The organism is Stappia sp. P2PMeth1, from assembly GCF_900185735.1.
In the GTDB taxonomy this organism is placed as follows: Bacteria; Pseudomonadota; Alphaproteobacteria; order Rhizobiales; family Stappiaceae; genus Stappia.
In genome coordinates, this window is record NZ_FYAW01000009.1 from 337,251 (window position 1) to 391,431 (window position 54,181).

General features: G+C 68.7%; 55 protein-coding genes (2 of these 55 only partly in view). 27 read left to right on the plus strand and 28 right to left on the minus strand.

Annotation, left to right across the window (positions count from 1 at the left end; all coding sequences use genetic code 11):
- The 3 genes in view from P2PM1_RS04585 to P2PM1_RS04595 are tightly spaced (at most 17 nt apart) and all read left to right on the plus strand, a layout consistent with a single transcriptional unit that may run on beyond the window.
- On the plus strand, positions 1-397 hold the end of the coding sequence (locus tag P2PM1_RS04585; RefSeq protein ID WP_186396731.1) for an ABC transporter permease. It extends 464 nt beyond the left edge of the window; the window shows 397 of its 861 coding nt (coding positions 465-861); its start codon lies beyond the left edge, outside the window; the stop codon is at positions 395-397.
- Between the two features lie 17 nt (positions 398-414).
- Positions 415-2,043 carry a GMC family oxidoreductase gene (locus P2PM1_RS04590; protein WP_186398285.1) on the plus strand — a complete coding sequence of 543 codons (1,629 nt, stop codon included), beginning with the start codon at positions 415-417 and terminating at the stop codon, positions 2,041-2,043.
- Positions 2,040-3,344, plus strand: a complete 1,305-nt coding sequence (locus tag P2PM1_RS04595; RefSeq protein ID WP_186398286.1) for an FAD-binding oxidoreductase — start codon at positions 2,040-2,042, stop codon at positions 3,342-3,344. Before P2PM1_RS04590 ends, P2PM1_RS04595 begins: the two co-directional genes overlap by 4 nt.
- A gap of 10 nt (positions 3,345-3,354) precedes the next feature.
- On the opposite strand, the gene P2PM1_RS04600 is transcribed toward P2PM1_RS04595, so the two are convergent.
- On the minus strand, positions 3,355-4,428 hold the full coding sequence (locus P2PM1_RS04600) for an AI-2E family transporter (RefSeq protein ID WP_208985176.1): 1,074 nt from the start codon (positions 4,426-4,428) through the stop codon (positions 3,355-3,357).
- A gap of 252 nt (positions 4,429-4,680) precedes the next feature.
- Between P2PM1_RS04600 and P2PM1_RS04605 the strand changes: the two genes are divergently transcribed.
- On the plus strand, positions 4,681-4,878 hold the full coding sequence (locus tag P2PM1_RS04605; protein ID WP_186388159.1) for a CsbD family protein: 198 nt from the start codon (positions 4,681-4,683) through the stop codon (positions 4,876-4,878).
- A gap of 99 nt (positions 4,879-4,977) precedes the next feature.
- On the opposite strand, the gene P2PM1_RS04610 is transcribed toward P2PM1_RS04605, so the two are convergent.
- Positions 4,978-5,772, minus strand: a complete 795-nt coding sequence (locus P2PM1_RS04610; RefSeq protein WP_186388158.1) for a response regulator — start codon at positions 5,770-5,772, stop codon at positions 4,978-4,980.
- Between the two features lie 141 nt (positions 5,773-5,913).
- Here P2PM1_RS04610 and P2PM1_RS04615 point away from each other — a divergent pair, with 141 nt between their 5' ends.
- Positions 5,914-6,117, plus strand: a complete 204-nt coding sequence (locus P2PM1_RS04615; RefSeq protein WP_186396735.1) for a NepR family anti-sigma factor — start codon at positions 5,914-5,916, stop codon at positions 6,115-6,117.
- On the plus strand, positions 6,114-6,704 hold the full coding sequence (locus P2PM1_RS04620; RefSeq protein WP_186398287.1) for a sigma-70 family RNA polymerase sigma factor: 591 nt from the start codon (positions 6,114-6,116) through the stop codon (positions 6,702-6,704). Before P2PM1_RS04615 ends, P2PM1_RS04620 begins: the two co-directional genes overlap by 4 nt.
- Positions 6,705-6,747: 43 nt before the next feature.
- Here the strand turns inward: P2PM1_RS04620 and P2PM1_RS04625 are convergent, their stop codons facing one another.
- The 3 genes from P2PM1_RS04625 to P2PM1_RS04635 form a co-directional block, all read right to left on the minus strand.
- On the minus strand, positions 6,748-7,179 hold the full coding sequence (locus tag P2PM1_RS04625; RefSeq protein WP_186398288.1) for a hypothetical protein: 432 nt from the start codon (positions 7,177-7,179) through the stop codon (positions 6,748-6,750).
- A gap of 5 nt (positions 7,180-7,184) precedes the next feature.
- Entirely contained in the window at positions 7,185-7,535 is a 351-nt protein-coding gene (locus P2PM1_RS04630; protein WP_186398289.1) for a YqjD family protein, read from the minus strand.
- A 158-nt stretch (positions 7,536-7,693) separates the two neighbouring features.
- Positions 7,694-8,218: a PRC-barrel domain-containing protein gene (locus P2PM1_RS04635; RefSeq protein ID WP_186396739.1), complete on the minus strand. Its 525-nt coding sequence runs from the start codon at positions 8,216-8,218 to the stop codon at positions 7,694-7,696.
- A gap of 562 nt (positions 8,219-8,780) precedes the next feature.
- Here P2PM1_RS04635 and P2PM1_RS04640 point away from each other — a divergent pair.
- Positions 8,781-8,960: a DUF1328 domain-containing protein gene (locus P2PM1_RS04640; RefSeq protein WP_186388153.1), complete on the plus strand. Its 180-nt coding sequence runs from the start codon at positions 8,781-8,783 to the stop codon at positions 8,958-8,960.
- 225 nt (positions 8,961-9,185) lie between these two features.
- Here the strand turns inward: P2PM1_RS04640 and P2PM1_RS04645 are convergent, their stop codons facing one another.
- The 5 genes from P2PM1_RS04645 to P2PM1_RS04665 all read right to left on the minus strand — a co-directional run bounded on the left by P2PM1_RS04645 (position 9,186) and on the right by P2PM1_RS04665 (position 13,071).
- A complete protein-coding gene (locus tag P2PM1_RS04645) occupies positions 9,186-10,850 on the minus strand; it encodes a sensor histidine kinase (protein ID WP_186398290.1) in 1,665 nt (554 codons plus the stop codon).
- Positions 10,837-11,415, minus strand: a complete 579-nt coding sequence (locus P2PM1_RS04650) for a sigma-70 family RNA polymerase sigma factor (RefSeq protein ID WP_186388151.1) — start codon at positions 11,413-11,415, stop codon at positions 10,837-10,839. Before P2PM1_RS04650 ends, P2PM1_RS04645 begins: the two co-directional genes overlap by 14 nt.
- Positions 11,412-11,612 carry a NepR family anti-sigma factor gene (locus P2PM1_RS04655; protein ID WP_186388150.1) on the minus strand — a complete coding sequence of 67 codons (201 nt, stop codon included), beginning with the start codon at positions 11,610-11,612 and terminating at the stop codon, positions 11,412-11,414. The genes P2PM1_RS04650 and P2PM1_RS04655 overlap by 4 nt, the downstream gene beginning before the upstream one ends.
- 116 nt (positions 11,613-11,728) lie before the next feature.
- Entirely contained in the window at positions 11,729-11,920 is a 192-nt protein-coding gene (locus P2PM1_RS04660; protein ID WP_186398291.1) for a PLDc N-terminal domain-containing protein, read from the minus strand.
- Between the two features lie 137 nt (positions 11,921-12,057).
- Positions 12,058-13,071 carry a LacI family DNA-binding transcriptional regulator gene (locus P2PM1_RS04665; protein ID WP_186398292.1) on the minus strand — a complete coding sequence of 338 codons (1,014 nt, stop codon included), beginning with the start codon at positions 13,069-13,071 and terminating at the stop codon, positions 12,058-12,060.
- A 202-nt stretch (positions 13,072-13,273) separates the two neighbouring features.
- On the opposite strand from P2PM1_RS04665, the gene P2PM1_RS04670 reads away from it, so the two are divergent.
- From P2PM1_RS04670 to P2PM1_RS04695, 6 genes are read left to right on the plus strand one after another with little or no spacing between them, the layout of a single operon-like run.
- Complete coding sequence (locus tag P2PM1_RS04670) at positions 13,274-14,293, plus strand: TRAP transporter substrate-binding protein (RefSeq protein ID WP_186398293.1); 1,020 nt, start codon at positions 13,274-13,276, stop codon at positions 14,291-14,293.
- 31 nt (positions 14,294-14,324) lie between these two features.
- Positions 14,325-14,879 carry a TRAP transporter small permease gene (locus P2PM1_RS04675; protein ID WP_186398294.1) on the plus strand — a complete coding sequence of 185 codons (555 nt, stop codon included), beginning with the start codon at positions 14,325-14,327 and terminating at the stop codon, positions 14,877-14,879.
- Positions 14,876-16,153, plus strand: a complete 1,278-nt coding sequence (locus P2PM1_RS04680; RefSeq protein WP_186398295.1) for a TRAP transporter large permease — start codon at positions 14,876-14,878, stop codon at positions 16,151-16,153. Before P2PM1_RS04675 ends, P2PM1_RS04680 begins: the two co-directional genes overlap by 4 nt.
- A gap of 8 nt (positions 16,154-16,161) precedes the next feature.
- Complete coding sequence (locus P2PM1_RS04685) at positions 16,162-16,701, plus strand: VOC family protein (protein ID WP_186398296.1); 540 nt, start codon at positions 16,162-16,164, stop codon at positions 16,699-16,701.
- Between the two features lie 8 nt (positions 16,702-16,709).
- Positions 16,710-18,005, plus strand: coding sequence for a ribulose-bisphosphate carboxylase large subunit family protein (locus P2PM1_RS04690; RefSeq protein ID WP_186398297.1), 1,296 nt, complete (start codon positions 16,710-16,712; stop codon positions 18,003-18,005).
- Positions 18,002-19,279 (plus strand): four-carbon acid sugar kinase family protein, encoded by a 1,278-nt coding sequence (locus tag P2PM1_RS04695; protein ID WP_186398298.1) that lies wholly within the window; start codon positions 18,002-18,004, stop codon positions 19,277-19,279. Before P2PM1_RS04690 ends, P2PM1_RS04695 begins: the two co-directional genes overlap by 4 nt.
- Before the next feature lie 80 nt (positions 19,280-19,359).
- On the opposite strand, the gene P2PM1_RS04700 is transcribed toward P2PM1_RS04695, so the two are convergent.
- Entirely contained in the window at positions 19,360-20,136 is a 777-nt protein-coding gene (locus P2PM1_RS04700) for an IclR family transcriptional regulator (protein WP_186398299.1), read from the minus strand.
- 171 nt (positions 20,137-20,307) lie between these two features.
- On the opposite strand from P2PM1_RS04700, the gene P2PM1_RS04705 reads away from it, so the two are divergent.
- The 7 genes from P2PM1_RS04705 to P2PM1_RS04735 all read left to right on the plus strand — a co-directional run bounded on the left by P2PM1_RS04705 (position 20,308) and on the right by P2PM1_RS04735 (position 28,889).
- Positions 20,308-21,822, plus strand: a complete 1,515-nt coding sequence (locus tag P2PM1_RS04705) for an ABC transporter substrate-binding protein (RefSeq protein WP_186388140.1) — start codon at positions 20,308-20,310, stop codon at positions 21,820-21,822.
- Positions 21,823-22,004: 182 nt separating this feature from the next.
- Complete coding sequence (locus tag P2PM1_RS04710; RefSeq protein ID WP_186398300.1) at positions 22,005-22,922, plus strand: ABC transporter permease; 918 nt, start codon at positions 22,005-22,007, stop codon at positions 22,920-22,922.
- 6 nt (positions 22,923-22,928) lie between these two features.
- Positions 22,929-23,828: an ABC transporter permease gene (locus P2PM1_RS04715; protein WP_186396753.1), complete on the plus strand. Its 900-nt coding sequence runs from the start codon at positions 22,929-22,931 to the stop codon at positions 23,826-23,828.
- 8 nt (positions 23,829-23,836) lie between these two features.
- Positions 23,837-24,823, plus strand: coding sequence for an ABC transporter ATP-binding protein (locus tag P2PM1_RS04720; RefSeq protein ID WP_186398301.1), 987 nt, complete (start codon positions 23,837-23,839; stop codon positions 24,821-24,823).
- Between the two features lie 113 nt (positions 24,824-24,936).
- The gene (locus P2PM1_RS04725; RefSeq protein ID WP_371515096.1) at positions 24,937-25,842 is read left to right on the plus strand and encodes an ABC transporter ATP-binding protein; all 906 of its coding nucleotides are present in this window, start codon (positions 24,937-24,939) and stop codon (positions 25,840-25,842) included.
- Between the two features lie 46 nt (positions 25,843-25,888).
- A complete protein-coding gene (locus P2PM1_RS04730; RefSeq protein ID WP_186398302.1) occupies positions 25,889-27,472 on the plus strand; it encodes a gamma-glutamyltransferase in 1,584 nt (527 codons plus the stop codon).
- Position 27,473: 1 nt separating this feature from the next.
- Entirely contained in the window at positions 27,474-28,889 is a 1,416-nt protein-coding gene (locus P2PM1_RS04735) for a M20 family metallopeptidase (protein WP_186388134.1), read from the plus strand.
- Between the two features lie 284 nt (positions 28,890-29,173).
- Here the strand turns inward: P2PM1_RS04735 and P2PM1_RS04740 are convergent, their stop codons facing one another.
- Genes P2PM1_RS04740 through P2PM1_RS04755 form a run of 4 tightly spaced genes read right to left on the minus strand, consistent with a single transcriptional unit; the run spans position 29,174 to position 32,849 of the window.
- Positions 29,174-30,682: a tripartite tricarboxylate transporter permease gene (locus P2PM1_RS04740; protein ID WP_186398303.1), complete on the minus strand. Its 1,509-nt coding sequence runs from the start codon at positions 30,680-30,682 to the stop codon at positions 29,174-29,176.
- A gap of 1 nt (position 30,683) precedes the next feature.
- Positions 30,684-31,130: a tripartite tricarboxylate transporter TctB family protein gene (locus tag P2PM1_RS04745; protein ID WP_186398304.1), complete on the minus strand. Its 447-nt coding sequence runs from the start codon at positions 31,128-31,130 to the stop codon at positions 30,684-30,686.
- 1 nt (position 31,131) lies between these two features.
- Complete coding sequence (locus P2PM1_RS04750) at positions 31,132-32,088, minus strand: tripartite tricarboxylate transporter substrate binding protein (protein ID WP_186398305.1); 957 nt, start codon at positions 32,086-32,088, stop codon at positions 31,132-31,134.
- Between the two features lie 29 nt (positions 32,089-32,117).
- Complete coding sequence (locus P2PM1_RS04755) at positions 32,118-32,849, minus strand: GntR family transcriptional regulator (protein WP_186388130.1); 732 nt, start codon at positions 32,847-32,849, stop codon at positions 32,118-32,120.
- A gap of 85 nt (positions 32,850-32,934) precedes the next feature.
- On the opposite strand from P2PM1_RS04755, the gene P2PM1_RS04760 reads away from it, so the two are divergent.
- The 4 genes from P2PM1_RS04760 (at position 32,935) to P2PM1_RS04775 (ending at position 36,990) form a co-directional block, all read left to right on the plus strand.
- Positions 32,935-33,714 carry an amidohydrolase gene (locus tag P2PM1_RS04760; protein WP_186398306.1) on the plus strand — a complete coding sequence of 260 codons (780 nt, stop codon included), beginning with the start codon at positions 32,935-32,937 and terminating at the stop codon, positions 33,712-33,714.
- A gap of 180 nt (positions 33,715-33,894) precedes the next feature.
- The gene (locus tag P2PM1_RS04765; RefSeq protein ID WP_186388128.1) at positions 33,895-34,887 is read left to right on the plus strand and encodes a tripartite tricarboxylate transporter substrate binding protein; all 993 of its coding nucleotides are present in this window, start codon (positions 33,895-33,897) and stop codon (positions 34,885-34,887) included.
- Positions 34,888-34,979: 92 nt separating this feature from the next.
- The gene (locus P2PM1_RS04770; RefSeq protein WP_186398307.1) at positions 34,980-35,462 is read left to right on the plus strand and encodes a tripartite tricarboxylate transporter TctB family protein; all 483 of its coding nucleotides are present in this window, start codon (positions 34,980-34,982) and stop codon (positions 35,460-35,462) included.
- Between the two features lies 1 nt (position 35,463).
- Complete coding sequence (locus P2PM1_RS04775) at positions 35,464-36,990, plus strand: tripartite tricarboxylate transporter permease (RefSeq protein WP_186398308.1); 1,527 nt, start codon at positions 35,464-35,466, stop codon at positions 36,988-36,990.
- A 26-nt stretch (positions 36,991-37,016) separates the two neighbouring features.
- Here the strand turns inward: P2PM1_RS04775 and P2PM1_RS04780 are convergent, their stop codons facing one another.
- Together P2PM1_RS04780 and P2PM1_RS04785 are read right to left on the minus strand one after the other, a co-directional pair.
- The gene (locus tag P2PM1_RS04780; protein ID WP_186398309.1) at positions 37,017-37,730 is read right to left on the minus strand and encodes a class I SAM-dependent methyltransferase; all 714 of its coding nucleotides are present in this window, start codon (positions 37,728-37,730) and stop codon (positions 37,017-37,019) included.
- Positions 37,717-38,850 (minus strand): CaiB/BaiF CoA-transferase family protein, encoded by a 1,134-nt coding sequence (locus tag P2PM1_RS04785; RefSeq protein WP_186398310.1) that lies wholly within the window; start codon positions 38,848-38,850, stop codon positions 37,717-37,719. Before P2PM1_RS04785 ends, P2PM1_RS04780 begins: the two co-directional genes overlap by 14 nt.
- Before the next feature lie 234 nt (positions 38,851-39,084).
- Between P2PM1_RS04785 and P2PM1_RS04790 the strand changes: the two genes are divergently transcribed.
- The gene (locus tag P2PM1_RS04790; RefSeq protein WP_186398311.1) at positions 39,085-39,924 is read left to right on the plus strand and encodes a CoA ester lyase; all 840 of its coding nucleotides are present in this window, start codon (positions 39,085-39,087) and stop codon (positions 39,922-39,924) included.
- A 91-nt stretch (positions 39,925-40,015) separates the two neighbouring features.
- Here the strand turns inward: P2PM1_RS04790 and P2PM1_RS04795 are convergent, their stop codons facing one another.
- The 7 genes from P2PM1_RS04795 to P2PM1_RS04825 all read right to left on the minus strand — a co-directional run bounded on the left by P2PM1_RS04795 (position 40,016) and on the right by P2PM1_RS04825 (position 46,999).
- A complete protein-coding gene (locus tag P2PM1_RS04795; RefSeq protein ID WP_186398312.1) occupies positions 40,016-40,765 on the minus strand; it encodes an SDR family oxidoreductase in 750 nt (249 codons plus the stop codon).
- Between the two features lie 13 nt (positions 40,766-40,778).
- Positions 40,779-42,233 carry an aldehyde dehydrogenase family protein gene (locus P2PM1_RS04800; protein WP_186398313.1) on the minus strand — a complete coding sequence of 485 codons (1,455 nt, stop codon included), beginning with the start codon at positions 42,231-42,233 and terminating at the stop codon, positions 40,779-40,781.
- Positions 42,233-42,910: an ABC transporter ATP-binding protein gene (locus tag P2PM1_RS04805; protein ID WP_186398314.1), complete on the minus strand. Its 678-nt coding sequence runs from the start codon at positions 42,908-42,910 to the stop codon at positions 42,233-42,235. Before P2PM1_RS04805 ends, P2PM1_RS04800 begins: the two co-directional genes overlap by 1 nt.
- On the minus strand, positions 42,910-43,659 hold the full coding sequence (locus tag P2PM1_RS04810; protein ID WP_186398315.1) for an ABC transporter ATP-binding protein: 750 nt from the start codon (positions 43,657-43,659) through the stop codon (positions 42,910-42,912). The genes P2PM1_RS04805 and P2PM1_RS04810 overlap by 1 nt, the downstream gene beginning before the upstream one ends.
- The gene (locus tag P2PM1_RS04815) at positions 43,656-44,624 is read right to left on the minus strand and encodes a branched-chain amino acid ABC transporter permease (protein WP_208985177.1); all 969 of its coding nucleotides are present in this window, start codon (positions 44,622-44,624) and stop codon (positions 43,656-43,658) included. Before P2PM1_RS04815 ends, P2PM1_RS04810 begins: the two co-directional genes overlap by 4 nt.
- Before the next feature lie 10 nt (positions 44,625-44,634).
- Positions 44,635-45,540, minus strand: a complete 906-nt coding sequence (locus tag P2PM1_RS04820) for a branched-chain amino acid ABC transporter permease (RefSeq protein WP_186388117.1) — start codon at positions 45,538-45,540, stop codon at positions 44,635-44,637.
- Between the two features lie 172 nt (positions 45,541-45,712).
- Positions 45,713-46,999 (minus strand): ABC transporter substrate-binding protein, encoded by a 1,287-nt coding sequence (locus tag P2PM1_RS04825; protein WP_186398316.1) that lies wholly within the window; start codon positions 46,997-46,999, stop codon positions 45,713-45,715.
- Between the two features lie 431 nt (positions 47,000-47,430).
- On the opposite strand from P2PM1_RS04825, the gene P2PM1_RS04830 reads away from it, so the two are divergent.
- Positions 47,431-48,555, plus strand: a complete 1,125-nt coding sequence (locus P2PM1_RS04830; RefSeq protein WP_186398380.1) for a zinc-binding dehydrogenase — start codon at positions 47,431-47,433, stop codon at positions 48,553-48,555.
- 21 nt (positions 48,556-48,576) lie between these two features.
- Positions 48,577-49,515, plus strand: coding sequence for a LysR family transcriptional regulator (locus tag P2PM1_RS04835; RefSeq protein ID WP_186398317.1), 939 nt, complete (start codon positions 48,577-48,579; stop codon positions 49,513-49,515).
- Positions 49,516-49,576: 61 nt separating this feature from the next.
- Here P2PM1_RS04835 and P2PM1_RS04840 read toward each other — a convergent pair whose 3' ends face one another.
- The 4 genes from P2PM1_RS04840 to P2PM1_RS04855 all read right to left on the minus strand — a co-directional run.
- The gene (locus tag P2PM1_RS04840) at positions 49,577-50,401 is read right to left on the minus strand and encodes a MaoC family dehydratase N-terminal domain-containing protein (protein WP_186398318.1); all 825 of its coding nucleotides are present in this window, start codon (positions 50,399-50,401) and stop codon (positions 49,577-49,579) included.
- On the minus strand, positions 50,398-51,717 hold the full coding sequence (locus P2PM1_RS04845; RefSeq protein WP_186398319.1) for an MmgE/PrpD family protein: 1,320 nt from the start codon (positions 51,715-51,717) through the stop codon (positions 50,398-50,400). Before P2PM1_RS04845 ends, P2PM1_RS04840 begins: the two co-directional genes overlap by 4 nt.
- Positions 51,714-52,895 (minus strand): acyl-CoA dehydrogenase family protein, encoded by a 1,182-nt coding sequence (locus tag P2PM1_RS04850; RefSeq protein ID WP_186398320.1) that lies wholly within the window; start codon positions 52,893-52,895, stop codon positions 51,714-51,716. The genes P2PM1_RS04845 and P2PM1_RS04850 overlap by 4 nt, the downstream gene beginning before the upstream one ends.
- A gap of 246 nt (positions 52,896-53,141) precedes the next feature.
- A protein-coding gene (locus P2PM1_RS04855; RefSeq protein WP_186398321.1) for an ABC transporter ATP-binding protein crosses the window boundary here: on the minus strand, positions 53,142-54,181 show its 3' portion. Its footprint extends 22 nt past the window's final position; only the last 1,040 of its 1,062 coding nucleotides appear in the window; its start codon lies off the right edge, out of view; it ends in the stop codon at positions 53,142-53,144.

The following is a 54,181-nucleotide window of genomic DNA, read 5'->3' on the forward strand; positions in this document are numbered from 1 at the left end:
CATCGCCCTTGTCGTGCTCGGCCAGTTCTCCTTCATCACCACGATCACCTCGCTGGTGATCATCGCGCGGCTGCGCAAGTTCGACATCGCCATGGAGGAGGCGGCGCTCAATCTCGGCGCCAGCCGGGCGCGGGTGCTGGCGACGGTGACGCTGCCCTTCCTGCGCCCGGCGATGATCGCCGCCGGCATCGTCGCCTTCCTCGTCTCCTTCGAGAATTTCAACACCACCCTGTTCCTCGTCGGCTCCGAAGCGCCGCTGACGGTCACCATGTATGACCGCATGGTGAAGGTCGGCTCGACGCCGGTGCTGAACGCGGTCTCCTTCGTCCTGATGCTCGGGTCCGGGCTGCTGGCGCTGGTTTCCATCGCCGTGCAAAGGGACAAGTCCACCACCTGAAGGCGGGTCCTGCCGTCATGTCCGACGTCGATTTCATCATCGTGGGTGCCGGCTCGGCCGGCTGCGTGCTGGCCGACCGGCTGAGCGCCGGCGGGCGCCACAGCGTCCTGCTGCTGGAGGCCGGCGGCAGCGACCTCAACTTCTGGATCTGGGTGCCGATCGGCTACGGCAAGGCCTTCTACGACCGGCGCATCAACTGGATGTACATGACCGAGCCGGACCCCGGCCTCGGCGGGCGGCCGTCCTACTGGCCGCGCGGCAAGGTGCTCGGCGGCTCCTCGTCGATCAACGCCATGGTCTATATCCGCGGTCAGCACCAGGACTTCGAGGACTGGAAGGCGATGGGCAATCCCGGCTGGGGCTGGGACGACGTGCTGCCCTATTTCCGCAAGGCGGAGACCAACGATGCCGGTGCCGATGCCTGGCGCGGCGGCGAGGGGCCGCTGCATGTCGCGACCATGGCGCGCGACCTGCATCCGCTCTGCCAGACCTATCTCGCCGCCGGCGAGCAGGCGGGCCTTGCGCGCAATCCGGATTTCAACGGCGCCGACCAGGAGGGCGTCGGGCTCTACCAGAACACGGCGAAGGGCGGCTTTCGCATGTCGGCGGCCCGCGCCTATCTGCACCCGGCGCGCGGGCGGGCGAACCTGCGCGTCGAGACCCGTGCCCATGCAACGCGCATCCTGTTCGAGGGGCGGCGGGCGGTCGGCGTCGAATACAGGCGCAAGGGCCGGCTCCATGTGGCGCGGGCCGGGCGCGAGGTGATCCTCGCCGCCGGGGCGGTCAACTCGCCGCATCTGCTGCAGCTCTCCGGCGTCGGGCCGGGCGCGCTGCTGGCGGAACGGGGCGTCGCCGTGCTGCACGACCTCCCCGGTGTCGGCCGCCACCTGCAGGACCATCTCGGCCTCGACTATCTTTACCGCTCGAAGGTGCCGACGCTGAACCAGCAGCTCGGCCCGCTTCACGGCAAGCTGTGGCACGGCTTGCGCTACGTGCTGGCGCGGCGCGGGCCGCTGTCGCTCGGCGTCAACCAGGGCGGCGGCTTCTTCCGCACCCGGCCGGAGCTTGCCCGGCCGAACATGCAGCTCTTCTTCTCGCCGGTCAGCTACACCAAGGCGCCGCCCGGAAAGCGCCCGCTGATGAGCCCGGACCCGTTCCCCGGCTTCCTGCTCGGCATCCAGCCGACGCGCCCGACCAGCCGCGGCCATCTGGAACTCCGCTCGGCCGACCCCTTCGCGCCGCCGGCGATCCACCCCAACTATCTTTCGACCAATCACGACTTGCAGGAAATGCTGGAGGGGGCGCGGTTCCTGCGCGAGATGGCGGCAACGCCCGCCTTCGCCTCGGTGATCGAGGCGGAGATCCGCCCCGGTCCGCAGGTGCAATCGGAGGAGGATCTCATCGCCGATATCCGCGCCCGCTCCGGCACGGTGTTCCATCCGGTGAGCACCTGCCGCATGGGGCCGGACCCGTCGGTCGACGTGGTCGACGCGCGCCTGCGCGTCCACGGCCTTGCCGGGTTGCGGGTGGTGGACGCCTCGATCTTTCCGACGGTGACCTCCGGAAACACCAATGCGCCGGCGATCATGGTCGGCGAAAAGGGAGCGGACATGATCCTGCAGGATCACGCGGGGGCCGGCGCATGAGCGGCCTCTTCACGCCCGACTTCCGCCCTCAGCCCTATTGGTGGGACGCCTCGCCGCTGCCGGCTCCCGACCCGTCGGAGGCGGAACCTTTGCCGGCAAATGTCGATGTCGCGGTGATCGGCGCCGGCTATACCGGGCTGCATGCGGCGGTTGCGACCGCGCGCGCCGGCGCCTCGACCCTGGTGCTCGACGCCGAGGCGGCGGGTTGGGGCTGCAGCACCCGCAATGGCGGGCAGATCTCGACCTCGGTGAAGCCGGACCTTGAGACTCTGACCCGGCGCCATGGCCGCGAGCGGGCCGCCGCGATCCTCAGGGAGGGCCAGGCCTCGCTCGACCATGTCGCCGGTTTCATCGCGCAGGAGGGCATCGACTGCGCCTTCTCGGTCTGCGGCCGCTTCCACGGCGCCCATACCCGGCGGCGCTACGCGGCGATGGTGGAGGCCTGCCGGACACCGCATCCGGTGCTCGACACCGGTGCCTATGCGGTTTCGCCTGAAGACCTGCCGTCAGAGCTCGGCACCCGCGCCTATCACGGCGGCATGGTTCTGCCGCGTCACGCCAGCCTCGATCCGGGGCGCTATCATGCCGGGCTTCTCGGCGTCGCAAGGCGGGCGGGCGCGCGCATCGTCTCGCACTGTGCTGTGGAGAGGCTGGAGCGGGTGAGCGGCGGCTTTCGCCTGATGACGCCGCGCGGCGAGGTGCGGGCGCAGCGCGTGGTGCTGGCGACCAACGGCTATAGCGGGCCGCTCAGCCCCTTTCACCGGCGCCGGGTCATTCCCATCGGCTCCTATGTCATTGCAACGGAAGAGCTGCCGGACGGGCTGATCGACGAGGTGATGCCGACGAGCCGCATCCTCTCCGACAGCCGCAAGCTGGTCTATTACTACCGCCCCTCGCCGGATCGCCGCCGCATCCTGTTCGGCGGCCGGGTGTCGCTGTCGGAGACCGATCCGCGCCGCAGCGCGGTGAAGCTGCATGCCGAACTCGTGCGCCTGTTTCCGCAACTGGCGTCCGTGCGCGTCTCCCATTCCTGGATGGGCTTCGTCGCCTATACGTTCGACGAGCTGATGCATGTGGGCAATGACGAGGGGCTGCATTACGCGATGGGCTATTGCGGCTCGGGCGTCGGCATGGCCGGCTATCTCGGCATGCGGATCGGCCAGCAGGCGGCGGGACTGGCACAAGGCGCGACGGCCTTCGACGGGCTCGCCTTCCAGACCCGGCCGCTCTATTCCGGCGATCCCTGGTTCCTGGCGCCCTCGGTGCTGGTCTACCGGATCCGCGACCGGCTGGGCCTCTAGGGTCCTGACCCTAGCCAGGCGCGGAGGTCCCCGGCGGCATCTCCTCCAGCTCGCGCAGCGGCAGGATGTTGATCAGCACCGTCTCGACAATGAGCAGCGAGGGCACGGCGATGAAGCCGCCGACCGGCCCCCACAGCCAGATCCACAGGGCGATGGCGAGCAGCACCACGAAAGGGTTCAGCGTCATCGTGCGGCCGAGCACGGCGGGCGTGGCGAACTGCGCCTCGATCAGGTTGAGCGTCAGGAAGACCAGCGGCGGGGCGAGGATGCCGGCGGTGGTGTCGGAGGTGGCAAGGCCGACGCCGGTCAGCAGCAGCGCCATCACCGCCGGGCCGATATAGATGACATAGTTGAGCACCCCGGCCAGCAGGCCCCACAGCATCGGCGAGGGCACGCCGATCGCCCACAGGGCGAGCGACACGCTGATGCCGAGGCCGATGTTCACCGCCGTGATCGACAAGAGGTAGCGCGACACCCGCGCCTCGACATCGTTGAAGATGCGGCGGGCGCTCTGGCGCAGCGCCGACGTCGGGCAGAGCCACAGCACGGTCTCGCGAAACTGCTTCCGGGTGGCGATGAAGAAATACATGCTGGCGAGGAACAGGATCACCTGGGCCATGAAGGCGGGGGCGAAATAGACGGCGCTCTCCACCGGCGAGGTGCTGTCGACGTCGACCTTCATGCCGGTGCTCTGGCCGAGCGCTGAGCGCAGCTCTTCCTGCATGCCGCCGAAGGAGGCGACCAGCCCCTTCCAGGTGGTGAGCTGCGACTGCAGCCTGGCCCAGATGTCGGGCAGCTTGTCCATCCAGTCGGACAGCGGCACGGCGAAGGCGGTTCCGGTCATGGCGATCAGCGACAGGAACAGGGCGACGACGCCGAGCGCCGAGATCCAGGTGGGGATGCCGAACCGCTCGATCCGGTCGGAGAGCGGGCCGAACATCAGCCCGATCACCACGGCGAGGAAGACCGGCGCCAGGATCATCCGGGCATATTCCAGCGCGGCGATCAGGGCGAGCAGGCCGATCGCGACCAGCGCCAGGCGCGCGGCGTTCGCAAGCAGCGTTTCCAGGTCCGGTGCCGACAAGGCGCGTTCATCCCGCGTGCCAGGCGTCGGCGCCACGCCGGGCCGGTCCTCGTGCAAGGCCCGGCCTCCGCGCCGCTCGCCGGCAACGGACCGCTGGGCAGGTAACGCGCGGTGCGGGATCGGGTTCCGTCCGCGCCCTGAGCCTCACCCCCTGAGCCTCACCCATGAGCCTTGCCCGGAACCTTTTTCCGAAACGCGGGTTCACCTCAGGCGAGATCGGCTCGCGGTCTTGCGCAAACACAGGAGAGTTTCATGAACTGGAACCAGATCGAAGGCAATTGGGAGCAATTCAAGGGCAAGGTGCAGGCGCGCTGGGGACAGCTCACCGGCGACGACCTCGACGTCATTGCCGGCAACCAGAAGCAGCTCGTCGGCAAGATCCAGGAACGCTACGGTGTGGCCGAGGAACATGCCCGGCGCGAAGTCGACGACTGGCTGGAGCGGCCGTAACACCCCCGGCAAGACCCCGGCCTCGCGGGCAGCCGCCCGCACGGAAAACCCCGCGCCGCAGGCAGGCGGCGCGGGGCGGGGGGAGGGCGACAGGCCCAATCAGGCGGCAGCCTCGACCGTCTGATCGAAGAACAGCGCCTGGCTGATCAGGGCGCGGACCATGTCGGGGTTGAACGGCTTGGTGATCAGGAAGGCCGGCTCGGGCCGCTCGCCGGTCAGCAGCCGCTCGGGGAAGGCGGTGATGAAGATCGCCGGCATCGGCTCGCTCTTGAGGATGTCGTTGACCGCATCGATGCCGGAGCTGCCGTCGGCGAGCTGGATATCGGCGAGGATCATCCGCGGCCTTGTCCGCGCGAACAGCTCGACCGCCTCCTTGTGGGTGCGGGCGACGCCGCTGACCCGGTGGCCGAGTTCCGTCACGATATGCTCGATATCCATGGCGATCAGCGGCTCGTCCTCGATGATCAGGATGTCGGTGGCGATCTGGCGGGAGATGTTGCGCGCCGCCTCCGCCAGCAGCAGGTCGACATCCTCGACGGCGACGTCGAGGATCTGCGCCGTCTCCTCGGGCGTGAAGCCCTCGACGGAGGTGAGCAGGAAGGCCTGGCGCTCCGACGAGGGGAGCGCGGCAAGGTTGGCGCTGGCCCGCCGCTCCCAGGCGAAGGGCGAGTCGCTCGGCGGCAGGTCCATCCGGACGGAGCCGAAGACCGCGGCGAAGACCTTGTACAGGGACACGCGATCGCTGCTGGTCTGCGGGAAGGAGGAGACATCCGCGATCAGCGTCTCCAGAGTGGCGGCGACATAGGCATCGCCCGATTGCTGCGATCCCGTCACCGCTCTTGCGTATCGACGCAAGTAGGGGAGATGGGACGCAATGCGGGTGGAAAGTGGCATGTGGAACTCCCTGTCTGCCCGTCCGGACATTCAACAGCAAGGCTAACGCAATCGGCGGGAGAAAGTTCCCTGCCGCGTCCCTTTTTTTGGCTTCGCCGCTTGGCCTATACTGGCGGCGGGGCTTGGAACCGGATGGGCGCGATGACGGAAGCGAAGAAAACGGGCGCGGGGCGCATCCCGGCGGGCATGCCGGGACAGGCGGCGGCAAGCCACGACCCGATCATGCAGCGGCTACGGGACTTCTACGATTCCGTCCAGGACGAGGGCACGCCCGACCGCTTTCTCGATCTGCTCGACCGGCTCGACGAGGCGGAGAGGAAGGCCTCGGAGAGCCCGGAGCGATGAAGCCTGGCGCCGCAAAGCCCGAAGCAAAGCCGGGCGCGCCGGCGTCTCCTGCCGCGCCCGATGCCGCTTCCGGTTCCGACTTCCGGCGCGAGATGCTGGCGCAACTGCCGGGCCTGCGCGCCTTCGCCGTGTCGCTGTGCGGGCGGAGCGATGTCGCCGACGATCTCGTCCAGGACGCGGTGCTGGGGGCCTGGGCCGGCCGGCACGGCTTCGCGCCGGGCACCAACATGCGCGCCTGGCTGTTCCGCATCCTGCGCAACGGCTTCTACAGCCGGCTGCGCAAGGCCTCGCGCGAGGTCGCGGGCAGCGGCGAGCGGCTGGCCTCGCGGCTGGCGGTGGCGCCGCCGCAGCACGCCTCGCTCGCCATGCATGAGATGCGCCGCGCGCTCGACGCGCTGCCGGGCGACCAGCGCGAGGCGATCATTCTCGTCGGCGCCTCGGGCTTCTCCTACGAGGAGGCGGCGGAGATCTGCGGCTGCGCCACCGGCACGCTGAAGAGCCGCGTCCACCGCGCCAGGGCGCGGCTGCGCGAGGTGATGGCACTGACCGAGGACGAGGGAGCGGAGACGTTCGGCTCCGCCCTTTAGCCGCCCTCCCTTTGGCCGCCCGCCCGCCAGTCGCAGGCGCCCGTCAGTCGGGGCCGGACCCCTCTGCCGCGCGTCTTGCGGCGAGCAGCAGCGCCAGACCGCCGAGCGCCGCCAGCGCCAGCCCCTTGCGCGAGCCGAGGAGGGGCAGGGCGGCGGCGAGCGCCGCCGTCGTCGCCAGCGTCCGGTGGCCGTCGTCGTGTCGCTGCCGCCGCCGCTCCCGCGCATTGACGAGGGCGAGCCAACTGAGCGCCAGCGCGGCCAGCAGCAGTTGCGACAGGCCGACCGCAAGCGCTGCTGCCGCCGGCGTCATCACAGTGGCAAGCGCCAGGCCGGCGGCGATCAGCCCCGCCGCATAGGCGGCAAGGGCGAAGAGGCCGGCCAGCGCCCAGACCAGTGCCGAGCGGCGAAGCCGGCGCAGCGCCGCGCCGAGGTCGCGCGTCAGCAGCGAGGCGAGGAGCGGGGCAAGGCGCAGCATCACGCTCAGCGCCGCGACAGCAGGGCGACCAGAAAGCCGATGCCGGCGGCAATCCCCAGCGATTGCAGCGGCTTGCGGCGGACATGCGTGGCCAGCGAGTGCTCCAGCCGGTTCAACTCCTCGGTCAGGCTGTCGAGCGTCTGCTGCGAGGCATCGGCCAGATCCTTGCCGGCCTTGCTGGCGCGCTCGCTGTATTCGCTGGTCTTCTCGGAGCCGTAGCGGGAGATCGACTGGGCGAGGGCCGAAATGTCGCTGCGCAGGCGCTCGATATTGTCCTGGATGTTGGCGGCCTCGTCCTGTGCCCGGCCTGCCTTGGCGGCGGCGCTGCCGTTTTCGGTGGTGGCGGTGGTCGGCATCGTGCCTCTCCTTTGCTGAAACCTGAAACCTGAAACCCGATGCCTGGAACCGGCCTCGGGAGCGTCCGGTGGCGGCGGGCGCCGCGACAGGAAAGGAGGCGCCGGCGGCGCCGGCACCTCCCTTTCGCTTCGTCCTCGGTCGAACCGTGGCCGACGCCTTACTGGGCCGGGGCGACGTCGCGGACACCGTCCGTGGCGTCCGCCGAATACTCCGGCAGCGCCTCCAGGGTCTCCTGGGTGTAGTTGGTGTAGATGCGCGGATCGCCGTTCTCGTCCCGGCGGATGTCGACCGAGGAGACCTCGACGGCGACCGGCTTGGCGCCGATGCCGAGGAAGCCGCCGACATCGATCACGATGGCGTCGACCTCACCGGTGCTGGACACCACCACGTCGGAGACGCTGCCGAGATCCTCGTCCTGGTTGCTGTAGACGGTGCTGCCGATCAGCTCGTCGGCGCTGGTGGCGCCGAACTCGGACAGGATGTTGCGGTCGCCCATGGGGGTGGTGGGGGCGGCCGTGGCGTCAGACCCGGTCGCCGGCATGTCCATGCCCGGGCTTGCCGGTGCCGGCGTCATGCCGGTGTCCTCGTTGAGCGGCTGGTCCTGCGCCATGGCACCGGTGGTCATGGTGCCGGCAACCAGGGCAGCGGCGAGGGCGGTGGTGGTCAGAAGCTTGCGGATCATGTCGTTGATCTCCTGATGCTCGGATTGTCCCGCGATCGTCGCCCGCCTGCCGCTTCGATCAGGGCCGCGGGTTCGGATCAGTCACGCCAGATCAACCCCGGCGCGGGGAAAAGGTTCCGGAGCTTTGCCGAAAAACGATCCGGCCCCAGTCGATCCGGCCCAGTCGATCCGGCCCCAATCCGTCGGCCCCAAGAAACCGACCCATGAAACCGACCCATGAAACCGACCCATGAAACCGCCCCATGAGACGGCACGCGCGCGCCGCGCGCGTAAGGCGCGCGTAAGCTAAGGCCGCGCGCGGCGCGCGGGTGAGCAAGGAGGAAACATGCGCACGAGAGAGGGCGGGCGATCGTTGAAAAAAGGCAGATCTTAAAAAAACCCGGGTGCGGCCGAACAAAAATGCTGCTGGTGCGTTCGTATCCCGACACTGAACGATGTATCGCCTGCGGTCATCCTTGTCGTTCCCGGTGAATGACGAAGACCTGCCATCGCCTGCGGTACGATTACCCGGCTTCCGGCGCTTTTCGACGTCCGATCCGGCTGTGACTGAAGGAGATGAAACATGTTTGGATGGGCTCTGACCTTTCTGGTTGTCGCGTTGATCGCGGCGGTGTTCGGGTTCGGCGGCATCGCCGGCACAGCCATGGGCATCGCCCAACTGATCTTCGTGGTCGCGTTGATCCTCTTCGTGATCTCTCTGGTCTATGGCCTGATCAGCGGCCGCCGGCCGCCGCCGGTCTGATCGGCACCGGTCCGACCGGCACCGGATTGCATGCGGGCGGCATGCCTTCTCCTCCCTCGCCTGACCGCCTGCTGCGCCGCGGGGCACGTTCCCCGCGGCGCCTTTTTGTTCGGGTCGATTGCCTCTGGCGCCAGGTGTCAAGCCCGCTGCGCCGAACCCGCTGCGCCGAACCCGTCGCCGGCGGGCCTGTCTTCAGGACGTTGAGTTTTCGGACGAGGCTTGTTGTCAGGGAGGCGCGGCGGCCGCCGCCTCCGGCGGCAGGACGGCCGCCCCCGTTCCCGAGCGCAGCGGGATCTCCAGCCGGGCGGTGGCGCCGTCGATCTCGCAGGTGGCGCCGAGCTGGTGGAGATAGGCGCGCACCAGTCGCACGCGCAGCGGGGGGGGCGAGCCGGTGCCGTTGTCGTCGAGCGTGTCGTGGATCTGGCTGGCGCCGGAAATCGTCACGGCCATCCTGTCGGGGGCGCTCAGTTCGACGGCGATCGTTTCGCCGGGCAGCAGCGAATCGAAGCGGGGCGGCAGCAGTTCGGCCAGGATGAAGGCCAGCGGAATCGCCCGGTCGAGGTCGATCAGCGCGCCGTCCGTGCCCGGTCCGGCGCGGATGCGGACCCGCCCCTGCGGCAGCATTGCCGGGCCTCGCAGCGCTTCCACCACCTCGCGGACCAGGGCTTCCATTTCCACGTCGGTTCCCTCGCTCGAGGCATAGGAGACCCGGTAGGCGGCGGAGATGGCGAGGATCCGCTCGAGCGTCACCCGCAGCGCCGCCTTCTCGCGCGGGCCGGTGGCGTCGCGCTGCTGCATGCTGACCAGGCTGATGATCATCTGCAGGGTGTTCTTGATGCGGTGGTGCAGTTCCAGGCTCAGCCGCCGCTGTTCGGCGAGCGCCGCCTCGGTGTCGTGGGTGCGCCGGTCGATCCGGTCGGCCATCATGTCGAAGGTGACGCCCAAAAGGTCGATCTCCGGCGGCGCGGCGGAGAGCATGCCGACGCGGGCATGGGTGTCGCCGGTGCCGTATCGGCGGAATGTCGCATAGATGTGGCTGAGATAGCGCAGCAGGAAACGCTGGATACCGTAGCGCAGCACGATGAAGACCACCGCCAGCAGCACCAGCGGCGGCAGCAGGGCGCGCAGCACGGTGAGCCACAGCGCCAGCCGCTGCTCCGGCGACCGGCTGGCGGTGACGACGCGGTAGGTGGTGCCGGGCAGGGGGGTCGAGCCGATATACCAGCCCCGATCGGTTTCGACGAAGGTCTCGCCGCCTGCCGGCGTCTCGCCGGCGGCCTGCAGGAAATCCGCCGCGTCCTGTTCCTGATAGGTATGGGAGGCGAGCACGGTGCCCGTGCCGTCGACCAGGGCGAAGCCGATATTGGTCGCGGCGGTCGCGGTGATCGGGGCCGTCAGCAGGGTCTGCGGGCGCAAGCCGATGTCGATGCGGGTGCGGCTGGCCTCGTTCTGGCGCGAGATGGTGATCACCCTCGCCTCGGGCTCTTGCTCGGCGGCCGGACCCGCCAGATGGTCGACGATCTGGCCGTCCCCGGCGAGGCCGACGGCGCAGACCGGCGCGCCGGCGCGGAAGATGGCAAGCTCCGTCGCCTCGATCAGATCCTCGCGCATGGCGGAGAACACGCGACGGCACTCTCCCAGGACCTGCAGGTCCTGGGAGGTCAGCGCGCTGGCATAGCCTTCCGCACGGGCGATCACCTTGGCGCTGGACTGGCCGATCAGCCGGGCATAGTCGAGAAAGCGCCGGTGTTCCTCCGCCGAGCGCCGCTGCAGGTCGGAATAGGATAGCAGGAAGGCGAGGGCGGCGAGCGGGATCAGCGCCGCCGCGATATGGGCGAACAGGCGGCGGTCGAGCCGGGTGCTGTTGGGGGGCAGTTTACTCCATGGCACTGATCTTCACCGCCGAACCCGGAGAGGTGGCAAGGACGGCCGCGACGGCGCGGTCGGGTCCGAAATCGCTGGCGGCATCCGCGCCCAGAATGTCGGCGAGCCGGCTTCTCGCCCGGTTGACCCGACTTTTTACCGTGCCGATGGCGCAGCCGCAAATCTCCGCCGCCTCCTCGTAGGAGAAGCCGGAGGCGCCGATCAGGATCAGCGCCTCGCGCTGGTCGTCGGGCAGTTGGTCGAGGGCGCGGCAGAAGTCGTCCAGATCGAGATAGCCGGTCTGGTTCGGCTGGGAGGCCAGCATCGCGGAGTAGCGGCCGTCGACGTCCTGCACCTCGCGCTTGCGCTTGCGATGCGTCGAGTAGAGCGTGTTGCGCAGGATGGTGAACAGCCAGGCCTTCATGTTGGTGCCCGGCTCGAAGCGGCCGAGATTGGCCCAGGCCTTCACCAGGGCTTCCTGGACCAGATCGTCGGCGCGGTCGCCCATGCCCACCAGCGATGCCGCGAAGGCGCGCAGGCTGGGGATGCAGGCCACCATCTCGTCGCGAAGCTCGGCTTTCGTCTCGCTCATTCTCCGCGCTCCCCTTCGGTCGCGGACGGCTCTTCGTCCGCAAGTCGCCGCAGCAGGTCCTGGAACCGGTCGGGCAGGGGCTGGGTGAGGATCTGGTTGTAATAGGTCTGCAACTGGTTGGTGATGCGCGTGTGCACGTCGCCATCGCTGGGGCGCGGTGGCTCTTTTGGCAGGGCCTTCTCGCTGAAGTTGAGCATGCGGGGATATTCCTTCTTCGGCTTCGGGCAGGTAAACGCACGAGCGAGATCTTGGTTCCATCCACCCTCGGAAAATTCCGCAAGGGTAGAATCCAGACAGGAACCGGACGCAGGCCTCACGCCGCCCTTGGCCGCGAGGGGCCCGCCAGCAGCCACAGCAGGAAGCCGAGCACCGGAAGCAGCAGGATCAGCACGACCCAGATCACCTTGGCGCCCGTCGAAGCACCCGAACTGACGATCTTGACGATCGCGTAGACATCCAGAACCAGAATGACGAGGCCGAGCAGGCCTCCCACCTCGATACCCATCTGCGGGCTCCTTTCCGCGCCAAAACCGCGACGCGCCGGCCGGGTGGGGGATCCACCTCGGCCGGACTGGCGGCGTACAGGAGAGGAACGTCGGGCCCGGGCGTTCGGTTCCGGCATGGGTCGGGGAGCGTGCCGGCCTACTGGTATTGCGGCGGAATGTTCTCGCGGAAGATCAGGTCCATCTTCAGCGGCGGGCGCAGGCCGGCCCCCTCGGCCGGCCGGGCGAAGCGGGCCAGCGTCTCGCCGATCACCTGGTCCGGGTCGGAGTTGATCACCGCGTCCATCGTGCCCTCGATCAGGAGGCGGCGGGTGTCGGCGGTCAGGCCGTGGCCGATGAAGACGATCCGCCCGCCCATGCCGTTTTCCGCCAGCGCCCGGCCGATGCCGTCCGATGCGCCGCCGACATTGTAGATGCCGACGAGGTCCGGGTTCTGGTCGATCAAGGAGCGGGCATGGTGGTAGTTCTGGTTGCGGTCGTCATGGCCCTCGCGCATGCCGATGACCCGAAGGCCCGGATAGGCTTCCTCCAAGAGGCCGAGAAAGCCCATCTCGCGCTCCGCATGGGCGCGGTAGGTGCGGCTGCCGGCGACCAGCGCGACGCTGCCCTCGCGGGCGCCGCAGAACCGGCCGAGCAGCAGCGCCGCCGTGCGGCCGGCCGCCTGGTTGTCGAGCCCGACATAGGCCTCGCGCGCCGGGTGCGGCAGGTCGGAGACGATGGTGACGAGCCGGGTACCGGCGGCGCTCACCTCTTCCGCCGCCTCGCGCACCAAGGGGTGGTCGATCGCCATGAAGGCGATGCCGTCGGCCCAGCGGGCATGGTGGCGCAGGGCCGCGGCCAGCGCGCCGGCATCGAAGCTCTCGATGAAGAAGCAACGCAGCGGCGGGGCATCGCGCGTCTGGGTGTCGGCGACGCCGCGCACCTTGTCGCCGAGCAGGCGCAGATAGGGGTTGCTGCCCATCGGCAGCAGGAAGGCGACGTTGGGCGGGCGCTGGCCGCCCAGCTTCTCGCGCTCCTCCGCGCTCATGTAGCCGATCTCCACCGCCGCCGCGAGCACGCGGGCGACGGTGCGCTGCTTGACGCCCTTGCGCCGGTTCAGCACCCGGTCGACGGTTGCCAGCGACACCCCGGCCGCTGCGGCCAGGTCTGCCATGGAGGGGATCTGGGAGGGGAGCTGGATCTCTCCTGATGACACCTCAAAAAACCTCAATAATTGATGTTTGACGTGATGCTCATGGCTTCGTAGCCTTTTGTCAAGAGGAACGGGTTTTCGGCAAGATTTCCTGCCATGCCCGTCAAAATACCTCATGGAGGCCGAAGGAGACGGCCGCCTCGATCCATCATGGGAGGATGCAATGACCAGACAGTTGTTTTCCGTCAGCCGGCGCGGCGCCCTGGCGCTCGGTCTCGGCGCCGGTGCCTTCGCCCTGGCGCCCGGCCTTGCCCGCGCCCAGTCGCTGACCCTGCGCTACGGCCACAACAACGAGCCGGCCAGCGTCGCCGGCGCCCAGGCCGACTGGTTCGCCGAGGCGGTGGCCAAGCATTCGGGCGGCGACATCGCCGTGCAGGTCTATCCGTCCTCGCAGCTCGGCAAGCTGCAGGAGCTGGCCGAGGCGGTGTCGCTCGGCACCATCGCCTTCTCGCACAACACCGCCGGCGGCATCGGTTCGCTCTACGAGCCCTTCGCCGCGCTCGACACGCCCTATCTCTACCGCGATGTCGACCACCTGATGAAGGTGATGGACATCAACTCGCCGGTGATGCGCGAGCTCAACCAGGGCCTGATCCAGGCGGCCAATGTGCGGGTGATCTACGCCCATTATTTCGGCCGCCGCAATCTCACCGCCAACAAGGCGGTGTACCGGCCGGAGGACCTTGCCGGCGAGAAGATCCGCGCCGTGCCTTTCCCGATCTACCAGGCCGCCGTCGAGGGCATGGGCGCGGCCCCCGTTCCGGTCGACTGGTCGGAGGTGCCGACGGCGCTTGCCACCGGCATCGTCGCGGGGCAGGAAAACCCGGTCAACGTCATCCTCAACGTCAAGCTCTTCGACGTGCAGTCGCATCTGATGCTGACCGGCCACATGTCGAATGCCGAGGTCGTCGTGATGAACGAGGACGCCTGGCAGGCCCTGTCGCCGGCGCAGAAGGAGGCGGTCGCCGCCGCCTCGCTGGAGATCCGCGAGCGCGCCACCAAGGCGATCGAGGACAACGAGGAGAAGGACACCGAGGCGCTGCGCGAGGCCGGCATGACGGTGATCGGCCCGGAGGACGGGCTCGATGTCGAGGCCTTCCGCGCCTCGGTCAGCAAGCTCGTCGACGAGCGCTTCGGCGCCAAATACGGTGCCCTCTACGAGAAGATCCGGGCGATCTCCTGATCTCCCGGACACGGATGAAAAGGGTGCGGCGATGACCGGCGCGACTGATCCCGTCCTCCCTGATCCCGTTCTCCCTGGTCCGGTACCTCCGGGCGGCAGGCTGCTGGCGGGTGCGGCGGGCGCCTGCCGCACCCTTGCCGTGCTGCTGCTGGTGGCGATGAGCGTGCTGGTGGTCGGCCAGGTGCTCGGCCGCAACCTGCTTGATCTCGGCATGCCCTGGGCGGACGAACTTGCCCGCTTCTGCGGCGTCGCGCTGGTCTTCCTCTGCGTGCCGCTGCTCGCCCTGCAGGGCCGGCATGTGGCGGTGGAGCTGGTGCCGATGGCGCTGCCGGCGCCGGCCCGGCGCTGGACCGGCCTGGTGGTCGAGCTCTGCGTCCTCGCCTTCGCGTTGTTCTTCCTCTACGGGCTCTACCGCTTTCTCGGGCGGGCGTGGAAATTCGCCACCCCGACCCTCGGCATTCCCAACTGGCTGTTCTACGCGCCCGCCATCGTCGCCATGGTGCTGCTGGCGCTGGTCACCCTTGCCCGCCTCGTCGCGCTGCTTCGCGGCGAGACGCCCCCCGGTTCCGATCAGGCCCTGCCATGAGCCTCGTGCTGCTCCTTGTCTTCATCGCCGCGCTGCTGCTCGGCGCGCCGATCGCCGTCGCCCTCGGCCTTGCCTCGGCGGTCGCCATCGTCGGCTTCGACCTGCCGCTGCATGTGCTGGCGCAGCGCGGCATCAATGCGCTCGATTCAACGCCCCTGCTCGCCGTGCCGCTGTTCATCCTGGCGGCCAGCCTGCTCAACGCGATGGGCGTCACCACCCATATCTTCGACCTGGTGCGGCTCGTCGTCGGGCGCATCCGCGGCGCGGTGGCGCAGGTGTCGATCCTGGTCAGCCTGATCTTCTCCGGCGTCTCGGGCGCCGCCCTCGCCGATATCGGCGCGCTCGGCAAGATCCAGATCGACCAGATGTCGGGCCAGGGCTACCGGCGCGATTTCGCCGCCGGCATCACCATCGCAGCGGCGACCATCGGCCCGATCTTCCCGCCCTCCATCCCGCTGATCATCTATGCCAGCGTCACCAATGTCTCGGCGGTGCAACTGCTCGTCGCCGGCATCGTCCCGGCGCTGCTGATCACCGCCTTCCTGATGCTGCAGGTCGCCGTCATGGCGCGCCTCTTCAACCTGCCGCGCGACACGGTCAGCCCGTCGCTTTCCGCGGTCGCCCGCAAGGCGGTGATCTCGCTGCCGGCGCTGGCCGCCCCGGTGATCCTGATCGGCGGGCTGCTCAGCGGCTATTTCGGCCCGACGGAGGTTGCCGGCGTCACCGTCGCCTATGCGCTGGCCATCGGCTTTCTGGTCTATCGCACGCTGACCGTCCGGGCGGTGTGGGAGAGCCTGCGCGAGACGGTGGAGGCCACCGCCGGCATCCTCTTCATCGTCTCGACGGCCGCCGTCTTCGCCTGGGTGCTCACCCTCGACCAGGTGCCGGCGATGGCCGGGCAGATGCTGCTCGGCCTCTCCGACAACCCGCTGGTGCTGCTGCTGCTGGTCAACGTGCTGCTGCTCGTCGTCGGCATGTTCCTGGAATCCATCGCGGCGATCCTGATCATCGCGCCGATCGTTGCCCCGGCGCTGCATCAGGCCGGCGTCGATCCGCTGCAGCTCGGCATCGTCTTCGTGCTCAACCTGATGATCGGCCTGCTGACGCCGCCCATCGGCATGAGCCTCTACATGGTCTCCATCGTCTCGAAGATGCCGGTGCACTCGGTCATCCGCGGCGTGCTGCCCTTCTTCCTGCCGCTGGTCCTGTCGCTGCTGGTCGTCTCGGCCGTGCCGGCGGTGTCGACCTGGCTGCCCCGTCTTCTCTCGCAATAGGATTTGTCATGAGCAGGTTTCTCGGCGCAATCCGCCAGCTCGGCTATGTCGTCGACGACATCGAGGCGGCGATGGACCACTGGCACAGGGTCATGGGCGTCGGCCCGTGGTTCTACAACCCGAAGGTGCCGATTGAGGACTACCGCTATGACGGCCAGTCCTACGAGGTGCACAATTCCGTCGCGCTCGCCAACAGCGGCGAGGTGCAGGTCGAGCTGATCCAGACCCGCAACGATGCCCCGTCGATGTATCGCGACTTCCGTCTCGCCGGCCATCGCGGGCTGCAGCATGTCGCCTACTGGACGCAAGCCTACGATGCGGATCTCGCCCGCATGGAAGCGCAGGGCTTCCGCGTCAAGATGAGCGGCAAGGTCGGCGCCAACGGGCGCTTTGCCTATTTCGACCGCGAGGCCCATCCCGGCACGGTGATCGAACTGTCCGAGGTGATGGGGCCGAAGGGCCGCATGTTCGACCTGATCCGCAAGGCGTCCGAAGGCTGGGACGGCGGCGATCCGGTCCGCCCCTTCCCCGACCTTTCGTCGATCTGAGGCGCGTCATGCGGGCGATCCCCCTCAAACCCGGCAGCGTCGAGGCGACCTATCTGGTCGAGACGCCGCTCGATCCGCAAAGGATCGCGGCGATCATGGCCGGCGAGCAGAGCTGCGGCACCTTCGTGCGCGTCGCCGGCGAGAGCGACGAATTGCGGGCCCGTGCCGGTGCCGAGGTTCTCGCCGTGGAAGAACTGGCACCGGCGAGTGCCCCGAGCCTTGCCAGCGCCTGGCTGGAGCGGCAGGACACGCCCGGCCCCTGGCGGCGCGCGCGGGTGCGCATCGCCTATCCGCTCGCCAATGTCGGCGCCAACCTGCCGACGCTCGCCGCGACGGTCGCCGGCAATCTCTACGATCTCGGCGAGGTCACGGGGCTGCGTCTCGTCGATGTCGCCCTGCCGCAGGCCTATCGCACCCGCTTCGACCTGCCGCGCCACGGCGTTGCCGGCACCCGTTCCGCGCTCGGCGTCTCCGACCGGCCGCTGTTCGGTACGATCATCAAGCCGAATGTCGGCCTCAGCGCGCAGGAGATCGCCGCGCTGGTCTCGGATCTGTGCGAGGCCGGCGTCGACTTCGTCAAGGACGACGAGATCTGCGCCGATCCGGTCCATGCGCCGCTCGAGGAGCGCGTCCGCGCGGTGATGGCGCGGGTGCGGGCCTATCGCGAGCGCACCGGCCGCGATGTCATGATCGCCTTCAACATCACCGACGAGCTCGACGCCATGCGCCGCCATGCGGACCTGGTGGAGCGCGAGGGCGGGTCCTGCGTCATGGCCAGCCTCAACTGGTGCGGCCTGTCGGCGATGCAGTCGCTGCGCCGCTCGACGCCGCTCGTCGTGCATGGCCATCGCAACGGCTTCGGCGCCGTCTCCCGCCATCCGCTGCTCGGCATCGGCTTCGATGCCTATCAGGCGCTCTATCGCCTTGCCGGTGTCGACCACATGCATGTGCACGGCATCGGCGGCAAGTTCTCCGATGCTCCCCAAGAGGTCGAGGAGGCGGCGCGCCGCTGCCTTGAGCCGCTCGCCATTGACGCGCCGGATGCCTTGGACGCGGTGATGCCGGCCTTTTCCTCAGGCCAGTGGGCCGGCACGCTGCCGGTCACCGTGCGCGCCGCCGGGTCCAGCGACTTCCTGTTCATGGCCGGCGGCGGCATTCTCGCCCATCCTTCGGGCCCGGCGGCCGGCGTCGCCAGCCTGCGCCAGGCATGGGAGGCGGTGGCGGCGAACGAGGATCTCGAAGAGGCTGCAAGCTCGCGGCCGGAGCTTGCCGGCGCCCTGGCGTTTTTCGGGGGGCGGGGATGAGCGGCTATGTCTTCATCGGCGACGATTTCACCGGCGCCTCCGACACGCTGGCAACGCTCGCCGAGGCCGGCATCGCCGCGCGCCTGTGCCTGGAGCGGCCGGGCCTTGCCTGCCTGCCGCAGACGCCGCGCGGGCGGGGGGCGTTCCCGGCCGTCGGCATCGCCACCGACTTTCGCGCCTGCGCGCCCTCCGAGGTCGAGCCGCGCCTGCGCGCCTTGACGCCGCTGGTGCGGGGATGCCTGCCCCGCTTCGTGCATTACAAGGTCTGTTCCACCTTCGATTCCGCCCCGCATGTCGGCAGCATCGGCGCGGCGGTCGCCGTGCTGGAGGAGGAGCTGTCGCCGGCGCTCACCGTCATCCTCGGCGGCCAGCCAAGCCTGCGGCGCTTCTGCCTGTTCGGCACGCTGTTCGCGGCCGGCCCGGACGGGGCGGTGCATCGCATCGACCGCCATCCGGTGATGAGCCGGCATCCGGTCACGCCGATGGGCGAGGCGGACCTGCGCCGGCATCTCGCCGCGCAAGGGCTCAGGGACATCGCGCTGCTGGCGCGGCCCGACCTGCCGGATGCGGCAGCCAGTCTCGCGGCGATGGCGGACGGCACGGGCCGAAGGGTGCTGGTCGATGCGGTCGACGACACCGATATCGAGATGCTGGGCCTTGCCCTGTCGCTGCTGGAGACCCACGGCCGGCCGCTGCTGCTGGTCGGGGCGAGCGGCGTTGCCGAGGCGGTGGCGGGACGGGCAGGGGCAGGGGGCGAGGCAGGGGGCGGGGCGCTCGCGGCTCCCGCTGTCCGCGCCGGGCCGCGCCTGGCGCTGGCCGGCAGCCGCTCGGCGGCCACAGCGGCCCAGGTCGCCGCCGCCACGCGCTATGCCTGCCTGCCGCTCGGCCCTGACGATCTGGAGGGGACGGGGCGCGAGGACTGTGCCGCCCGCTGTGCCGGAATGTTGGCGCGGGGGGCGAATGTGCTCGCCCATCTCGATCCCAGGGCCGATTACGGCCTTGCGCCCGATGCCTTGTCCGAGAGCCTTGCGGAACTCGCCGCGCGCATCCTGGCGCTGCATCCCGTTGCCGCGCTGGCGGTCGCCGGCGGCGACACGTCGGGGGCGGTGGTGCGCCGGCTCGGCTTCGACAGCCTGTCCTTCGAGGGCCGCGCCGGCTCGGGCGTCGCCGTCTGCCGGGGCCATGCGCCGGGCACGCCGCTCGACGGCCTGCGGCTGCTGCTCAAGGGCGGGCAGGTCGGCCCGCTCGATCTCTTCGACCGGTTCGCCGCCTGACTTTACTGCCTGACTTTACTGCCTGACTTTGCCGCCTGACTTCGCTTCCTGATTTCGCGGCCTGAGAGAGGCTTGCGGCCTCACGCGCCGCGCGGCAGGTGGATCGAGTTGGCGATCTCGATCAGGCGCGGCGCCAGCTCGCTGCGCACCCGCTCCACGCTCCATTTCAGGCTCGAGACCGAACATTGCACGGTGGCGACCGGCCGGCCGTCGCCGGACATGATCGGCGCGGCGATGCCGATCTCGCTCATGATGTTCTCGCTATGGGTCAGTCCGTAGCCGCAGGCCACCGCCTCCTCGACGGCTTCGGCGATCTTGCGCCGGTCGGTCGTCGTCTTCGGCGTCAGCACCTTGATCGGCCAGGTCTCGACCGCCTCCTTGCGTTCCGCCTCGCTCAGCCGCGCGATCATCGCCCGCCCGCTCGAGGTGGTCAGCGCCGACAGCCGCCGCCCGGCCACCATCGCCCCGAAAGCGGTGAGCTGGGTCGGGATGCGGATGACATAGACGATCTCCTGGCCGGCGAGCCTTGCGACATTGACGCGCTCGCCGAGCGAGCGGCCGAGTTCGATCGCCTTGGGCATGGCGAGCTGCACCAGCGGGTCGGCCCACAGATAGGCATTGCCCAGTTCCAGGAACTTGATCGAGGGACTGTAGCGCCGCGATTCCGGGTCCTTGTTGAGAAAACCGGTCTTGTACAGCGTGTTGGTCAGGCGCTGGGCGGCGCTCTTGTCAAGCCCGGTGAGGTCGGCGATCTCGGTCAGCCCGAGCACCGTGTGATGCTCGTCGAACAGGCTCAGCACCCGCAAGCCCTTCTCCAGCGAGCCCACGAACAACGTGTCCTGCTTTTCCCTCGCCATCGCCACCTCCGGTTTTTTTGGGGCCGGGCGTCAAGGATCTTGCGCCGGCCCGTTGCTGCATTCTTGACACATTCCAAACTGCTCAATACGCTGAACCATAATACGGTCAATCGTATTAGTATATAATAATCGAAACCAGAGGAACCGGATCACCACCGGTTGAATGAGCAGATGAAGACACGCCTCCTGATGAGCTCCGTTGCCTTGGCCGTCGTCATGACTGCCGGCAGCGCGCTGGCCGACAAGGCCAACGACACGCTGAACGCCGCCTTCACCAAGGAACTGGAATCGGTCGACAGCTATTTCAATTCGGCCCGCGAGGGCGTCATCCTGCAGCGCTCGATCTGGGACGGCCTGCTCTATCTCAACCAGGCGACCGGCGAGTACGAGGGCAACCTTGCGACCTCCTGGACCTGGGTCGACGACACCACGCTGGAGCTGAAGCTGCGCGAGGGCGTCACCTTCCACAATGGCGAGGAGTTCGACGCCGACGACGTGGTCTACACGGTCGAGTTCGTTTCCAAGCCGGAGAACGGCGTCGTCACCCAGCGCAACGTCAACTGGATGAAGGGCGCGGAGAAGGTCGACAAGTACACCGTCCGCATCTTCACCAACGGTCCGTTCCCGGCCGCGCTCGAGTATCTCGCCGGCCCGGTGTCGATCTATCCGAACGAGTATTACGCCGAAGCCGGCCCGGCCGGCATGGCGCTGAAGCCGGTCGGCACCGGTCCTTACCGGGTCGAGAGCGTCGAGCCGGGCAAGCGCTTCGTGCTGAAGAAGTACGAGGGCTATCACGGCGGCCCGAAGGGCATGGCTTCGATCGGCACGGTCGACATCCGCACCATTCCCGACATCAACACCCAGCTCGCCGAACTGTTCAGCGGCGGCCTCGACTTCATCTGGGGCGTGCCGGCCGACCAGGCCGAGAAGCTGGCGCTGATGGACCGGCTGACGGTGGTCAACGAGAGCACCATGCGCATCGGCTATCTGGAGCTGGACGCGGCTGGCCGCAGCGGCGCCGACAATCCGATGACCAACAAGCTGGTGCGTCAGGCGATCAACCATGCGATCGACCGCCAGACCATCATCGACAGCCTGCTGAAGGGCGCCTCGAAGGTGGTCGACGCGGCCTGCTTCCCCACCCAGTTCGGCTGCGAGCAGGACGTCGCCGCCTATGAGTTCGATCCGGAGAAGGCCAAGGCGCTGCTTGCCGAGGCCGGCTATCCGGACGGCTTCTCGGTCGACTTCTACGCCTATCGCGACCGCTCCTATGCGGAGGCGATGCTGTCCTATCTCGCCAATGTCGGCATCAAGGCCAACCTGAAGTACCTGCAGTACTCGGCCCTGCGCGACCTGCGCCACAAGGGCGAGACCAGCATGAGCTTCCAGACCTGGGGCTCCTACTCGATCAACGACGCCTCGGCGATCACCAGCCAGTTCTTCAAGCACGGGGCGGAGGACTTCGCCCGCGACGACGAGGTGCTGGCCTGGCTCGACATCGCCGACACTTCGGTCGATCCCGAAGTGCGCAAGGAGAACTACTCCAAGGCGTTGAAGAAGATCGCCGACGAGGCCTATTGGGTGCCGCTGTTCTCCTACAACGCGAACTACGTGTTCACGAAGGAGGCGGACTTCACCCCGACCCCGGACGAGGTCGTGCGTTTCTTCCACGTTCGCTGGAACTAACGTCAGACTGCGGCCCGCGCCCGGCTTTGCTTTCGCCGGGCGCGGACCCCGCGTCCTTCGCAGCTTCGCCATGCCTGGGCGACCCTCCGCCTCCCGTTTCGGAGCGCGGCGGGCCCGGGCATTGGCCGGCGCGTTTCGCTCCGCCCCCCGCTTGTTGCGGCGCCTGACGATCGGAACCCGAGATGCTTATGTTCACCCTGAAACGGCTGGGGCTCGCCATCCTGGTGACCTTCACCGTATCGCTGCTGAGCTTCAGCCTGCTGTTCATGGCCGGCGATCCGGCCTCGGCGATCGCCGGCGAGAACGCCACCGCCACCGACATCGAGGCGATCCGCGCGCTCTACGGGTTCGACCGGCCCTTCCTGGTGCAATATGCCGACTGGCTGTTCGGCGCCCTGTCCGGCGATTTCGGCCAGAGCTATTATTTCAAGATGCCGGTCTCGACGCTGATCGCCGAACGGCTGTCGACGACGATGCTGCTCGGCGTCTGCGGCATTTCCTTCGCCCTGCTCACCGCCATTCCGCTCGGCGTCGCGGCGGCGATGCGGCCCAATTCGCTGATCGACCGCACCGCGCTGTTCCTGTCGGTGATGGGCCAGGCGATGCCGAGCTTCTGGTTCGGCCTGGTGCTGATCGTCGTCTTCTCGATCCAGCTCGGCTGGCTGCCGCCGTCCGGCTCCTCGACCTGGCGGCATTTCATCATGCCGACGATCGTGCTCGGCTATTACGCCATGCCGGCGATCATGCGCCTGACCCGCGCCGGCATGCTGGAGGTGCTCAACGCCGACTATATCCGCACCGCGCGGGCCAAGGGCGCCAGCGAGACGCGGGTGATGTTCAAGCATGCGCTGCGCAACGCGGTGGTGCCGGTGGTCAGCCTCGCCGCGGTGCAGATGGGCTTCATGCTCGGCGGCTCCATCGTCGTGGAGTCCATCTTCGCCCTGCACGGCGCCGGCTATCTCGCCTGGGAATCGATCGGCCGCAACGACCTGCCGACCGTGCAGGCGCTGATCCTGATCTTCTCCTGCTTCTACATCGTCTTCACGTTCCTGTCGGATCTGGTCAATGCCTGGCTCGATCCGCGTATCCGGGTGGGCTGATCCGACATGGCACGCACCATCGAAACCGTCGCGGAAGAGCTCCGCATCCCGAGCCCGGCCGCCCAATTGCGCAAGCGCGTCTTCGGCCATTACGGGCTGGTCTTCGGCCTTTGCGCCCTCGCCATCGTCGTGGCGCTGGCGGTGTTCGCGCCGCTCTTGACGCCGCACGACCCTTACGCCCAGGACCTGATGGGGCGGATGAAGCCGCCGTTCTGGATGGCCGGGGCCGACCCCGACCACCTGCTCGGCACCGACTATCTCGGGCGCGACTATCTCGCCCGGCTGCTGTACGGGGCGCGCATCTCGCTCGCCATCGGCCTGTTCGCGGCGCTGATCTCCGGCCTCATCGGCACGGCGATGGGCGTTGCCGCCGGCTATTTCGGCGGCCGGGTCGATCTCGTCGTCACCTTCCTGATCAACGTGCGCCTCGCCATGCCGGTGGTGCTGGTGGCGCTCGCCGTCGTCGCCATTCTCGGCGGCTCGCTGCAGGTGGTGGTCTGCGTCCTCGGGCTGCTCTTGTGGGACCGCTTCGCGGTTGTGATGCGCTCCTCGGTGCTGCAGGTGCGCGACCTGGAATATGTCAATGCCGCCAGGGCCATCGGCTGCTCGACCCGGCGCATCATCCTGCGCGAGATCATGCCGAACGTGGTCAACAACCTGATCGTCGTGGCGACGCTGGAAATGGCCCATGCCATCCTGCTGGAGGCGGCGCTGTCGTTCCTCGGCCTCGGCGTGCAGCCGCCGACCCCGTCCTGGGGCCTGATGATCTCCGAAGGCAAGCAGATGATGCTGTTCGAGCCCTGGCTGATCGCCATTCCGGGCGTCGCGCTGTTCGTCCTGGTGCTGGCCATCAACCTGCTCGGCGACGGGCTGCGCGACGTCACCGCGCCGGAAAACAGGGGCTGAGAGCGATCATGAGCGAACCCGTCCTCAGGGTAGAAAACCTCACCATCGACATCCCGATGGCCCAGGGCACGCTGCATGCGGTGCGCGGCATCGACTTCGAGCTGAAGCGCGGCGAGACGCTCTGTATCGTCGGCGAGAGCGGCAGCGGCAAGTCGCTGACCTCGCTCGCCATCATGGGCCTCCTGTCGAAGAAGATGCGCTGCAATGCGGCGAGGCTCGACTTTTCCGGCATCGACCTGCGCAAGCAGTCGCCCCGCGCCATGCGGGCGCTGCGCGGCGACCGCATGGCGATGATCTTCCAGGAGCCGATGACCTCGCTGAACCCGGCCTATACCATCGGCGACCAGTTGATGGAGGCCTTGCTGCTTCACCGGCCGGTCGGCCGGGCCGAGGCGCGGGCCCGCGCCATCGAGCTGCTCGGCAAGGTCGGCATCACCGCGGCGGAAAGCCGGCTCTCGCAATATCCGCACCAGCTCTCGGGCGGCCTGCGCCAGCGCGTGATGATCGCCATGGCGCTGATGTGCGAGCCGGAGCTGATCATCGCCGACGAGCCGACCACCGCCCTCGACGTCACCATCCAGGCGCAGATCCTGCGCCTGCTCGCCGATCTGCAGCGCGAGATGAACATGGCGATGATCCTGGTCACCCACGATCTCGGCGTCGTCGCCCGCATCGCCGACAAGGTGGTGGTGATGTATGCCGGCGAGGTGGTGGAAAAGGGCAGCGCCCGCGAGATCTTCGAGACCCCGCGCCACCCCTATACGCGCGGCCTGCTGCGCTGCATCCCGGTTCCGGGCAAGACCAGGCCCGGCGAGCATCTCGGCTCGATCCCCGGCATCGTGCCCTCGCTGATCGGCCATATGGACGGCTGCGCCTTCCGCTCGCGCTGCGACGTGGCGGAAGTCGCTTGTGCCTCGGACGTGCCGGTGCGCCGCACCGGCGAGGATCACATGTATCGCTGCATCCACGAGGTCCAGCCAGGAGCCCCGTCATGAGCACCACCACGACGACCCAAGCTGCCGCGGCCCAGGCCGTCGCGCCCGAAGCCGGCGCCACTCCCGTCCTGGAGCTTGCCGCCGTCACCAAGACCTACCGGGTCAAGCAGGGCATGTTCTCCGCCGCGAGGCCCCTGCATGCGCTCGGCGGCGTCAGCCTGCGGATCTATCGCAAGGACGTGCTCGGCCTTGTCGGCGAGAGCGGCTGCGGCAAGTCGACCCTTGCCAAGATCCTGCTCGGGCTGGAGGCGCCGACATCCGGCCAGGTGCTGATCGACGGGCGCGAGGTCACGGCGCGCGAGCGCACCGTGCTCGCCCGCCGCATCCAGCCGATCTTCCAGGACCCCTATTCCTCGCTCAATCCGCGCAAGAGCATCGAGGACATCATCGCCCTGCCGCTGGTGGTCCACAAGATCGGCGACAGCGCCTCGCGGGCGAAGTCCGTCGCCCGCATGCTCGATCTCGTCGGCCTGCCGCAGCGGGTGCTGCGCGGCTATCCCAACCAGCTCTCCGGCGGCCAGCGCCAGCGCGTCGCCATCGCCCGCGCCCTGGTGATGAACCCGGAGATCGTCATCTGCGACGAGCCGACCTCGGCGCTCGACGTGTCGGTGCAGTCGCAGATCCTCAACCTGCTCGGCGACCTGCGCGAGGAACTCGGCCTCACCTATCTGTTCATCAGCCACAATCTGGCGGTGGTCGAGCATCTGGCGACCCGCGTTGCCGTGATGTATCTCGGCAAGATCGTCGAGGAGGCGCCGGCGGCCGAGCTCTTCGCCGGCCCGCGCCATCCCTATACGAAGGCGCTTCTGGAATCCGTGCTGACGCCGGACCCGAACCTTTCGGTGCCCGACACCCATCTCGGCGCGACCTATCCCAACCCGATCGACCCGCCGTCCGGCTGCCATTTCCATCCGCGCTGCGCCAGCGCGCTGGAGATCTGCAAGACCACCCCGCCGCCCCATGTCAGGAGCGCGCAGGGCCATGTCGACTGCCATCTGCACGCGGTTCCCGCCCATTGATGCCCTGTTGACGTTCCGTTCCATCCCGTTCGGTGAAGACCCGCCCATGAGCAACCTGTCGCGCACCCAGTCCGTGCGAAAGCATGTCCTCGAGACAAGAGGCGGCGTCGTCGCCTCGCAGCACCGGGTGGCCGCCGAGATCGGCGCCGCCGTTCTTGCCGCCGGCGGCGATGCGGTGGATGCGGCGGTCGCCGTCTCCTTCGCCGTCGGCGTCGTCGAGCCGTGGATGAGCGGCCCGGCCGGGGGCGGTGCCATGGTGGTCTGGCGCGAGGGCGAGCAGCAGGCGCACAGCGTCAATTTCGGCATGCGCTCGCCGGCCGGCCTCGATCCGGCCGACTATCCGCTGTCGAGCGACGGCAAGGCCGGCGACCTGTTCCCCTGGCCGGCGGTCGAGGGGGATCGCAACGTCCAGGGCGCCACGGCGATTGCCGTGCCCGGCACCGTCGCCGGCATGGAGCTGGCACATGCCACCTGGGGCCGGATGGGGTGGAAGGACCTGGTCCTGCCGGCGGCCGAACTTGCCGCCGAGGGCATGCTGGTCGACTGGTATGCGTCGCTGATCATCGCCTCGGTCGCCCGCGACCTTGCCAGGGATGTGGACGCGGCGGCGATGTTCCTCGACGACGGGGTCTGGCCGAAATCCGCCGGCTGGACGGCGATTTCCGACATCCGTCTCGACCAGGGCCGGCTTGCCGACACGCTGCGCCGCATCGCGGAAGGCGGCGCGCGCGACTTCTACGAGGGCGACATCGCCGCGGCGATGGCCGCCGATGTCCAGGCCAAGGGCGGCTCGCTGTCGCAGGCCGACCTTGCCGCCTACCGGCCGGTGCTCGCTCCCGCGCTCAAGACCTCCTATCGCGGCGGAACCGTCCACACCGCGCGCGGGCTGACGGCGGGCGCCAATCTGGTCGAGTGTCTGGCGATGATGGAGGCGGCCTTCCTGCCTGCCTCCGCGCCGGACGGCACCAGCTATGCCGAGATGGCCCGGGCGCTGTCGGTCGCTTACGCGCGGCGCCTGCGCGAAATGGGCGACACCGGCGAGGCGGAGGCCTCCGGCACGCCGTCCTGCACCACCCATTTCAGCGTCGTCGACCGGCACGGCAACATGTGCGCCGTCACCCAGACCCTGCTGTCGGTGTTCGGCTCGCGCGTCGTCTCGCCCTCGACGGGCCTGCTCATGAACAACGGCATCATGTGGTTCGACCCCGAGCCCGGCAAGCCGAACTCGCTGGCGCCGAACAAGGCCTGCTTGATGAATGTCTGCCCGGCGGTCGGCAGCAAGGACGGCCGGCGCTTCGCCATCGGCGCCTCGGGGGGCCGCAAGATCCTTCCGGCCGTGCTCAACCTCACCTCCTTCCTGCTCGACTTCGACATGTCGCTGGAGGCGGCGTTCCACCAGCCGCGCATCGACAACAGCGGCGGCGGGGCGATCCTCGCCGACGAGACGCTGCCGCAGCCGGTCCTTGCCGCGCTTGCCGCCGTCCATCCGGTGACGGCGACCCGCCGCACCGTCTTCCCATACGCCTTCGCCTGCCCGGCCGGCGTCTTGCGGCAGGACGGCATGAACATGGGCTGCACGGAGATCATGTCGCCATGGGGCGACGCCGTGCCCGAAACCGAGGGAGCCTGACATGGCGAACCGTGAGAGCGCCATCGCGCGCATCGACAATTACCTTTCGAGCGGCGGCTACGAGAGCGAGCTGGCCCGCATGCTCGCCTTCGAGACCGAGAGCCAGGACCCGTCCCGCCGGGCGGAGCTGATGCGCTACCTGGTCGAGGAGATGGAGCCCAAGCTCACCGGGCTCGGCTTCACCTGCCGCATCATGACCAACCCGGTCGACCCGTCCGTGCCTTTCCTCTTTGCCGAGCGCATCGAGGATCCGGCCTTCGAGACCGTCCTCACCTATGGTCATGGCGACGTCATCCGCGCCCAGACCGACCAGTGGCGCGAGGGGCTGCATCCCTTCCGCCTGGTGCGCGAGGGCGACAAGCTCTACGGGCGCGGCACCGCCGACAACAAGGGCCAGCACTGCATCAACATCGCGGCGCTGCGGACCATTCTCGAGGAGCGCGGCGCGCTCGGCTTCAACTGCAAGATCATCATCGAGATGGGCGAGGAATGCGGCTCGCCCGGCCTTGCCGAGCTGTTTTCGCAGAACCGCGAGACCTTCGCCGCCGACGTGCTGATCGCCTCCGACGGCCCGCGCCTGCATCCCGACCGGCCGACCCTGTTCATGGGCTCGCGCGGGGCGGTCAATTTCGACCTGCGCGTCGAGCTGCGCGAGGGCGCCCACCATTCGGGCAACTGGGGCGGGCTGCTGCGCGACCCGGCCATCGTCCTCGCCCATGCGCTCGCCTCCATCACCGACCGCCGCGGCCAGATCAAGGTGCCGGAATGGCGCCCGACCAGCCTCACCCCGGCGGTGCGCGAGGCGCTGAAGGACTGCCCGGTCGGCGGTTTCGACGGCCCGACCGTCGACACCGACTGGGGCGAGGAGAGCCTCACCCCGTCCGAGCGCGCCTTCGGCTGGAACAGCTTCGCCGTGCTCGCCCAGACCAGCGGCGTTCCCTCCGCCCCGGTCAATGCCATCTCGGGCCGTGCCCATGCCCATTGCCAGCTCCGCTATGTGGTCGGCACCGATCCCGACGACATCCTGCCGGCGCTGCGTCGCCATCTCGACGCCAACGGCTTCGAGATGGTCGAGATCGTTCCGGCCGATCGCGGCTTCTTCCACGCAACGCGCCTCGACCCCGGCCATCCCTGGGTGACGCGCGTCAGGACCTCGATCGAGGCGACGACGGGCAAGAAGCTGGCGATCCTGCCCAACCTCGCCGGCTCGCTGCCGAATGAGACCTTCGCCGACATTCTCGGCCTGCCGACCGTCTGGGTGCCGCATTCCTATCCCGGCTGCTCCCAGCACGCGCCGAACGAGCACGCGCTCCATTCCACGACCCGCGAGGCGCTGGCGATGATGGCCGGCCTGTTCTGGGACATCGGCGAGGCGAACGCCGCCCGCGCCGGAAAGGTCGCCGAAGCCACCGCCTGAAACGCCACTGCCTGAACGCCACTGCCCGAACCGGTCTTCCCGCTCGTCCGATCCGTCGCCATCATGCCACGGGTCGGACCGGCGGGGATTAGTTTCCGCAAGGGGCGGGGACAAGCGCCCTGCCGGCGCCCGCCGGCCTCTCGGGGATGGTTCCCGCTTATCCCCGAAACGACAACGCCCGGACGGGTCTTCGTCCGGGCGTCGTTTTTGAGACGATTGAGAGCGTGCGCGTCAAAATTTCTCGAAATTTTGCAAAATCCGTCTCGAAAATTCTCGAAATTCTCTTAAGGCTTGTTTTCGCTCGCTTTTTTGGCACGGCGGCGCTTGATCGCCCGCAGCAGCGGCCACAGGATCATGCCGAGCGTCGCCAGTGCCAGCACCGCCGAGATCGGCCGGGTCAGCAGCTCTGTCGGGTCGCCCCGGCTGATCAGGAGCGCCCGCCGCACGCTTTGCTCGGCCATCGGCCCCAGGATCATGCCCAGGATGATCGGCGCCAGCGGCACGTTCAGCTTTTCCAGCAGGTAGCCGGCGGCGCCTGCCGCCAGCATCACCCAAAGATCGACCGGCCGTCCGTTGATCACATAGACGCCGACGCACATCAGCACCAGGATCGACGGCACCAGAAGAACGCCCGGAAGCCTTTGAATTTGCGCGAAAATTCGTGTTGCGGCAGCCCCGCCGACCAGCAGGATCAGCACCGAGGTCAGCAGCATCTCGATCATGAAGCCGCCGACCAGCACCGGGTTCTGGTGGAACAGTTGCGGCCCCGGCTGCAGCCCGTGGATCATCAGCGCGCTCAGCACCAGCGCCGCCACCACATTGCCAGGAATGCCAAGGGTCAGCGCCGGAATCATCGAGGCGGCGTTGTCGGCGTTGTTGCCGCATTCGGCCGCCGCGACCCCTTGCGGGTTGCCCTTTCCGAAGCTTTCGGGCTCGGAACTGGCGCTCCTGGCGGCGTTGTAGCTCAGGAACGCGGCGATGTTGCCGCCCGCTCCCGGCAGCACGCCGACAAAGATGCCGATCAGCGACGAGCGGCCCCAGGTCGGCAGCAGGCTTCGCACCTCGCCCTTGCGGAACGGCACGCTGGCGAGCCGCAACTGGGCGGCCGAAAGGCCTCTAAGATCGCACTTTTCGGCCAGTTGCAGCACCGGCGGCAAGGCGTAGAGGCCGACCAGCACCACCACCAGGTCGAGCCCGCCGAGCAGCCAGGGCTGGCCGAAGGTGAAGCGCGCCTGGCCCGACAGGGAGTCGATGCCGACCGTCCCGACCAGCAGGCCGAGCACCGCCGCCAGGATGCCCTTGACCGGATCGCTGCCGACCATGACACCGACCGAGGCCATGCCGAACATGGCGATCCAGAAATATTCGGCCGGCCCGAACTGCAGCGTCGCCCGGGCCAGCAGCGGCCCGACGCTCATCAAGGCCAGCGCGCTGGCGATGCCGCCGATCGCCGACGACCAGCAGGCGATCTTCAGCGCCTTGGCCGCCTCGCCCTTCTCGGCCATCGGGAAGCCGTCGAAAGTGGTGGCGATGGAGGCCGGAGTGCCCGGAATCCGCAGGAGAATCGCCGGAATCGCGCCGCCATACATCGAGCCGTTATAGATGCCGGCGACCATCGCCAGCGCCACCAGCGGGTCCATCGAGTAGGTCAGCGGCAGCAAGAGGGCTATGGCCATCACCGGGTTGAGGCCGGGCAGGGCGCCGATCAGCACGCCGAGCAGCGTCGCCCCCAGCATGGCGGCGAGCGGCCCGGTCGTCAGCACGGCCGAGGCGGCGTTCAGGAAGAAGTCCATCTCAGCCTCCCAGGCGCGAGGCGGCCCAAAGCTCGGCCGGCAGCGGCTTGTTGAGCACCAGCGAGAAGACCGCCCAGACCAGCGCGACGAAGCTCGCCGCGACGACCGCCGTGTAGAGCGGCCGGCGGAAGCCCAGCACCGGCGGCAGCGCCAGCATCAAGAGCGCCGAGGCGGTGTAGAAGCCGAGCGGCAGGATCAGCGCCGCGTAGATCACGCCGGCGGCCAGCGCCTTGACGAGGTTGGCCGGCACGTCGACGAGCCGTCGCGGCGCATCGGTTTTGGCGCGGGCGGCGCGCAGCATGACGAGACCGCCGCACAGCGCCAGGACCAGGCCCAGCACCATCGGGTAGGTGCCGCCGGCTCCGTGATAGGAGCCGGCCTGCCATGCCGCCGCCAGGCCGAGGCCCGCGACGAGCAGGCCAAGGGCGAGGTCCTGGCTGCGTTCCATGTTACTTCGCCAGGCCCAGGGCCTTGGAGACGGCGGCGAGCGCGTCGAACTCGCTCTTCAGCCGCTCGGCGAGCGCCTCGCCCTCGACGACGTTCGGGATCTCGCCGTTGGCGGCCAGGAACTCGACATAGGAGGGATCGTTGACCGCCTCGTCGATGGCGCTCGCGAGGGTGTCGACGATCGCCTGGTCGAGGCCCTTCGGGCCCAGGATCGCCCGCCACAGCAGGGTCTCCTTGTCGCCGAGGCCGAGGCTCTCAAGGCCGGCCGCCTGCGGCAGCGCCGGCACGTCGGCGGCCGAGGTCACGACCAGGCACTTGGCCTCCTTGGAGCCCACGTAAGGCAGGACCGGCGAGATCGAGCCGCCATAGATGTCGACATGCTTGCCGAGAAAGTTCTGCAAGGTCTCGCCGGCGCCGCCGAACGGAATGGCGACCGCCTTGATGTCGCGGGCCTGGAAGATGCGTTCGGCCGCCAGTTGCATCGTGCCGCCGATGCCGTCATTGCCATAGGTGTACTTGTCCGGGTTGGCGGCGAGCTCGGCCAGAAACTCCTCGCCGGTCTCGGCCGGAAACTCCGGATGGACGCAAAGCGTGTAGGCCGTCTCGGAGGTCGACGCGATCGGCGTGAAGCTGTCGAGCGTGTAGGCGACGTTCTGGACCTGCGGCACGGTGGTCAGCGGGCTGTTCCAGGTGGCGAAGAGCGCGTAGCCGTCGGGCCTCGCCTGCATGAACTGCGAGGCGCCGACCGAGCCGCCGCCGCCGCCGACATTGAGCACGGCGATCGAGGTGCCGAGCTTTTGTTCCAGCAGCACGGCCAGCTTGCGGGCGCTGGTGTCGGTGCCGCCGCCGGCGCCGGCCGGGACGGTGAGCTCGATGGGGCGCTGCGGATAGTCGGCGAGCGCGGGCATAGTGGTGCCGGCGAGCAAAGCGGTCGCGACAATGATCTTGTTGATTTTCATGGACTTTCTCTCCCGTGAGGCGGCTTTTGTCAGCCGATTTCGCTGCGGTAGTGGAATTGCGCGGCACTGCCGCGGGCGATGCGCCATTCGACCGGCGTGCCGTCGATGTCGAAGGCGGTGCGCTTGATGATCGCCAGCGGATCGCCGGCTTTGAGCTTCAGCCGGGCGGCGACCTGCGCGTCGGCATGGCCGAACGACAGATCGTCGGTCGCCCGCTTCACCAAAACGCCGAAGCGCTCGAAGTAGAGCGGATACAGCAGCGGCCCGAAGGCGCTGTCGGGCAGGCTTTCGAAGCCGGCAAAGCGATCGGCGCGAATGTAGAGCTCCTCGAACAGCACCGGCTGGTCCGACAGGGAGCGCAACCGGATGATGCCGATGACGTCGTCGGTGCCGAGCGCCGCCGCCGCCTCCTTCGGCGCCGCGGTGCGGGCGCGCAGGATCAGCTCGCTGGTCGGGATCGAGGAGGGGGCGCCGTCCGGCCCGCGCACCTGGAAGAAACGGAACAGCGTCGCGTCGAAGGACGGGCGGCGCAGATAGGTGCCCGAGCCCTGGCGCCGCTCCAAAAGGCCCTCCGCCACCAGCCCGTCGACCGCCTTGCGGACCGTGCCGATGGAGATGCCGTAGTCGCGCGCCAGCCGCGCCTCGGAGGGAATCGGATGGTTCGGCCCCCACTCGCCGCTGGCGATGCGCGCGGCCAGCGCGTCGCGCAGCTTCGCATAGGCCGGCAGCCGCTCGTCCGCGCTGGGGATCCTGTGGGTCATTCCGTTTCCTCCTCGCGGCAGTTTTAGCGGATGTTGACCCATTCAGTCAACTAGTCATATATATGACTTCTGTCGGAGGGTGCGGATGATCCGGTTCGATTGCCACGTTCATGTCTATGAGGAAGTGAGCGCGACGCGCGGCGCGCGCTACGTGCCGGCGGGCCCGGCGCCGCTGGGGCACTGGCAGGCCGGCCTGGCGCGGCACGGGCTTGCCGGCGGCGTCATCGTCCAGGTCAGCTTTCTCGGCGTCGACAATTCCCAGTTGCTCGGCGCCCTGTCGCGGCTCGACCCGCAGCGCTTTGCCGGCGTCGCCGTGGTGCCGGAAGAGATCGACGCGGCCGGCCTCGACGCGCTGGTTGCCGGCGGCATTCGCGGCATCCGCTGGAACCTGGTGCGCGGCGCGCCGCTGCCCGACCTCGAAAGCCCGGCCATCGCCGGGCTGCTTCAGCGCCTTTGCGAGCGCGGCCTGCATCTGGAGGTCCAGCTCGAGGGGCCGCGCTTGGCCGCCATTGTCGGGCCGCTGCTGTCGCGCGGCGTCACCGTGGTGGTCGATCATTTCGGCCTGCCGGAGGCGGCCGATCCCGCCCGCGAGCCCTGGCTGGCGTCGCTGTCGCGCGGGGCCGACCTGTCGCGGCTTTTCGTGAAATTCTCCGCCCCCTACCGCGCGCCGGTCGATGTCGCCCCGCATGCGCGCGCGCTGCTCGACCTGTTGCCGCCCGGCCATGTGGTCTGGGGCAGCGACTGGCCGCACACCCAGCACGAGGCGATCACCGACTACGACCGGGCGGCGTCCGCCCGCGAGACCTTCGGCATCGGCGATGACGCGGCCGCGGTGCAGGCGCTTTACGGCCTGTCGCCGGCCTGAGGCGGCGGGGCCCCGGATCTGCGGGCCGGCGGGCGACAGGAAGCCAGCTTGTTGATTTCGCCCTTATTGGCATTTGCCTTGCGTTTTCTGTCATGCAAGTTTTGACAGGCAAAAGCGGCCGCCATCTTGCGGGCCTGGGAGGGCCCGGCGGACCGCCACAACGATCCCTGGGAGGAAACGATGATCCGCAGTCTTGCCGGAGCAGTTGCTGCTCTTGCCCTGTCCGCCGGTGTTGCCAGCGCCGACTTCCCCGAGCGCGAGCTCCTCGGCGTGGTGATGTGGGGTGCGGGCGGCGCCACCGACGTGGTCGCCCGTGCGGTCAACCCGGCCGCGGAAGCCGCCCTCGGCAAGCCCATTGTCGTGCTCAACAAGGCGGGCGGCGCCGGCGCCATTTCCACCGCCTATGTCAACGCCGCGCCCGCCGACGGCTACACCTTCCTCTATGGCGCGGAAAATCCGCAACTGCACCCGATCATGGGCGTCAGCAAGCTCGACTATTCCAACTTCTCGCCGGTCAACATTCTCGGCCGCGGCGTTGCCGTGATCGTCGTGCCGCAGGCCTCCAAGTATCAGACGCTGGCCGAGCTGCTGGACGACATCAAGGCCAATCCGGGCAAGGTCAAGATGGGCTCCACCGGCCCCGGCGGCCTGCCCTCGACGGTCAGCGCGCTTCTGTCCAACTCCGCGCCCTTCGACGTCACCGCCATTCCCTTCGACGGCGAAGGACCGGGCCTGACCGCGATGCTGGGCGGCGAGGTCGACTTCATGCCGTCCGGCCTGTCGGCGGCGGCCGAGCAGATCAAGGCCGGCACGATGCGCGCGCTCGCCGTCGTCAACAACGAGCCGGTCGACACGCTGCCGGGCGTTCCGGCGGTGACCGACACGCTTCCGGGCATGTCCGCCTATCTGCCGTGGGGGCCGTTCTACGGCGTCTTCGTGCGCAAGGACACGCCGGACGACGTCACCGCCAAGCTGGTCGAGGCCTTCGCGAGCGCCGCCGCAAGCGACGAGTTCAAGACGCTGATGGCCAATCGCGGCAACGTCTTGATGAACATCTCCGGCGAGGAGGCCGAGGCCTTCCTCGTCAAGTGGCAGCAGGTCACCGCCTGGGCGCTGCAGGACACGGGCGGCGCCAAGGTCAGCCCGGAGAGCCTCGGCATCCCGCGCCCGTAATGCTGCGGCCCCTGACGCTGCACCCGTAACGCCGCGCCGCGGCCGGCTCCTCGCGGCCGGCCGCGGATGCGCGCTCCGCCTGGAGGGTCATCATGTCTCCGCGCGCCCAGCGGCGACCGGGCGAGCTTGCCTTCGCCGTCGCCCTGCTCGCGTTCAGCCTGTGGCTGTTCAGCGAAGCCTACAAGATTTCCGGCTTTTCCGGCCTGTCGACGCCCGGCGTCTTCCCGATGCTGGCGAGCGGCCTGATGGCCGCCTCGTCGCTGGCGATCCTGGTGAAGGTGCTGGCGATGGGCCCGGCCGGCGGTGGCCTGCGCCGCTTCCTCGCCGACATCACGCCGCTGCGCCAGGCCGTGATGGTGGCGCTGGTCTTTGCCTATATCGCGGCGATGCCTCACCTCGGCTTCCTTGCCGCCTCGGGCCTCTTCCTGTTCGCCTCGATCCAGTTCCTGTGGCGGCGCAACGTGGTGCTGACGGCCTTGGTCAGCCTTGCCGGGCTCGCGGCGATCCATGTGGTGTTCACGCTCGTCTTCCAGGTGGTGCTGCCCAGGGGAACCCTGCTGCGGGGTCTCATCTGAGATGCTCGAAACGCTCGGCTATCTCACCCTTTCCTGGCTCGACCCCTGGCTGCTGATGCTGACGGCGGCCGGCACGCTCGCCGGCATCTATGTCGGCGCGATCCCCGGCCTGTCGGTGACGATGGCCGTGTCGATCCTGATCTCCTTCACCTTCAAGTGGAGCGTCAACGACGCCCTGGCGCTGATCGCCGGGGTCTTTGTCGGCGGCGTCTATGGCGGCTCGCGCACCGCCATCCTGCTCAACATTCCCGGCGCGCCGAGCGCGATTGCCACCGCGCTCGACGGCTACCCGATGGCCAAGCGCGGCGAGGCCGGCGAGGCGGTCGGCCTGACCACGGTGATGTCGGTGTTCGGCGGCTTCGTCGGCATCGCCGCGCTCGCCCTGTTCGCGCCGCTCCTCGCCGATTTCGCGCTGATGTTCACCTCGCGCGACTATCTGCTGCTGGCGCTGATCGGCATCCTCTTGGTCGGCACCCTGTCGGGCGAGAGCTTCGCCAAGGGCGTCTTCGCCGGCGCGCTCGGCGTGCTGATCGGCATGGTCGGTCTCGATCCGATGACGGCGGAGGGGCGCTTCACCTTCGATACGATCACCCTGATGGGCGGCATCCCTTACGTGGTGGCGATGATCGGCTTCTTCGGCGTCGCCGAGGCCTTCGTGCAGTTGCACCGGCTCGACCTGCCGGCGGTGAAGCAGAAGATCGATCGGGTGATCCCGCGCCTTGCCGACCTGCGCCGCTATTTCCGCGTCGCCCTGCGCGCCTCGGGCATCGGCACGGTGATCGGCGCGCTGCCGGGCACCGGCGGCGACATCGCCGCGCTGCTTGCCTATGACGATGCCAAGCGGGCGACGAAGAACCCGCAGGTGCCGTTCGGCGAGGGCGCCCGCGAGGGGCTGGTGGCGCCGGAAGCGGCCAACAACGCGGCGGTGGGCGGGGCCTTCGTGCCGATGCTGACACTCGGCATTCCGGGCGATGCGGTGACCGCCGTGATCATCGGCGCGCTGTTCATCCACGGGCTGAAGCCGGGGCCGCTGCTCTTGGTCGAGACCCCGCACCTGTTCTGGTTCACCGTCGGCAACCTGGCGCTCGCCAATGTCTTCCTGCTGATCTTCGGCCTGACCGGCATTCGCATCTTCACCAAGATCGTCGAATGCCCGAAGGCGGTGCTGATCCCGCTGATCATCATCCTGTCGGCGGTCGGCTCCTACGCCATCCAGAACAACCCGATCGACATCTACTGGATGCTGCTGTTCGGCGTGTTCGGCTATTTCCTGAAAGTCTACGGCTTCCAGGTCGGGCCGGTGATCCTCGGCGTCATCCTCGGACCGATGATGGACGCCAATTACCGCCGGGCGATGATCGGGGCGCGCAACGATCCGGCGACCTTCCTCTGGGATTTCCTGTCGCACCCGATTTCCTGCGTGCTGCTGATCGCCTTCCTGGCGCTGCTGATCTCGCAGACGCCGCTGCCCCGGCTGGCGCGCACGGCGCTGCGCCGCCGCCGGCCGCCGGATCGCGAGGCGGGCTGAGCCCGTTCGCGGTCGGTGACGCGCCGTCAGCCTGCGGCCGGATGCAGCTCGTAGAGGGTGAGCGGCTGGATCAGCCGGAAGCCCTTTTCGCTCACTGTTGCCTTGGCCCTGAACAGGGCGTCCAGCTCGGCGCGGCGCTCATCGGCCACCGCCTTGCGCGCCGGATCGACGGCGACGAGATAGGCGATGAACTCCTCCAGCGCGGCGAAGTCCGAGAGCCGGTCATAGGTGTCGTGCCGGGCGACCTGCCAGGTGCCGGAGGCGATGTCGGCCTCGAGCGCGCGCAAGGCGGCGGCGCGGATCTGCGTCTCGTCCTCGACCGGGCGCATCACCTCGAAGAAGCTGCCGCGGGCGAGCGGTTCGACGACGATCAGCGCGCCGGCGGGCCCGATCACCCGCCGCGCCTCGGCGAGAGCCTGGCGCATCACCGCTTCCGGCACATGGTGCAGGGCGTTGAGGAAGATCGCCGCGTCGAAGCTGGCATCCGCAAACGGCAGCGCCTCGGCGGTCGCCTGCTCGAAGCGCGCGTGCGGCACCGCCTCGCGGGCAGCGGAGACGGCGGCCGCGTCCGGGTCGATGCCGGTCATCTCGAACCCCTTGGCGGCGAGCGAGCGCGACAGCGCCCCGTGGCCGCAGCCGATATCCAGCACCTTGCGTGCCTTGCGGTCGTTGAGGATCGCCAGCAGCCGCTCGCCGGTCTGCGGGGCCTGTTGGGAAACCGGAGCCTCAGGCGTCGACATGGGAGAACTCCGCGCGGACCCTGTCGGTATCGGCGCCGAGCGCCGGCACCGGGCCGAACTCCGGCGACTTGCCGTCGACCAGCGCGCCGGGGGCGAGCAGGCGCACCGGGCCGGACGGCGTGTCCGTCTCGACATGGCGGTTCTGCGGGTGGCGGACCAGGTCGTCCATGGTGCTGACCCGGCCGAAGGCGATGCGGGCCTCGCGCAGCCGGTCGGCCAGTTCGTCGCGGGTATGGGCCGAGAACACCTCGTTGATGATCGCGTCCAGTTCGGCGCGGTGGGCGACGCGGCGCGAATTGCTGGTGAAGCGGGTGTCGGTCGCCACTTCAGGCCGCTCCAGCACGTCGCGGCAGAAATTGACCCATTCGCGCTCGTTCTGGATCGAGAACAGCACGTCCTTGCCGTCGCTTCCCGAATAGGCGCCGTAAGGCGCGATGGTCGGATGGTTGAGGCCGTTGCGCTCCGGCTCCTTGCCGCCATAGGCGAATTGCAGGTAGGGCACGTTCATCCAGTCGGCGAGCGCGTGGAACAGCGACACGGCGATATGCCGGCCCTCGCCGCTGCGCTCGCGGGCGAAGAGCGCCTGCAGCACCGCCTGATGCGCGGTCATGCCGGCGGCGATGTCGCAGACCGAGACGCCGACGCGGGCCGGTCCTTGCGCATTGCCGGTGATCGCCGACAGCCCGCTTTCCGCCTGCACCAGCAGGTCATAGGCCTTCAGGTCGCGGAACGGGCCCTCGTCGCCATAGCCGGAGATCGACACGGTGATCAGCCGCGGGTTCTCTTGGCGCAGCCGCTCGGGCGCGAAGCCCAGCCGGTCGATGGCGCCGGGCGCAAGGTTCTGGATGAAGACGTCGGCCCTGGCGATCATCGCCGCCAGCAGGTCGCGGTCGGCTTCACTGCGCAGGTCGAGGCAGACGGACTCCTTGCCGCGGTTGAGCCAGACGAAATAGGCGCTCTCGCCATGCACCAGGTGATCGTAGGCGCGGGCGAAATCGCCCTCCGGCCGCTCCACCTTGACGACCCGCGCGCCGGCTTCCGCCAGCCGCCCGGACAGATAGGGCGCGGCCACCGCCTGCTCGACGGACACCACGAAGAGACCGGACAGATCACCCTGCATTTTCAACGCTTCTCCCTATTGTTGGCCCCAGTATGCCCGAAGCGCACTGCCCGGAGTAATAGAGGGGAGTGCCCGCAGCTATTGCCACAATCTATGCCTGATGGGCATTGTCCGGCCGCCGGTCATAGCCGCGATCAATGAGAGCGGGCCGAAATCGCTATTGGCGCGGCCGCCGCCGCCGCGCTCTTGTGCTCCTTGCACCTTTTACGAACAACGCATCTGGCGGATGACATCATGACGCACCCGAACGAGACGGCCGCTGGAATCGGCCGCATCACCCTGCCGCTGTTCGTGCCCGGCGACCGGCCGGAGCGCTTCGCCAAGGCGGTCGCCGCCGGCGCCGACGCGGTCATCGTCGATCTGGAGGATGCGGTCGCCCCCGCCGCCAAGGAGGCGGCGTGCGCCGGACTTGCCGAGGCGCTGGCGCCGCTTCTGAGGCCGGCGAGCATGCTTGTGCGCGTCAATGCCGGCGGCACGCCCTGGCACGCGGCGGACCTTGCCGCCTGCGCCGGAATTGCCGGCCTTGCCGGCATCGTCCTGCCCAAGGCGGAGACGGCGGGTGATTGCGTGCGCGTTACGGATGCCACCGGCCTGCCGGTGATCGCGCTCATCGAGAGCGCCCGCGGCCTTGCCAATGCCGGCGAGGTCGCCGGTGCCAGCACCCGGCTCGCCTTCGGCTCCATCGATTTTGCCGCCGATCTCGGCATGGCGCATGCGCGGGAGGTGCTGCGCCCGGCGCGGTTCGCGCTGGCGCTGGCCGCGCGCCTTGCCGGCCAGGCTGGCCCCATCGACGGGGTGACGACGGCGCTCAAGGACGAGGAGGCGATCATCGGCGACTGCCGCCACGCGGTGGACATGGGCTTTGCCGGCAAGCTGATCATCCATCCGGCGCAGATCGCGCCGGCCCGCCGTGGCTTTGCGCCGTCTGAGGCCGAGTGCGAATGGGCGCAGCGGGTGCTGGCGGCGGTGGAGGGGGGCGCGGCGGCGGTCGCCGTCGACGGGGCGATGGTCGATGCGCCGGTGATCGCCAGGGCCCGGCAGATCCTGGCCCGCGCCGGCTCCGCCGCCGGCTGATCTTCAGGTTTCGCCCAAAAAAAGACGCCCGCGCCATCGGCACGGGCGTCAATCGCGGGGCAGGGGACCCCAGGCTGCTCAGTATGGCTGCTCAGATGGTGCGCCCGCCATCGACCTCCAGGATGACGCCGGTGATGAAGTCGGCTTCGTCCGAGGCAAGGTAGAGCGCCGCATTGGCGATGTCGCGCGGCTGCGACAGGCGGCCGAGCGGGATGGTGGCGAGGAACTTCTCGCGGTTCTCCGGCGTGTCCGGCATGCCCATGAACTGCTCCAGCAGGCCGGTGACGCCCATCACCGGGGCGATGCCGTTGACGCGGATCCTGTCGGGGGCAAGCTCCACGGCGAGGCTGCGGGTCATCAGGTTCACCGCGCCCTTCGACGAGTTGTACCAGGTCAGGCCCGGACGCGGCCGGATGCCGGCGGTCGAGCCGATATTGATCATCACGCCGGCGCCCTGCGCGCGCCACACCGGCACGCAGGTCTTGGTCATGTGGAAGATCGACAGCACGTTGATGTCGTAGATCTTGCGGAAGGTCGCCTCGTCGGTCTCCATCAGGGGCCGGTTCGGGTTGGTCCAGCCGGCATTGTTGACCACGATGTCGAGCGAGCCGAAGGCCTCGCAGGTCTTCGCAACGGCCGCCGCCACGTCCTCGGCCTTGGAGACGTCGCATTTGATCGCGATGGCCGCTTCGCCGAGCTCGGCGGCGACAGCCTTGGCGCCGTCCTCGTTCAGGTCGACGATCGCCACCTTGGCGCCTTCGCGCACATAGGTCTCGGCGATGCCCTTGCCGAAGCCGGAGGCAGCGCCGGTGACGAGAGTGGTCTTTCCTTGAAGTCGCATGTCCTTGCTGTCCTCAGCCGTGATTGTGGACGACGGTCTTGATGTGGGAGAACTCGTGCAGCGCCGCGAAGCCCTTCTCGCGGCCGTGGCCGGACTTGCGGATGCCGCCGAAGGGCAGCTCGATGCCGCCGCCCGCGCCATAGCCGTTGATGAAGACCTGGCCGCAATGCATCGCCTTGGCGACGCGCTGCTGGCGGCCGCCGTCGCGGGTCCAGATGCCGGCGACGAGGCCGTAGTCGGTGCCGTTGGCGATGCGGATCGCCTCCGCCTCGTCGTCGAAAGGGATGGCGCACAGCACGGGTCCGAAGACTTCCTCCTGGGCGATCTTCGAGTTCGGGTCGCAGGGGCCGAACAGCGCGGCGGCGACATAGTAGCCGCCCTCCGGCGAGCCCTCGGCGATGGTTCCGCGGGCGACCAGCGGCGCGTCGGCCTGCGCGATATAAGTCTCCACCCGCTTCTTCTGGCGGGCCGAGATCAGCGGCCCGAGCACGGCGTCCTCGCCGGAATCGGAGGCCGCGACGGCCGAAAAGCGGGTCTTCAGCTCGGCCATCACCGTGTCGTAGATGCCGCGCTGCAGCAGCACGCGCGAGCCGGCCGAACAGGTCTGGCCGCCGTTCTGGATGATGGCGTTGACCAGCACCGGATAGACCGCGTCGAGATCGGCATCGTCGAAGACGATCTGCGGCGACTTGCCGCCGAGCTCCAGCGTGCAGCCGATGAAGTTGCGCGCCGCCGCCGTCTGGATCAGCACGCCGACTTCCGGCGAGCCGGTGAAGGACAGGAAGTCGACCTTGCGATGCTCCGACAGGGCCTTGCCGGCGACCTCGCCGCGGCCGGTGACGATGTTGATGGCGCCGGCCGGGAAGCCGACCTCCATCGCCAACTCGCCGAGGCGCAGCGCCGTCAGGCAGGCATCTTCCGCCGGCTTCAGCACGGTGGCGTTGCCCATCGCCAGCGCCGGGGCGATCGAGCGGCCGAACATCTGCGCCGGGTAGTTCCACGGGATGATATGGCCGGTGACGCCATGCGGCTCGCGCAGCACCTGCACGTTGTAGCCATTGAGGAAGGGAATGACCTCGCCATGCACCTTGTCGGCCGCGCCGCCGTAATATTCGAAATAGCGGGCGGTGGCGATCATGTCGGCGCGCGACTGCTTGATCGGCTTGCCGTTGTCCATGGTCTCCAGCCGGGCCAGCGCCTCGGCCTCCTCCAGGATGCGGGCGCCGAGGGCCATCATCAGCCGGCCGCGCTCGGCCGCCGTCAGCTTCGACCAGGGCCCGCCGTCGAAGGCGGCGCGGGCGGCGGCGACCGCCGCATCGACATCCTCCGGGCCGCTGTCGGCAATCCTCGTGAACACCTCGCCGTCGATCGGCGAGCGCACGTCCATCTCCTTGCCGGAGGCTGCCGGCACCCATCTCCCGTCGATCAGGTTGAGGGCGCGGGGCAGGGGGACGTTGGTGGCTTTCATCAGTGGGTCCTTTCGTGCTCGAGCGAGCTTTCGGAGATCTCTCCGCGCTCGATCAGCAGCGTGCGGCTGGCGAAGCCGCGCAGCAGTGCGGGGTTGGATTCGGTGATGATCAGGGTGACGGTGCGGTCGGCGTCGCGCAGCGCCTTCAGCGCCTCGGCATAGCGCAGCGCCAGCGCCGGGGCGAGGCCCTGGAACGGCTCGTCGAGCATGACCAGGCGGGTGCCGAGCATCAGGGCGCGGCCGAGCGCCACCATCTTGCCCTGGCCGCCGGAGACGTTGCCGGCCGGGCGGCCGGCCATTTCCCGCAGCTCGGGCAGGATCGTGTAGACCCGGTCGAGCCGGCGCTGGGTCTCCGCCGCATCCAGCTTGGCGACCTGCGCCGGCAGCAGGATGTTCTCCTCCACGGTGAAGGCGGAGAACAGCCGCCGGTCCTCCGGCGCGTAGCCGATGCCAAGGCCCGGACGCTTCGCCGGCATCAGGCCGGTGATGTCCTCGCCATCGAAGCGGATGCTGCCGGTGACCGTGGTGAAGCCCATGATCGAGCGCAGCAGGGTGGTCTTGCCGGCGCCGTTGCGGCCGATCAGGGCCACCGTCTCGGCGGCGGCGATGGAAACGTCGAGATTGCGCAGGATCGGGATGATGCCGATCGAGGCGCCGACATTGCTCAGTTCCAGCATCACACGGCCTCCCCGATGACGTCGCGGATCACGTCGGGATGGCGCAGGATTTCCTCCGGCGATCCCTGCATCTGCAGCCGGCCGGCGGCCCACACGGCGACCTCGTCGGCATAGCGCGAGACGATGCCCATGTCGTGCTCGACGAAGACGCTCGTCACCTTCGCCTCAGACAGCGCCTTGACCAGGATTTCCATGACCTTGAACTTCTCCGAGGAGGCGACGCCCGAGGTCGGCTCGTCCATCAGCAGCAGCTTCGGCCGCAGGGCCAGCGCCACGGCGATGTCGACCAGCTTGCGCTGGCCTTCCGAGAGTTCCACCACCAGCCGGTCGGCGACATCGGCGCAGCCGACCATGTCGAGCAGGTGCAGCATCTCCGCCCGCTCGCGGATCCGGTGCAGGTTCTGCAAGGGATTGCCGAGCTGTTCGCGGGCGGCGGCCGAGATCAGGAGGTTCTCCAGCGCCGTGTGCTCGGTGAAGAGCTGCGGGATCTGGAAGGCGCGGGCGACGCCGAGCCGCACGATGCGGCGCGGCGGCAGCGGCGTCACGTCCTGGCCCTCGAAATAGACCCTGCCCCTGGTCGGTTTGATCCAGCCGGTGCAGATGTTGAGGAATGTCGTCTTGCCGGCGCCGTTCGGGCCGATGATGGCGAGATTCTTGCCCCGCTCGATGGCGAGCGACACGTCGTCGGCGGCGACGACGCCGCCGAAGCTGATCTGCAGGTTGCGGGCTTCGAGAAGGATCTCGCTCATTCCGACCTCCCTTTGCCGGTCAGGCCTTTGCCGGTCAGGCGGGCAAGCGCCGCGTCGTAGATGCCGATCACGCCCTTGGGGGCGAACAGGATGATGACCAGCAGGAAGCCGCCGAGCACCAACTGCCAGATGTCGCCGGCGAAGGCGGAGGCATAGACGCGCACGGCCTCGTAGATCACCGCGCCGACAAAGGCGCCGGCGACGGAGCCGGCCCCGCCGAGCACGGCGATGAACACCATTTCGCCGGAGCGGATCCACCAGGCGAATTCCGGCGTCACCACACCTTGGACGATGCCCATGATGACACCGCCGGTGCCGCACAGCGCCGCCGACAGGATGTAGCCGGACAGCAGCGCGCGCTGCGGCGAGACGCCGAGATATTGCAGGCGGGTCTCGTTGGTCTTGATGGTCTGGAAGATCTGCCCGGTCGGCGAGGCGAACCAGCGGATGGTGAACCAGCCGAGCACCAGCACCAGCGCCACCGACAGGTAGAACATGATCAGCTCGAACGGCCCGCGCTCCAGCGCCATGCCGAACACGGTCGGGCGCGGCAGGCGGATGCCGTCGGCGCCGCCCGTGTAGTGGTAGAACTTCTCCAGGATCGACCAGAAGATCATCGAGAAGGCAAGGTTGAGCATGCCGAAGAAGATGCCGCGATAGCGCACCACGAACAGGCCGACAACGATGCCCGACAGCACCGCGCCGGAAATCGCGACGAGGAGCACCAGGGCAAGGTCGGCGCCGGGCATGGAGGCCGACAGGAAGGCGGCGGCATAGGCGGCGATGGCGAAATAGAGCGCGTGGCCGAAGGAGACCTGGCCGGCGCGCAGCAGCACCGTCACGCCGACGACGGCGATGCCCTTGGCGAGCGCCAGGTTCATCAGGAGCTGGAGCTGCGGCGCGGCGAAGGGGATCGCGGCGACGGCGAGCATGAGAAGGGCCGGAATGGCCAGACGAAGGGTCATCCGCTCCTCCTCAGATCTTGCGGGCGGTCGGGCTGCCGAACAGCCCTTCCGGGCGCACCAGCAGGACGATCAGCATGATGAGATAGGGGACGAGCACCGCCGTCTCCGGCCAGACATAGACGGCGAAGGAGCGGCCGAGGCCGATCAGCAGCGCGGTGAAGGCCGCGCCCTCGATCTGGCCGAGGCCGGCGGTCGCCACCACGGCGAAGGACAGCACGATCATGTCCGCGCCCATGCCCGGCAGGATCGAGGTGGTGGGCGAGGCCAGCGCGCCGCCGAGCCCGGCAAGGGCGGCGCCGACGATGAAGGTCACCAGGAACACCTTGTCGGCATTGATGCCGATCGACTGCGCCGCCTCGCGGTCCTCGGTGGTCGCCAGGATCAGCTTGCCGAGGATGGTGTGGCGCAGGAAGAAGCGCAGGCCCACCAGCAGCGTCAGGGCCAGCAGCGGCAGCAGGATCAACTGATAGACCGTGTAGTTGACGCCGAACACCCGCACCATGCCGAGCGCCTGCAGCGCCGCGGCCTGGAAATAGGGCTGGGTGCCCCAGACCAGCCGCTGCACGTCCTCCAGGATCATGAACACGGCGAAGGTCACCAGCAGTTGCAGCACTTCCGGCTTGTTGTAGATCCGGCGCAGCAGCAGCCATTCGATCGGGCCGCCGACCAGCACGCCGACCAGCACCGCCGAGGCGATCATCAGCGGGAAGGCGAGCAGCGGCGCGAAGCCGAGCGCCAGCGCATAGCCGGTGAGCGTGGCCGTCAGATACGCCCCGACCGCATAGAGCGAGCCGTGCGCGACATTGAGGATGCGCATCACGCCGAAGATCAGCGTGAGCCCCACGGCGACACTGAAGACGAGGGCCGCATAGGCGATGCCGTCGAACAGGGCCAGAAGGAAGATGGTGAGGTTCATGGTCGTCCATTCAGCTCAATGGGCGGATCAGGGGGCGGTACGGCGCGCGAGGCGGGGCGCGGCGGCTGTTTCGAAACCGCCCCGGGCGGGAGGCCGTCCGGGGCGGTTCGGGAGGAGGGCGGGGCGCGCCGGCCCCGCCCGCTCATGGTTCGCCGGCTTACGTGTCGCCGGTTTACTTGTCGTAAGCGTCGATCTTGACGCTCTCGACATATTCCGGGGTGAGCTGGCTGACCCAGGCGACGGACTCCTGGCCGACCGGGGTGGTCAGCGCGGCGCCGTCGAAGATCATGATGTTCTCCAGCGTGGCGAAGGGATAGTCGCCGGTCTGGACGCTCATGCCGAGGAGCTGCGCCTCGATGCCCTGGTTGTCCTCGCGGATCGTCACCTCGCGGCCGAGACCCTGGAAGGTCAGGCCCTCGAAGGCGGCGACGACGTCGTCCTTCTCCGGCCACTCGCCGCCCTTGGCCGCGATCGCCTTGTCATAGGCCGCCTTCAGCGCGGCGAGCGCCTGCGACATGTGGAAGACCGGATAGATCGCATGGGCGCCGGTCTTCTCGCGGAAGGCGGTCATGAATGCCTGGAAGTCGGCATCGTCCCGGCGCTCGGGATGCAGGAAGTAGTGGTCGCCGCGCGCGCCGATGATATGGCCGGCCGGCAGGGTCGAGCCGAGCCGCTCCAGCGAGCTTTCGGCAAGCGGGATGACGAAGGTCGAGGAGTTCATCAGGCCGCGCTGGGCCGCCTGCTGGATGAACGTGTCGAGGTCGCCGCCCCAGGAGGTCGACAGGATGACGTCCGGCTGCATCGCCTGCAGGCGGGAGATCTCGGTGGAGAAGTCGGCGGCGCCGAACTTGGGGAAGAACTCGCCGACCACCTGGACGTCCGGCTTCAAGGCCTTCAGCGCGGCGGAGAAGATCTGCCAGCTATCGCGGCCCCAGGCATAGTCCTGGTTGACGACGGCGATGGTCTTGAAGTCCGGCTTGACCTTCAGCAGGTAGAGCACGGTGGCGAGCATTTCCGGCGTGGCATTGGCCTGGGTGCGGAAGACGTATTTGTAGTCGTTCTGCTCGAAGATCTGCTGGGTGCCGCAGTCCCACATCAGGTTGAGCACCTTGAGGTCCTCGGCGAGCGGGGCCAGCGTCTGGCAGTTGCCGGAGGAGATCGCGCCCATCATCGCATGGGCACCGGCCTCGACCTGGCGGCGGAACTCGGTGGTCAGCGCCTCGGCGCCGGCGCCCTCGTCGATGAAGGACAGGCGCACCGGCACGCCGCCGATGCCGCCTTCGGCATTGAGCTTCTCGACGATGATCTCGGCCGCATCGCGCGCCGGCACGCCGAACACCGAGGCCGGGCCGGTCAGGAAGGTGGTGATGCCGACCTTGAGCTCGGCCGGCTTTTCCGCCGCCAGGGCGGCAAACGGGGCCGCGAGGATCGCCGCCGTGGTAAGCAGGAATTTCCGCATGGTTTCACTCCCTTTCAAGGTTGCCGCGGGCGATTGCGTGCCGCCCGCGTGTCGGTTCGCTCCGTCAGTTGCTGGCGGAGGCTGCGAGGGGTCTCGTCTGGTGAACTCGGCCTGGGACCGCCGGCGCGGGGCGTGTGCCACGGCTTGCGCGGGGCTGTCGGCGGCGCATGGCTTGCGCGGGTCGGCAGTCGGCTCTCATTGCTTCCCTCCCAGAGCATGTGAGACGAGCGAGCCTAGGTATTGCCGACAGGGTGCACCAATAATTTGCTTGGTGCTCGGCTATTGCAAAAACCTATGGCCTCGACAGGAATGCGAAATTGGGTCTGTCCTCGGGGGCGTTTGCCGCTAGCATCCCCCCGAACAATGGGGCCGCATGGCGGGCACCCGGGCGAAGAAGACCCCGGGCGAAGAAGACAATGAAGGGTGGAGACATGAAGATCACGGCGGCGGTGCTGGAGCGCGGCGAGGTCAAGGGCAACTACGCGGCGGAAAAGCCGCTGACCGTGCGCGAGGTCGAGCTGGCGCCGCCCGGTCCCGGCGAGGTCCTGATCCGCATCGCCGCAGCGGGCGTCTGCCATTCGGACCTCTCGGTGATCAACGGCACCCGGCCGCGGCCGCTGCCGATGGTGCTCGGCCATGAGGCCTCCGGCTATGTCGAGGAGGTCGGCGCCGGCGTCGACGATCTTGCGCCCGGCGATCACGTCGTGTGTATCTTCGCGCCCGGCTGCGGCCGCTGTACCCCTTGCGCGGAAGGCCGGCCGGCCCTGTGCGAGAAGGCGGCGAAGCATCACGGCGTCGGCGAGTTGATGACCGGCCACCGCCGATTGTCGATGGACGGGCGGCCCGTGCATCATCACGTCGGCATCTCCGCCTTCGCCAGCCATGCGGTCGTCGCCCGCCAGTCGCTGGTCAAGGCCGACCAGGACATCGCCCCGCATATCTCGACGCTGTTTTCCTGCGCCATGCTGACGGGGGCCGGCGCGGTGTTCAACACCGCCCATATCAAGCCGGGCGCCAAGGTCGCGGTGGTCGGCATCGGCGGTGTCGGCATGGCCGCGATCCTCGGCGCGGCGGCGGCCGGGGCCGGGCAGATCGTCGCCATCGACCCGTTCGAGAACAAGCTCGCCGTCGCCCGGCAGATGGGCGCGACCGATGCGGTCAAGGCGGGCGACGGCGTCGTCGAGGCGGTGCGGGAATTGACCAAGGGCGGCGTCGACTATGCGTTCGAGCTCGCCGGCTCGGTGCGGGCGCTTGAGACCGCCTATGACATCACCCGGCGCGGCGGCACCACGGTCACCGCCGGCCTGCCGCATCCGGATGCGCGCATGGCGCTCAACGCCTTGAAGCTGGTCGCCGAGGAGCGCTCGCTGAAGGGCAGCTATATCGGCTCCTGCGTGCCGCAGCGCGACCTGCCGCGCATGTTCGCGCTGCATCGCCGCGGCCTGCTGCCGGTGGAGAAGATGCTGAGCCACCGCCTGCCGCTTGCCGATATCAACCTGGCGATGGACCGGCTGGAAGACGGTTCGGCGATCCGCCAGGTGGTGGAGTTCGGCTGACAAACCGCTAATCTGCCCTCCATGGACATTCGCCACCTTCGCTATTTCATCGCCATTTCCGAGGCGCCGTCGCTCTCCGCGGCGGCGCAGGTGCTCGGCGTCGCCCAGCCGTCCCTGTCGCAATATGTCCAGCGGATGGAACAGGAGCTCGGCGTGCAGCTCGTCGCGCGCTCGCCGCGCGGCACGGTGCTGACCGAGGAGGGGCACCTTTTGGTGCGCCATGCCCGCGAGATCTGCGCCAGCATGGAGCATTGCATCTCGGAAATGCGCGACCTTGGCGGGGCGATCCGCGGCAAGGTCGGCTTCGGCATGCCGCCGTCGGTCTCCATGGTGATGTCGGTGCCGCTGGCCGAGACCGTCCGCGTCGAGCTGCCGGACGTGCGGCTGCGCGCCATCGAGGCGATGAGCGGTTATATCAAGAACTGGATCGAGGACGAGACGGTCGATATCGGCTTCATCTACGACTTGGAGAAGGTCGAGCATTTCCGCATCATCCATGTGCTGGACGAGCAGCTCTTCTTCTTCTCCGCGCCCGACACCTGGCCGCTCGACACGCCGCCCGGCGCGCCGGTGCCGATGCAGGCGCTGGAGAAGCTGGAGATGATCCTGCCCGGCGTCTCGCACGGGCTGCGCAAGACCATCGAGCGGCACGCGGCGGCCTGCGATGTCAATCTCAACGTCGTCATCGAGATGGATGCGATGACCCAGATCAAGGAACTGGTGGCGCGCGGCTCCGGCCACACGATCTTCGCGCCCGCCGCCGTTCACGATTTCGTCGCCCGCGGCGAATTGCTGAAGGCGCCGATCGTCGAGCCGACGATCTCGCGCCCGGTCTATCTGGTCAGAAAGCCCTCCCGCTCGACCAGCCGCGCCTGCCGCGCGGTCGAGCAGATCACGCTGGAGGTCGCCCGCGACCTGGTGCGGCGCGGCATCTGGGAAGGCAACCTGATCGAGAGCTAGCCTCCGGCCATGCTTCTGCAACTCGCTCCGGCGCGCCGGATGGCCGCCGGAGGTGAGTTGTTCAGGCTTTCGCCGTTGCCTGCATGGTCACGACCCCGTCCTCGTCGCGCCGCACGCGCAGCTCCAAACCGCCGTCCTCGGCCTCGCGCGCTTCGACGGTGACCGGCCGGCCACAGGTCAGCGGCGACATCCCGCGATAGCTGAAGTCGCCGGGCAGCTTGCCGAGCAGCGAGGCGGCAAGGTTCTGCATCCAGATCGACTGCAGCGGCCCGTGCACCACCAGCCCGTCATAGCCTTCGACGCCGGTCGCGTAAGGTTGGTCGTAGTGGATGCGGTGGCCGTTGAAGGTCAGCGCCGAATAGCGGAAGAGAAGCGTCGGCGTCGGGGTGACCTGCCAGCGCGCCAGCGCCTGCCAGTCTTCTGCCGGCTGCGGCGCGGTGGCGGCGCCGGGCTTGGGGTCCTCGCGATAGACGATGTCGTGGCGCTCGACGACATGGGCTTCGCCGCCGACTTCATAGACATGGTCCAGCGTGACGAAGCCGAGCGGCCCGCTGCGGCCCTGCTTGAAGGTCACGTCGCGGATGGTGGTGACGCGGGTGACCTCGTCGCCCGGCGAGAACGCCTTGCGGTATTCCAGATGGCCGCCCGCCCACATGCGCCGGGGCAGCGGCAGCGCCGGCAGAAAGATCCCCGTGCGCGGATGGCCGTCGCGGCCGAGATCGCCGGGCTCGACCACGTCGGGTGCCAGGCACCAGTGCACGCCGGCCGGCACCTCGGTCTGCCACAGCATGCCGGACAGGGTCGCGCGGTAGCGCTGCAGCAGCTCGCGGTCGAGCGTCTCGCTCACCCGCCGCTGCCTGCCGATCCACTCCCCATAGTCGCTCATGCCGGTGCCCCCACCAGGGCGCCGAGGTCTGCGGCGGTCAGCCGGTCCAGCGTTTCGACCGCCTGCCGCAGCCGGTCGCCTTCCGCGCCGAGCAGCGCCGCCGCCTTGGCGGCAAGGCCGGCGGCAAGTTCCTCTTCGCCCAGCCGGCGGGCAAGATCGTGCGAGACGGCGAGGCTGCGGCCGTCGGTGAGTTGCAACAGGCCCTCGGCCTGCATGTCGCTCAAGGCCGGATCGCCGTCGACGGTGATGCGGTCGGCGAAGACGGCAAGCTGCGGATCGGCGGCGAGCGCGTCGGTATAGGTATCGTCGCGGGCGGTGTCGCGCCCGTCCAGCACCATGCCGGCCAGCCAATTGTAGCTGAACTTCACCTCCAGCCCGGTGCGCGGCGCCTTGATGTCGCAGACCGACAGCCAGCGCGGGTTGGTGCGCAGCACCATCGCCGCGACATCGCCGATGCCGATGCCTTCGTCGGCACGCAAGGTGCGCAGCGCCTCGATCATCGCATGGGTGCCGTGGCAGCAGGCATGCAGCTTGTACTTGATGTCTTCGAACAGGAACGTCTGCGGCGGCGGTGCCTCCCATCCGGCGTCCGGATCGGGCGCATCGGAATGGGTCGGGATGAAGCCTTGCGCGTTCATCAAGCCGTCGTCGGCAGAGGTGAAGCCGAGCGCCGCGAGCCTTGCGCATTCGACGCCATTGGCGGCGGCGATGCCCGCATTATACGGCTTGCCCATGGTGCCGAATTGCGACTTGAGGCCGGAGGCGCGGGTGGCGCAAAGCCCGATGGCGACGCGCATCTCGTCGCGGGTCAGGCCGAAGAGCCGCCCGGCAGCGATCGCCGCGCCGAAGGCGCCGGCCGTCGCCGTCTGGTGGAAGCCGCGATTGTAGTGGACGGACCCGAGCGCCATGCCGATGCGCACCGAGGCTTCGGCGCCGACCAGAAACGCCTCGACCACGGCCTCGGCGCTGGCGCCGACCGTTTCGCCGGCCGCGAGCGCCGCCGGATAGATGCCGACGGAGGTGTGGCCGATATGGCCGAAATGGGTGTCGTCATAGTCGAGCGCGTGGCTGGTCGCGCCGTTGACCAGCGCCGCCATGCGCGCCGGGGCGGGCGCGCCGCCGAACACCGAGGCGGTGCCGCGGCCGCCTTCCTCTTCCGCAAGCTGCCGCAGCTTGCCGGCCAGCGGCTCGGTGATGCCGGCCCGTCCGCAGACCAGCCAGTCGAACAGCGAGAAGCGGGCCATGGCGAGAGCCGGGGTCGGCAACTCGCGTGCCGGCAGCAGGGCAAGGTCGAGGATGCGGTCGATCAGCGTCATGCCTTCGGGGTCCCGTAGGATTTCGGCAGGCCGAGCACCTGCTCGGCGATGAAGCAGAGGATCAGGTTGGTGGAGATCGGCGCCACCTGGTAGAGCCGCGCCTCGCGGAACTTGCGCTCCACGTCGTATTCCTCGGCGAAGCCGAAGCCGCCATGGGTCTGCAGGCAGGCCTCGGCCGCCTCCCAGCTCGCATCGGCGGCCAGCATCTTGGCGCTGTTGGCCTCCACCCCCGGATTGTGTCCGGCATCATACATGGCGGCGGCGCGGTAGACGATCGCCTCGGCCGCCATCATATGGGCATAGGCGCGGGCGAGCGGGAACTGCACGCCCTGGTTCCGGCCGATCGGCGCGCCGAAGATCACCCGCTCCTTGGCGTAACTGGAGCCCTTCTCGATGAACCACTTGGCATCGCCGATGCACTCGGCGGCGATCAGGATGCGCTCGGAATTCATGCCCGACAGGATGTAGCGGAAGCCCTTGCCCTCCTCGCCGATCAGGCTGGAGGCGGGAATGCGCGCATTGTCGAAGAAGATCTCCGTCGTCGCGTGGTTGATCATCGTGCGGATCGGGCGGATCTCGACGCCGTTGCCCTTGAGCTCGCGCAGGTCGATCAGGAACACCGACAGGCCGTCGGTCTTGGATTTCGCCTGCTCGCGCGGCGTCGTGCGGGCCAGCAGCAGCATCAGGTCGGAATGCTCGGCGCGGGAGATCCAGATCTTCTGGCCGTTGACGATATAGTCGTCGCCGTCGCGCTTCGCCGTCGTCTTCAGCGCCAGCGTGTCGGTGCCGCTGGTCGGCTCGGTCACGCCGAAGGCCTGCAGCCGCAGCGTGCCGTTGGCGATGCCGGGCAGGTATTGCTGCTTCTGCTCGGGGCTGCCGTGCCGCAGCACCGTGCCCATCGTGTACATCTGCGCATGGCAGGCGGCGGCGTTGCAGCCGTTGCGGTGGATCTCCTCCAGGATCACGGCGGAGGCCGACAGGTTGAGGCCCGAGCCGCCATAGTCCTCCGGGATCATCGCGGCGAGATAGCCCTCGCGGATCAGCGCGTCGACGAAGTCCTTGGGATAGGCGCGGCGGGCGTCGAGGTCGCGCCAGTACTCGCCGGGGAACCCGGCGCAGACCTTGGCGACACCGTCGCGAATGGCGCTGTATTCGGCTGTCGGATCGAAGGCGTTCATGGTGTTTCCCGAGACGTCCAGCGGGCCGCGGCGTTTAGCCCGGCCCGGAAATTGGCTGGGCGCAAAATCGCAGGTCCGGGGCCTTGCCGGAAATATCTTTGCATGCACGGAGCTATTGCGCAGCCCTATGGCCTGCGCCGCTCTGTCGCGGCCGGGAGGCGCGCCCACGCTGGCGCGCTCCTCGTCCATGTGGCGGATGCGGCGGGGTTTTCCGCCCCGCCGTGTCGTGGGCGGCGCGCGTGCCGGTTATTGCGGAATGACGGCGATGCCGTGCCCCTTGGGCAGCAGCCGCACCCTGGCTCCGGCGCCGACCTCGCCGCCATCGGCGGGGGCGGTGACGAAGAGTTCGCCGAGCGGCGTCTCGATCTCGTATTCCATGTATTTGCCGAGATAGCTCGCCGTCGTCACCGTGCCGGTCAGCCCGCCGGCATCGCCCTCGCCGAGCGGTTCGAGGCGCAGCGCGTCGGGCCGCACCGCGACCTTGACCGGGCCGGGGGTGAGGCCGCGCGCCGGCGCCTCGACGCTGGCGCCGCCAAGGTCGAGCGTCGCGGTCTCGCCGGTCACCTCGGTGATTGTGCCGTCGACCACATTGGCATCGCCGATGAAGTCGGCAACGAAGAGGTTCGCCGGGGCGTTCCACAGCTCGCGCGGGTTCGCCATCTGGGCGATGCGGGCGTTCGACATGACGATGACCTCGTCGGAGACGGCGAGCGCCTCCTCCTGGTCGTGGGTGACATAGACGACCGTCAGGCCGAGATCCTTCTGCAGCGCGCGGATGTCCTCGCGCACCTTGCGGCGCAGGCGGGCGTCGAGGTTGGACAGCGGCTCGTCGAACAGCAGGATCGAGGGTTCCAGCACCAGGGCGCGGGCGACGGCGACGCGCTGCTGCTGGCCGCCGGAGAGTTCCGACGGCAGCCGCGCGTCGTAGCCGGCAAGCCCGAGCAGGGCGAGCTTCTCGCGCGCCATCTCGGCCGCCTGCGCCTTGCCGATGCCGGACGAGCGCGGGCCGTACATGACGTTCTCCAGCACGCTCATATGCGGGAACAGCGCATAGGACTGGAACACCATGGTGACGTCGCGCTCGGCCGCCGACAGATGCGTCACGTCCTTGCCGTCGATCAGGATCTTGCCCTCGCTGGCGAGTTCCAGCCCGGCGATCATGCGCAAGGTGGTGGTCTTGCCGCAGCCCGAGGGGCCGAGCAGCGTCGTCAGCGTCCCCGCCTCGCAGCGGAAGGCGACATTGTCGACGGCGGTCACCGTGCCGTAGCGTTTGGTGACGCCGATGA

Coding starts and splice junctions, on each gene's coding strand:
- P2PM1_RS04590 (WP_186398285.1), top strand. CDS start 415: ATGTCCGACGTCGATTTCATCATCGTGGGTGCCGGCTCGGCCGGCTGC.
- P2PM1_RS04595 (WP_186398286.1), top strand. CDS start 2,040: ATGAGCGGCCTCTTCACGCCCGACTTCCGCCCTCAGCCCTATTGGTGG.
- P2PM1_RS04605 (WP_186388159.1), top strand. CDS start 4,681: ATGAACTGGAACCAGATCGAAGGCAATTGGGAGCAATTCAAGGGCAAG.
- P2PM1_RS04610 (WP_186388158.1), bottom strand. CDS start 5,772: ATGCCACTTTCCACCCGCATTGCGTCCCATCTCCCCTACTTGCGTCGA.
- P2PM1_RS04615 (WP_186396735.1), top strand. CDS start 5,914: ATGACGGAAGCGAAGAAAACGGGCGCGGGGCGCATCCCGGCGGGCATG.
- P2PM1_RS04620 (WP_186398287.1), top strand. CDS start 6,114: ATGAAGCCTGGCGCCGCAAAGCCCGAAGCAAAGCCGGGCGCGCCGGCG.
- P2PM1_RS04625 (WP_186398288.1), bottom strand. CDS start 7,179: ATGCTGCGCCTTGCCCCGCTCCTCGCCTCGCTGCTGACGCGCGACCTC.
- P2PM1_RS04630 (WP_186398289.1), bottom strand. CDS start 7,535: ATGCCGACCACCGCCACCACCGAAAACGGCAGCGCCGCCGCCAAGGCA.
- P2PM1_RS04635 (WP_186396739.1), bottom strand. CDS start 8,218: ATGATCCGCAAGCTTCTGACCACCACCGCCCTCGCCGCTGCCCTGGTT.
- P2PM1_RS04640 (WP_186388153.1), top strand. CDS start 8,781: ATGTTTGGATGGGCTCTGACCTTTCTGGTTGTCGCGTTGATCGCGGCG.
- P2PM1_RS04650 (WP_186388151.1), bottom strand. CDS start 11,415: ATGAGCGAGACGAAAGCCGAGCTTCGCGACGAGATGGTGGCCTGCATC.
- P2PM1_RS04655 (WP_186388150.1), bottom strand. CDS start 11,612: ATGCTCAACTTCAGCGAGAAGGCCCTGCCAAAAGAGCCACCGCGCCCC.
- P2PM1_RS04660 (WP_186398291.1), bottom strand. CDS start 11,920: ATGGGTATCGAGGTGGGAGGCCTGCTCGGCCTCGTCATTCTGGTTCTG.
- P2PM1_RS04665 (WP_186398292.1), bottom strand. CDS start 13,071: ATGGCAGACCTGGCCGCAGCGGCCGGGGTGTCGCTGGCAACCGTCGAC.
- P2PM1_RS04670 (WP_186398293.1), top strand. CDS start 13,274: ATGACCAGACAGTTGTTTTCCGTCAGCCGGCGCGGCGCCCTGGCGCTC.
- P2PM1_RS04675 (WP_186398294.1), top strand. CDS start 14,325: ATGACCGGCGCGACTGATCCCGTCCTCCCTGATCCCGTTCTCCCTGGT.
- P2PM1_RS04680 (WP_186398295.1), top strand. CDS start 14,876: ATGAGCCTCGTGCTGCTCCTTGTCTTCATCGCCGCGCTGCTGCTCGGC.
- P2PM1_RS04685 (WP_186398296.1), top strand. CDS start 16,162: ATGAGCAGGTTTCTCGGCGCAATCCGCCAGCTCGGCTATGTCGTCGAC.
- P2PM1_RS04690 (WP_186398297.1), top strand. CDS start 16,710: ATGCGGGCGATCCCCCTCAAACCCGGCAGCGTCGAGGCGACCTATCTG.
- P2PM1_RS04695 (WP_186398298.1), top strand. CDS start 18,002: ATGAGCGGCTATGTCTTCATCGGCGACGATTTCACCGGCGCCTCCGAC.
- P2PM1_RS04700 (WP_186398299.1), bottom strand. CDS start 20,136: ATGGCGAGGGAAAAGCAGGACACGTTGTTCGTGGGCTCGCTGGAGAAG.
- P2PM1_RS04705 (WP_186388140.1), top strand. CDS start 20,308: ATGAAGACACGCCTCCTGATGAGCTCCGTTGCCTTGGCCGTCGTCATG.
- P2PM1_RS04710 (WP_186398300.1), top strand. CDS start 22,005: ATGCTTATGTTCACCCTGAAACGGCTGGGGCTCGCCATCCTGGTGACC.
- P2PM1_RS04715 (WP_186396753.1), top strand. CDS start 22,929: ATGGCACGCACCATCGAAACCGTCGCGGAAGAGCTCCGCATCCCGAGC.
- P2PM1_RS04720 (WP_186398301.1), top strand. CDS start 23,837: ATGAGCGAACCCGTCCTCAGGGTAGAAAACCTCACCATCGACATCCCG.
- P2PM1_RS04725 (WP_371515096.1), top strand. CDS start 24,937: ATGTTCTCCGCCGCGAGGCCCCTGCATGCGCTCGGCGGCGTCAGCCTG.
- P2PM1_RS04730 (WP_186398302.1), top strand. CDS start 25,889: ATGAGCAACCTGTCGCGCACCCAGTCCGTGCGAAAGCATGTCCTCGAG.
- P2PM1_RS04735 (WP_186388134.1), top strand. CDS start 27,474: ATGGCGAACCGTGAGAGCGCCATCGCGCGCATCGACAATTACCTTTCG.
- P2PM1_RS04740 (WP_186398303.1), bottom strand. CDS start 30,682: ATGGACTTCTTCCTGAACGCCGCCTCGGCCGTGCTGACGACCGGGCCG.
- P2PM1_RS04745 (WP_186398304.1), bottom strand. CDS start 31,130: ATGGAACGCAGCCAGGACCTCGCCCTTGGCCTGCTCGTCGCGGGCCTC.
- P2PM1_RS04750 (WP_186398305.1), bottom strand. CDS start 32,088: ATGAAAATCAACAAGATCATTGTCGCGACCGCTTTGCTCGCCGGCACC.
- P2PM1_RS04755 (WP_186388130.1), bottom strand. CDS start 32,849: ATGACCCACAGGATCCCCAGCGCGGACGAGCGGCTGCCGGCCTATGCG.
- P2PM1_RS04760 (WP_186398306.1), top strand. CDS start 32,935: ATGATCCGGTTCGATTGCCACGTTCATGTCTATGAGGAAGTGAGCGCG.
- P2PM1_RS04765 (WP_186388128.1), top strand. CDS start 33,895: ATGATCCGCAGTCTTGCCGGAGCAGTTGCTGCTCTTGCCCTGTCCGCC.
- P2PM1_RS04770 (WP_186398307.1), top strand. CDS start 34,980: ATGTCTCCGCGCGCCCAGCGGCGACCGGGCGAGCTTGCCTTCGCCGTC.
- P2PM1_RS04775 (WP_186398308.1), top strand. CDS start 35,464: ATGCTCGAAACGCTCGGCTATCTCACCCTTTCCTGGCTCGACCCCTGG.
- P2PM1_RS04780 (WP_186398309.1), bottom strand. CDS start 37,730: ATGTCGACGCCTGAGGCTCCGGTTTCCCAACAGGCCCCGCAGACCGGC.
- P2PM1_RS04785 (WP_186398310.1), bottom strand. CDS start 38,850: ATGCAGGGTGATCTGTCCGGTCTCTTCGTGGTGTCCGTCGAGCAGGCG.
- P2PM1_RS04790 (WP_186398311.1), top strand. CDS start 39,085: ATGACGCACCCGAACGAGACGGCCGCTGGAATCGGCCGCATCACCCTG.
- P2PM1_RS04795 (WP_186398312.1), bottom strand. CDS start 40,765: ATGCGACTTCAAGGAAAGACCACTCTCGTCACCGGCGCTGCCTCCGGC.
- P2PM1_RS04800 (WP_186398313.1), bottom strand. CDS start 42,233: ATGAAAGCCACCAACGTCCCCCTGCCCCGCGCCCTCAACCTGATCGAC.
- P2PM1_RS04805 (WP_186398314.1), bottom strand. CDS start 42,910: ATGCTGGAACTGAGCAATGTCGGCGCCTCGATCGGCATCATCCCGATC.
- P2PM1_RS04810 (WP_186398315.1), bottom strand. CDS start 43,659: ATGAGCGAGATCCTTCTCGAAGCCCGCAACCTGCAGATCAGCTTCGGC.
- P2PM1_RS04815 (WP_208985177.1), bottom strand. CDS start 44,624: ATGACCCTTCGTCTGGCCATTCCGGCCCTTCTCATGCTCGCCGTCGCC.
- P2PM1_RS04820 (WP_186388117.1), bottom strand. CDS start 45,540: ATGAACCTCACCATCTTCCTTCTGGCCCTGTTCGACGGCATCGCCTAT.
- P2PM1_RS04825 (WP_186398316.1), bottom strand. CDS start 46,999: ATGCGGAAATTCCTGCTTACCACGGCGGCGATCCTCGCGGCCCCGTTT.
- P2PM1_RS04830 (WP_186398380.1), top strand. CDS start 47,431: ATGAAGATCACGGCGGCGGTGCTGGAGCGCGGCGAGGTCAAGGGCAAC.
- P2PM1_RS04835 (WP_186398317.1), top strand. CDS start 48,577: ATGGACATTCGCCACCTTCGCTATTTCATCGCCATTTCCGAGGCGCCG.
- P2PM1_RS04840 (WP_186398318.1), bottom strand. CDS start 50,401: ATGAGCGACTATGGGGAGTGGATCGGCAGGCAGCGGCGGGTGAGCGAG.
- P2PM1_RS04845 (WP_186398319.1), bottom strand. CDS start 51,717: ATGACGCTGATCGACCGCATCCTCGACCTTGCCCTGCTGCCGGCACGC.
- P2PM1_RS04850 (WP_186398320.1), bottom strand. CDS start 52,895: ATGAACGCCTTCGATCCGACAGCCGAATACAGCGCCATTCGCGACGGT.